This window comes from Streptomyces sp. NPDC101234 (assembly GCF_044767525.1).
Classification (GTDB): Bacteria; Actinomycetota; Actinomycetes; order Streptomycetales; family Streptomycetaceae; genus Streptomyces; species Streptomyces sasae.
In genome coordinates, this window is the sequence record NZ_JBIWOA010000018.1 from 168736 (window position 1) to 225063 (window position 56328).

At 68.6% G+C, this 56328-nt stretch carries 50 protein-coding genes and 2 pseudogenes (1 of these 52 only partly in view); 24 read left to right on the top strand and 28 right to left on the bottom strand.

The window, feature by feature from the left end; all coding sequences use genetic code 11:
• Nucleotides 1-246: 246 nt before the first annotated feature.
• Nucleotides 247-2379, top strand: coding sequence for a SpoIIE family protein phosphatase (locus ACIRR9_RS30640; protein ID WP_403758327.1), 2133 nt, complete (start codon nt 247-249; stop codon nt 2377-2379).
• A 31-nt stretch (nt 2380-2410) separates the two neighbouring features.
• Here the strand turns inward: ACIRR9_RS30640 and ACIRR9_RS30645 are convergent, their stop codons facing one another.
• The 3 genes from ACIRR9_RS30645 to ACIRR9_RS30655 form a co-directional block, all read right to left on the bottom strand.
• Entirely contained in the window at nt 2411-2878 is a 468-nt protein-coding gene (locus tag ACIRR9_RS30645) for a MarR family winged helix-turn-helix transcriptional regulator (protein WP_403758330.1), read from the bottom strand.
• Between the two features lie 219 nt (nt 2879-3097).
• Nucleotides 3098-3493, bottom strand: a complete 396-nt coding sequence (locus ACIRR9_RS30650) for an SsgA family sporulation/cell division regulator (RefSeq protein ID WP_403758333.1) — start codon at nt 3491-3493, stop codon at nt 3098-3100.
• Between the two features lie 91 nt (nt 3494-3584).
• Nucleotides 3585-3968, bottom strand: a complete 384-nt coding sequence (locus tag ACIRR9_RS30655) for a hypothetical protein (RefSeq protein WP_403758336.1) — start codon at nt 3966-3968, stop codon at nt 3585-3587.
• A 257-nt stretch (nt 3969-4225) separates the two neighbouring features.
• Here ACIRR9_RS30655 and ACIRR9_RS30660 point away from each other — a divergent pair, with 257 nt between their 5' ends.
• Nucleotides 4226-5383: an aromatic acid exporter family protein gene (locus ACIRR9_RS30660; protein WP_403758339.1), complete on the top strand. Its 1158-nt coding sequence runs from the start codon at nt 4226-4228 to the stop codon at nt 5381-5383.
• Nucleotides 5380-5508 (top strand): hypothetical protein, encoded by a 129-nt coding sequence (locus ACIRR9_RS30665; RefSeq protein ID WP_403758342.1) that lies wholly within the window; start codon nt 5380-5382, stop codon nt 5506-5508. The genes ACIRR9_RS30660 and ACIRR9_RS30665 overlap by 4 nt, the downstream gene beginning before the upstream one ends.
• Before the next feature lie 152 nt (nt 5509-5660).
• Here the strand turns inward: ACIRR9_RS30665 and ACIRR9_RS30670 are convergent, their stop codons facing one another.
• Together ACIRR9_RS30670 and ACIRR9_RS30675 are read right to left on the bottom strand one after the other, a co-directional pair.
• On the bottom strand, nt 5661-6266 hold the full coding sequence (locus ACIRR9_RS30670; RefSeq protein ID WP_403758345.1) for a BlaI/MecI/CopY family transcriptional regulator: 606 nt from the start codon (nt 6264-6266) through the stop codon (nt 5661-5663).
• Between the two features lie 335 nt (nt 6267-6601).
• Nucleotides 6602-7738, bottom strand: coding sequence for an FAD-dependent oxidoreductase (locus ACIRR9_RS30675; RefSeq protein WP_403758348.1), 1137 nt, complete (start codon nt 7736-7738; stop codon nt 6602-6604).
• Nucleotides 7739-7826: 88 nt separating this feature from the next.
• Here ACIRR9_RS30675 and ACIRR9_RS30680 point away from each other — a divergent pair, with 88 nt between their 5' ends.
• Nucleotides 7827-8585 (top strand): TetR/AcrR family transcriptional regulator, encoded by a 759-nt coding sequence (locus tag ACIRR9_RS30680; protein ID WP_403758351.1) that lies wholly within the window; start codon nt 7827-7829, stop codon nt 8583-8585.
• Between the two features lie 290 nt (nt 8586-8875).
• On the opposite strand, the gene ACIRR9_RS30685 is transcribed toward ACIRR9_RS30680, so the two are convergent.
• The 8 genes from ACIRR9_RS30685 to ACIRR9_RS30720 form a co-directional block, all read right to left on the bottom strand.
• A complete protein-coding gene (locus ACIRR9_RS30685) occupies nt 8876-9526 on the bottom strand; it encodes a ThuA domain-containing protein (RefSeq protein ID WP_403758354.1) in 651 nt (216 codons plus the stop codon).
• Between the two features lie 9 nt (nt 9527-9535).
• Nucleotides 9536-10351, bottom strand: a complete 816-nt coding sequence (locus ACIRR9_RS30690) for an alpha/beta fold hydrolase (protein WP_403758357.1) — start codon at nt 10349-10351, stop codon at nt 9536-9538.
• Nucleotides 10348-11943: a glycoside hydrolase family 43 protein gene (locus tag ACIRR9_RS30695; protein WP_403758489.1), complete on the bottom strand. Its 1596-nt coding sequence runs from the start codon at nt 11941-11943 to the stop codon at nt 10348-10350. The genes ACIRR9_RS30690 and ACIRR9_RS30695 overlap by 4 nt, the downstream gene beginning before the upstream one ends.
• A 20-nt stretch (nt 11944-11963) precedes the next feature.
• Complete coding sequence (locus ACIRR9_RS30700) at nt 11964-13127, bottom strand: alginate lyase family protein (protein ID WP_403758360.1); 1164 nt, start codon at nt 13125-13127, stop codon at nt 11964-11966.
• Between the two features lie 40 nt (nt 13128-13167).
• A complete protein-coding gene (locus ACIRR9_RS30705; protein WP_403758363.1) occupies nt 13168-16119 on the bottom strand; it encodes a Tat pathway signal sequence domain protein in 2952 nt (983 codons plus the stop codon).
• A gap of 10 nt (nt 16120-16129) precedes the next feature.
• Nucleotides 16130-16996, bottom strand: a complete 867-nt coding sequence (locus tag ACIRR9_RS30710; RefSeq protein ID WP_403758366.1) for a carbohydrate ABC transporter permease — start codon at nt 16994-16996, stop codon at nt 16130-16132.
• A complete protein-coding gene (locus ACIRR9_RS30715; protein ID WP_403758368.1) occupies nt 16993-17946 on the bottom strand; it encodes a carbohydrate ABC transporter permease in 954 nt (317 codons plus the stop codon). Before ACIRR9_RS30715 ends, ACIRR9_RS30710 begins: the two co-directional genes overlap by 4 nt.
• Nucleotides 17947-18029: 83 nt before the next feature.
• Nucleotides 18030-19358 (bottom strand): ABC transporter substrate-binding protein, encoded by a 1329-nt coding sequence (locus ACIRR9_RS30720; RefSeq protein ID WP_403758371.1) that lies wholly within the window; start codon nt 19356-19358, stop codon nt 18030-18032.
• Between the two features lie 372 nt (nt 19359-19730).
• Between ACIRR9_RS30720 and ACIRR9_RS30725 the strand changes: the two genes are divergently transcribed.
• Together ACIRR9_RS30725 and ACIRR9_RS30730 are read left to right on the top strand one after the other, a co-directional pair.
• Complete coding sequence (locus tag ACIRR9_RS30725; RefSeq protein WP_403758374.1) at nt 19731-20744, top strand: hydroxyacid dehydrogenase; 1014 nt, start codon at nt 19731-19733, stop codon at nt 20742-20744.
• Between the two features lie 58 nt (nt 20745-20802).
• Nucleotides 20803-22764, top strand: a complete 1962-nt coding sequence (locus ACIRR9_RS30730) for a glycoside hydrolase family 127 protein (RefSeq protein WP_403758492.1) — start codon at nt 20803-20805, stop codon at nt 22762-22764.
• A 125-nt stretch (nt 22765-22889) separates the two neighbouring features.
• Here the strand turns inward: ACIRR9_RS30730 and ACIRR9_RS30735 are convergent, their stop codons facing one another.
• Nucleotides 22890-25058 (bottom strand): alpha-galactosidase, encoded by a 2169-nt coding sequence (locus tag ACIRR9_RS30735; protein ID WP_403758377.1) that lies wholly within the window; start codon nt 25056-25058, stop codon nt 22890-22892.
• Nucleotides 25059-25164: 106 nt separating this feature from the next.
• Here ACIRR9_RS30735 and ACIRR9_RS30740 point away from each other — a divergent pair, with 106 nt between their 5' ends.
• A complete protein-coding gene (locus ACIRR9_RS30740) occupies nt 25165-26280 on the top strand; it encodes a LacI family DNA-binding transcriptional regulator (protein ID WP_403758380.1) in 1116 nt (371 codons plus the stop codon).
• Between the two features lie 55 nt (nt 26281-26335).
• Here ACIRR9_RS30740 and ACIRR9_RS30745 read toward each other — a convergent pair whose 3' ends face one another.
• Complete coding sequence (locus ACIRR9_RS30745; protein WP_403758383.1) at nt 26336-26548, bottom strand: hypothetical protein; 213 nt, start codon at nt 26546-26548, stop codon at nt 26336-26338.
• A gap of 933 nt (nt 26549-27481) precedes the next feature.
• Here ACIRR9_RS30745 and uvrA point away from each other — a divergent pair.
• The 3 genes from uvrA to ACIRR9_RS30760 are packed head-to-tail and all read left to right on the top strand — an operon-like array spanning nt 27482 to nt 31821.
• The gene (gene uvrA, locus ACIRR9_RS30750) at nt 27482-30337 is read left to right on the top strand and encodes an excinuclease ABC subunit UvrA (protein ID WP_403758386.1); all 2856 of its coding nucleotides are present in this window, start codon (nt 27482-27484) and stop codon (nt 30335-30337) included.
• On the top strand, nt 30334-31329 hold the full coding sequence (locus ACIRR9_RS30755; RefSeq protein ID WP_403758389.1) for an RNA polymerase sigma factor: 996 nt from the start codon (nt 30334-30336) through the stop codon (nt 31327-31329). Before uvrA ends, ACIRR9_RS30755 begins: the two co-directional genes overlap by 4 nt.
• A gap of 54 nt (nt 31330-31383) precedes the next feature.
• Nucleotides 31384-31821 carry an ankyrin repeat domain-containing protein gene (locus tag ACIRR9_RS30760; protein ID WP_403758392.1) on the top strand — a complete coding sequence of 146 codons (438 nt, stop codon included), beginning with the start codon at nt 31384-31386 and terminating at the stop codon, nt 31819-31821.
• Between the two features lie 35 nt (nt 31822-31856).
• On the opposite strand, the gene ACIRR9_RS30765 is transcribed toward ACIRR9_RS30760, so the two are convergent.
• From ACIRR9_RS30765 to ACIRR9_RS30780, 4 genes are all read right to left on the bottom strand, one after another.
• Nucleotides 31857-32996, bottom strand: a complete 1140-nt coding sequence (locus tag ACIRR9_RS30765; RefSeq protein ID WP_403758395.1) for an ABC transporter substrate-binding protein — start codon at nt 32994-32996, stop codon at nt 31857-31859.
• Between the two features lie 156 nt (nt 32997-33152).
• A complete protein-coding gene (locus ACIRR9_RS30770) occupies nt 33153-33647 on the bottom strand; it encodes a MarR family winged helix-turn-helix transcriptional regulator (protein ID WP_403758397.1) in 495 nt (164 codons plus the stop codon).
• A 174-nt stretch (nt 33648-33821) separates the two neighbouring features.
• Nucleotides 33822-34484 carry a TetR family transcriptional regulator gene (locus ACIRR9_RS30775; protein WP_403758400.1) on the bottom strand — a complete coding sequence of 221 codons (663 nt, stop codon included), beginning with the start codon at nt 34482-34484 and terminating at the stop codon, nt 33822-33824.
• Between the two features lie 533 nt (nt 34485-35017).
• The gene (locus ACIRR9_RS30780) at nt 35018-35149 is read right to left on the bottom strand and encodes a hypothetical protein (protein ID WP_403758403.1); all 132 of its coding nucleotides are present in this window, start codon (nt 35147-35149) and stop codon (nt 35018-35020) included.
• On the opposite strand from ACIRR9_RS30780, the gene ACIRR9_RS30785 reads away from it, so the two are divergent.
• A complete protein-coding gene (locus tag ACIRR9_RS30785; RefSeq protein ID WP_403758405.1) occupies nt 35136-36677 on the top strand; it encodes an MFS transporter in 1542 nt (513 codons plus the stop codon). The genes ACIRR9_RS30780 and ACIRR9_RS30785 overlap by 14 nt on opposite strands.
• A gap of 136 nt (nt 36678-36813) precedes the next feature.
• On the opposite strand, the gene ACIRR9_RS30790 is transcribed toward ACIRR9_RS30785, so the two are convergent.
• Both ACIRR9_RS30790 and ACIRR9_RS30795 read right to left on the bottom strand, forming a co-directional pair.
• Entirely contained in the window at nt 36814-36945 is a 132-nt protein-coding gene (locus ACIRR9_RS30790) for a hypothetical protein (protein ID WP_403758408.1), read from the bottom strand.
• Between the two features lie 15 nt (nt 36946-36960).
• Complete coding sequence (locus tag ACIRR9_RS30795; RefSeq protein WP_403758411.1) at nt 36961-37500, bottom strand: HEAT repeat domain-containing protein; 540 nt, start codon at nt 37498-37500, stop codon at nt 36961-36963.
• A 153-nt stretch (nt 37501-37653) separates the two neighbouring features.
• On the opposite strand from ACIRR9_RS30795, the pseudogene ACIRR9_RS30800 reads away from it, so the two are divergent.
• Nucleotides 37654-37761 (top strand): annotated as a pseudogene (locus tag ACIRR9_RS30800) (IS5/IS1182 family transposase); the annotation flags it as partial.
• 10 nt (nt 37762-37771) lie between these two features.
• On the opposite strand, the gene ACIRR9_RS30805 reads toward ACIRR9_RS30800, so the two are convergent.
• Nucleotides 37772-38272: a hypothetical protein gene (locus ACIRR9_RS30805; protein WP_403758414.1), complete on the bottom strand. Its 501-nt coding sequence runs from the start codon at nt 38270-38272 to the stop codon at nt 37772-37774.
• A 566-nt stretch (nt 38273-38838) separates the two neighbouring features.
• Entirely contained in the window at nt 38839-40056 is a 1218-nt protein-coding gene (locus ACIRR9_RS30810) for an MFS transporter (RefSeq protein ID WP_403758416.1), read from the bottom strand.
• Nucleotides 40057-40062: 6 nt separating this feature from the next.
• Here ACIRR9_RS30810 and ACIRR9_RS30815 point away from each other — a divergent pair, with 6 nt between their 5' ends.
• Complete coding sequence (locus ACIRR9_RS30815; protein WP_403758419.1) at nt 40063-40854, top strand: AraC family transcriptional regulator; 792 nt, start codon at nt 40063-40065, stop codon at nt 40852-40854.
• 262 nt (nt 40855-41116) lie between these two features.
• On the opposite strand, the gene ACIRR9_RS30820 is transcribed toward ACIRR9_RS30815, so the two are convergent.
• Both ACIRR9_RS30820 and ACIRR9_RS30825 read right to left on the bottom strand, forming a co-directional pair.
• Nucleotides 41117-41875 carry a phosphotransferase enzyme family protein gene (locus tag ACIRR9_RS30820; RefSeq protein ID WP_403758495.1) on the bottom strand — a complete coding sequence of 253 codons (759 nt, stop codon included), beginning with the start codon at nt 41873-41875 and terminating at the stop codon, nt 41117-41119.
• 336 nt (nt 41876-42211) lie between these two features.
• Nucleotides 42212-43249 carry a phosphotransferase gene (locus ACIRR9_RS30825; RefSeq protein WP_403758422.1) on the bottom strand — a complete coding sequence of 346 codons (1038 nt, stop codon included), beginning with the start codon at nt 43247-43249 and terminating at the stop codon, nt 42212-42214.
• A gap of 338 nt (nt 43250-43587) precedes the next feature.
• Between ACIRR9_RS30825 and ACIRR9_RS30830 the strand changes: the two genes are divergently transcribed.
• Nucleotides 43588-44295, top strand: coding sequence for an SMI1/KNR4 family protein (locus ACIRR9_RS30830; protein ID WP_403758425.1), 708 nt, complete (start codon nt 43588-43590; stop codon nt 44293-44295).
• Between the two features lie 692 nt (nt 44296-44987).
• Nucleotides 44988-45488, top strand: a complete 501-nt coding sequence (locus tag ACIRR9_RS30835; protein WP_403758428.1) for a GNAT family N-acetyltransferase — start codon at nt 44988-44990, stop codon at nt 45486-45488.
• Between the two features lie 267 nt (nt 45489-45755).
• On the opposite strand, the gene ACIRR9_RS30840 is transcribed toward ACIRR9_RS30835, so the two are convergent.
• A complete protein-coding gene (locus ACIRR9_RS30840; RefSeq protein WP_403758431.1) occupies nt 45756-46307 on the bottom strand; it encodes a GNAT family N-acetyltransferase in 552 nt (183 codons plus the stop codon).
• Nucleotides 46308-46358: 51 nt separating this feature from the next.
• Between ACIRR9_RS30840 and ACIRR9_RS30845 the strand changes: the two genes are divergently transcribed.
• Complete coding sequence (locus tag ACIRR9_RS30845) at nt 46359-46949, top strand: TetR/AcrR family transcriptional regulator (protein ID WP_403758434.1); 591 nt, start codon at nt 46359-46361, stop codon at nt 46947-46949.
• A 195-nt stretch (nt 46950-47144) separates the two neighbouring features.
• On the top strand, nt 47145-47411 hold the full coding sequence (locus ACIRR9_RS30850; protein ID WP_403758437.1) for a hypothetical protein: 267 nt from the start codon (nt 47145-47147) through the stop codon (nt 47409-47411).
• Between the two features lie 19 nt (nt 47412-47430).
• Here the strand turns inward: ACIRR9_RS30850 and ACIRR9_RS30855 are convergent, their stop codons facing one another.
• Entirely contained in the window at nt 47431-48282 is an 852-nt protein-coding gene (locus ACIRR9_RS30855) for a dienelactone hydrolase family protein (protein ID WP_403758440.1), read from the bottom strand.
• 259 nt (nt 48283-48541) lie between these two features.
• Here ACIRR9_RS30855 and ACIRR9_RS30860 point away from each other — a divergent pair.
• Together ACIRR9_RS30860 and ACIRR9_RS30865 are read left to right on the top strand one after the other, a co-directional pair.
• Nucleotides 48542-48856, top strand: a pseudogene (locus tag ACIRR9_RS30860) (DJ-1/PfpI family protein); the annotation flags it as partial.
• A 322-nt stretch (nt 48857-49178) separates the two neighbouring features.
• Nucleotides 49179-49397, top strand: a complete 219-nt coding sequence (locus tag ACIRR9_RS30865; RefSeq protein WP_403758443.1) for a helix-turn-helix domain-containing protein — start codon at nt 49179-49181, stop codon at nt 49395-49397.
• A 54-nt stretch (nt 49398-49451) separates the two neighbouring features.
• Here ACIRR9_RS30865 and ACIRR9_RS30870 read toward each other — a convergent pair whose 3' ends face one another.
• Entirely contained in the window at nt 49452-50102 is a 651-nt protein-coding gene (locus ACIRR9_RS30870; protein ID WP_403758446.1) for a recombinase family protein, read from the bottom strand.
• A gap of 99 nt (nt 50103-50201) precedes the next feature.
• On the opposite strand from ACIRR9_RS30870, the gene ACIRR9_RS30875 reads away from it, so the two are divergent.
• The 5 genes from ACIRR9_RS30875 to ACIRR9_RS30895 form a co-directional block, all read left to right on the top strand.
• Nucleotides 50202-51056, top strand: a complete 855-nt coding sequence (locus tag ACIRR9_RS30875; protein WP_403758449.1) for a class I SAM-dependent methyltransferase — start codon at nt 50202-50204, stop codon at nt 51054-51056.
• A gap of 644 nt (nt 51057-51700) precedes the next feature.
• On the top strand, nt 51701-52633 hold the full coding sequence (locus ACIRR9_RS30880; RefSeq protein WP_403758452.1) for a transposase: 933 nt from the start codon (nt 51701-51703) through the stop codon (nt 52631-52633).
• Nucleotides 52634-53117: 484 nt separating this feature from the next.
• Nucleotides 53118-53477 carry a hypothetical protein gene (locus ACIRR9_RS30885; RefSeq protein WP_403758455.1) on the top strand — a complete coding sequence of 120 codons (360 nt, stop codon included), beginning with the start codon at nt 53118-53120 and terminating at the stop codon, nt 53475-53477.
• Nucleotides 53478-53970: 493 nt separating this feature from the next.
• A complete protein-coding gene (locus tag ACIRR9_RS30890) occupies nt 53971-54696 on the top strand; it encodes a GNAT family N-acetyltransferase (protein ID WP_403758498.1) in 726 nt (241 codons plus the stop codon).
• 1128 nt (nt 54697-55824) lie between these two features.
• A protein-coding gene (locus ACIRR9_RS30895; RefSeq protein WP_403758458.1) for an ArsR/SmtB family transcription factor crosses the window boundary here: on the top strand, nt 55825-56328 show its 5' portion. 60 nt of this gene lie beyond the right edge of the window; the window shows 504 of its 564 coding nt (coding positions 1-504); the start codon lies at nt 55825-55827; its stop codon lies beyond the right edge, outside the window.

Consider the following 56328-nt stretch of genomic DNA (forward strand, 5'->3'; position numbering starts at 1 on the left):
GTGATCGTCGCGGGACCCGACCGGCACGCGTGCGACGCTCACCGCGCACTGCGGACCGCTTCTGGGCCGACACCGACCGGTCGCACCCGGGCACTCCTCCGCCCCGTCGACCTCCCGGGTGCTCTCTGTACCTATTCATCCGATAAGGCGTACCGTGTGGGCAAATGTGCCCCAGGAGGCGCGACGATCGTGCACGTGCCTCGTCCGGCGGCCGCCAACCGCCACGACACCGGACCGGAGGACGTCATGTCCGTGATCTCTGGGCAACCGGACTGTCAAGGGTCACTCGACGACGCGCTCGATGTGGGGTTGACCGACATCGTTCGCCGCACCGGCGCTTCCACCGGCGCTCTGTATCTGATCGAGGACGAGGAACCGACGATGCGCCTGCTGGCGCTGTGCGGCCTGCCCCTCGAGTTCGCCACCCCATGGCACCGTCTTTCGCTCGCCGTCTCCATGCCACTCACCGACGCGATCCGTGAGGACCGGTTCGTCTGGCTCCGCTGTCAGGACGACCTGGTCCGCCACTACCCGCGCCTGGCCGCGGTGCTGCCCTACCGGATCGCGTTCGCCGCGACTCCGCTGACCGGGGCGCGCCGTTGCTGGGGCGGGATCGTACTGATGTGGCCCGCTGATCTTCCCCGTGAGGTCACGCCCCGGCAACGGTGCCGCATCATCTTCGGCGCCCGCCGACTGGCTCGCCTCCTGGACGACGCGCCGCGCCCGCCGAGCCTGCGCGACCGGCCGCGCTTCATCCCTGTCGACCCCCCGGGCGGATCCGTCCAGCCAGGGCCGGCCGCCGCCGAGTACCTTGAGCGCCTCCCCGAGGGAGCTCTGAACCTCGACCTGGAGGGCCGGATCACCTTCGTCACCACCGCTGCCGCCCGCCTGCTCGGGCGCAGTGCGAACCGGCTGCTGGCGACCCGCCTCTGGCAGGTGCTGCCCTGGCTCGACGACCCCGTGTACGAGGACTGTTACCGTACTGCGGTCGTCAGCCGGGCCCCGTTGTCCTTCACCGCCGTCCGCCCGCCGGATCACCGGCTGAGGTTCGAGCTCTATCCGGACATCAGCGGCATCAGCGTCCGCGTCACCTCCCACCGGGAACCGACCGAGCCCGGCCTGCGGGAATCAACCGTGCCCCGGGCTCCGGTGACGCGGACCGGCCGGCTGTACCAGCTGATCCATCTGTCCGCCGCGCTCACCGAGACAGTGAGCGTGCGCGATCTCGTCGAGCTGATCGCCCGGGAGATCCTGCCCGCCTTCGGCGCCCAGGGGCTGACGCTGTGGGCTGCCGAGGCCGGCCGCCTGAAGGTGAGTGGTCATCACGGCTACCCGGCAGATGTCATCGCACGTGTCGACGGACTGCCCCTGAACACCGATCTCACACCGGCCGGGAAGGTCCTGAGCAGCGGCGTCCCCGAGTTCTTCGCCAGCCCGGCCGAGATGGCCGCGCGCTACCCGCAGGCGCCACAGATCAGCGGCAAACAGGCCTGGGCCGTCCTCCCGCTGCTCATCACGGGGAAGGCGGTGGGCTGCTGCATCCTGTCCTACGACCGGGCCCACAGCTTCACGGCCGATGAACGGGCCGTCCTGACCGCCCTGGCGGGGCTGATCGCCCAGGCACTCGACCGTGCCCGGATGTACGACACCCAGCACCACCTCGCACATGGCCTTCAGAAGGCGCTGCTGCCTCGTGACCTGCCCGTCGTGGCCGGCCTCGACGTGGCCGCCCGCTACCTGCCGGCAAGCCATGGCATCGAGGTCGGCGGCGACTTCTACGATCTGCTGCGGCTGGACGACACCAGCGCCGCCGCGGTGATCGGCGACGTCGAGGGCCACAGCATCGCCGCGGCCGCGCTCATGGGCCAGGTCCGTACCGCCATCCACGCGCACGTGACCGGCGGTGCAGCACCGGACCAGGTCCTGGCCCGTACGAACCGGCTGCTGGCCGATCTGGACTCGGAACTGCTTGTCTCCTGCCTCTACGCCCACCTCGACCTGGCTGCCGGCGAAGTCACCCTCGCCAACGCCGGACACGTTCCCCCGCTGCTGCGCCTCGCCCGCCATCACGCCCGGGTGCTCGACGACATCGAACCCGGGCCGCTGCTGGGCATCGACACCTTCGCCCACTACCCCGTCACCACGGTCCCCCTGCCCGCGGACGCGACCCTGGCTCTGTACACCGACGGTCTCGTGGAGGTCGCGGGTACCGACGCGGCGCAGGTCACCGCCGACCTTGCCGGGCATCTCGCCGGCGCTGACCATGAGGATCTGGAGGGCGTGATCGACAGCCTGGTCCATCACACCTGGCCGACGGGCCGACCCACCGACGACATCGCGGTGCTCCTCCTGCGAGCCTCCTTGGCGCCCGGAAGGTAGCTCGACGAGACGTGTCCGACCGCGTCCGGGGTCAGGACAGGTCCTCGTCCATCTTCCCCACCACACGATCCGAGATCTCTGCCAGTACGCGGAGTTCTGCGGGCGTGACATGGTCGAGGAACAGCTCGCGCACCGCCTCGACATGGTGGGGGGTGGCGGCCTCGATCGCCGCACGTCCCGCCTCCGTGATCACCACGAAGGCGCCGCGGCCGTCCTCGGGGCACTCCTGCCGTGTCACGAAGCCGCGTCTGGCCATCCGGGCGATGTGATGGGACATCCGGCTCTTCTCCCATTCCAACGCATGAGCAAGGTCCAGAGACCTCTGCCGTCCCTCCGGCACATCCGTCAGATGGACCAGCACCGCGAAGTCCGCAGCCGACATGTTCGCCTCACTCTGCAGCAAGCGCGACAGACGTCCTACGAGCTTCTCGTGCAACCGGACAAAGCCGCGCCAGGCGCGCTGCTCCTCCGGCGTCAACCACTGCACCGTCTCGCCCATGAAAGGAAATGGTAAACATAGTTGTTGACAGCTCACCAGCGATGTCAACGTCTGGGCCGACCGGTCGCGTCACCGGTGTCTTGCGCAAGTCCGGGCGGCCCCGGTTGTGGCTGCGCTGTGTTGAACAGCTCCGGATGCTGCCGTTTGAGCTGGGCGTAGGCCCTCAGGCGTGCCATACGCCGACGTTGAAGGATGTTCATGAATGCTTCCCCGGCGGCCTCAGCGGGTGCCGTGCAGCAGCCGCGACAGTTCGGCGTCCACGTCGAAGCTGTGGGTCTCGTGGCCGGCCGGCACCAACCCGTAGGTGCGCTCCAGCCATTGCGCGACTGCGGAGAGCTGCGCAGTGAGCCTTGCGACCCCGGACGGGGAGGACAGGACGAGATTCAGCTCGGCATCTGCCCCGGAGCCCGTCGGCCAGATCCGCACATCTCCCTGCCCGCTCGGACGGGAGAGGCCTTGCGCGATCAGTTCGCGGGCCATGACCCATTGCACCGAGTGGTCGGTGTCGGGATGGAGTACGAAGCGCACGGCGAACGGATCATGCGCTTCGTACACCAGACGGGTCGGCACCACGAATCGCTCGCCGGGCGCGCCCACGAGCCCCGTGTACAGCACCTGATCTGAGTAGCTTGTCATGGCTCACTTTGCTCCTTGAGAGGCTTGGCAGCCGGTTGCACCACTGCATCCCCGGACCTGCCTGGGCGGGTCAGTTGAAGATGCCGCTGTCGAGAACCAGGACGCCGCCGGTCGCGACGTCCCAGGAACCGTGGTCCCACCGGTAGAACAGACGCCCGTCGTAGCGGTACTGCTCGCCGCGGTCGTTGCGGTATCGGTCGACGCCGGTCCGGTGCCAGCTGCGGTGACCGTCCCAGCGGCTTTCCCGGCGGTCGTAGCCGGAATGGCTGCGGATGTCGGCGTTGCCGTTGCCGTACCGGATCGTGCTCCCGGGGTGGGAGGCGACGGCCGCACCGCGGTCAACCGTCGGGCCCGACGCGGCCGAGGCGGTGCCGCCGACTGCCAGGAGGGCGCCCGCCACGGTGGTGAGCATGGCGACCGCGGTGGCGGCGCGCCGTCCGAGGGCATGACTCATGATCATTCTCCTTGGTCTGCTCCGGAGCCGATGGATGGAGGCTCCGGTTTCGAGTCTGCATTCGTTGATGCATCAACTAAATCCCAGGCAACTTCAACTGCATGCGAAGGGTCAAGCGAATGTGGGGGTCCTCACTTCGGTCGATGTGTCAACCATTTCGCGTCGGTGTGAACCAGGTGGAAGTCGACAAGGGGCGGCCTCGGGCTGTGAGGCACGCCATGCCCGCAAAAGGGATAAAGCGTGCCAGCATCGACGTCATGCAAGATTCAACGATCCGGCCGTTGCGCGGTCTGGCGACTGCGGCGGGAGGAGTGGGCGCCCGCCCGGCCGGCCGCGCCGACACCGGGCGGGCGAGCTACGCGGCACACGGCGCGAAGAGTCTGATCGCGGCGCTGCTCGCCTGGGCGGTCGTGGCTCCGTGGTCCCCGGGGGGACGTCCGTATCTGGCGGTGGCCACGGCGCTGATCATGGCCAACGCTCCCACGGTGTACCGCTCCGTGACAAAGGCCGTACAAAACGTGGTCGCCAGGCTGGCGGGGCTGACTCTCGCCCTCGTGACCGCCTGGCTGATGGGATCGACCGCGGGCAGCGTTGCGGCCATTGCCGTGATCGCGGTGGTGGTCGGGCCTCGCCGCGCCGTGGACGACCGCCTTCAGGTCGCCTCGACCGCGGTCATCGCCTTGGCCGCCACGACAGCGGCACCGGTGGGCGGTCTGTTGATTCCTGCGGTCCAGACCCTGACGGGCGCGGTGGTGGGCATCGTCGTGAACGCCCTCGTGCTGCCTCCGCTCTACCTCGACGAATCCGATTCCGCGGTGTACGGCCTCGCCCGTGCGATGGGGACACTGCTGCGCGAGATGGGCAGCGGACTGACCGAGCGCCAGCTGGCGGCCAGGGCGCACACCTGGCTGCACCAGGCACGCGATCTTGAGAAGGACCTGGTGGACGCGGAGGAACAGGTGCGGCAGGCGGACGAGAGCCTGCGTTGGAACCCCCGGTGCACCGCACATGCGCGGCGCAAGGACGGCACCTACGGCGAGGCGTTCAGAACGCTACGAGGAGTGTTTCTCCAGGTACGCGGAATCGCGCGCACGCTGGCCGACAACGCGCACGACGACCACACCGATCACCATCTGGGCCAGCAGTTCCTGGACCAGTACGCCGAAGCCTTGAAGCTGGCGGGAACGGCCGTCGAAGAGTTCGCCGAACCGCGCCCGGTGACCGGTTCATCGGACACGGCCCCCCGGGAGCGACTGCGCGGGGCGATCGACGGCACCCTGACATGGCACGACACCATGACGGACCTCATCGGCCGAGGCACCCTCACCAAGCCGGGCGCGTGGCACATCTACGGCTCCCTGATGACAGACGTGGAGCGACTGCTGCTCGACCTGGACCACGCGAACACACCGTGACGTCCGCCGGCTTCATCACACCCACCGCGTCGCAGCGGCCGGCCGGGCTGCTGCTCAAGTTCTTCAAGCACCACACCGGCGAGACCCCCGGCGACTACCGCTTGCGGGCCTCGGGGCGAGGCTAGGCGCTGAGTCCGAGGGGACCTCGGACACGGCCCACAGTCGGGCCGCGTTGTCCCGGTCCAGCACGTACGACGCGACGCCGACGACGGCCCAGCGCCCGGCGGCACCGACAGCGAACGGCGGAGACGCCTGAAGCCGATGGTGTGCCCTCAGCTCATACGGAGGGTTCCGGCTCGATCTCGTTCTGAGGTGATGCTGTCTCCTCCTGTGCGTCGGTTGCTGTGTAGAGCACCGAGCGGCCCTGCTTGGTCCTGTGGACGCGGCTCTTGGCCACCAGGTTTTCGAGCGTGGTGCGTACGACCTTGGTGTCGATGGCGCGTTCGGTGTACGTCTCCCTGAGTGCCTCGGCGATTTCCGCCGCCGACCGGGGTTCCTTCTGCTCGGTCAAGTGCTGGTGGATGAGGTCGATGAGAGTGGGCTGAGCCGACTTCGCGGAAGTCTCCCTGCCCTGCGGGCCCCGTGTCGCGGCTTTCTTCCTCGTCTGCCGACCTGTGGTGGTCGAGTGCGCCGTCGTCTTTCTGGGGGAGGGGACCGCGGCGCCTTCGGCGACGGCAGGCTCGGAGGGGGAGGCCGGGACGCCGAGTGCCTCTCGGACGCTGACCAGCACCGTGTGGTCCTGCTGCAGAGTGGCCAACTGGCCCTGGAGAACGGCTAGTTCCTCCTTGAGGCGTTCCTGTTCCTTGACATTGCGGTCGAGGTCGCTGGTCACCTGGCTGATGTACTGCGAAGTCAACTCGGTTGGAGCTGTGCTTTCGGGCATCCTGCTCTCCTTGGTCAGTGGCCGGCCTCAAGCCCCCTGTGGACGGTTCCGGCACGCCGGGAAGTTGTCCCGGCGCAGCGATAGTACGGGTGGGACACCCTGATTCCGCTGTGTGTACACGAATGAGCCTCTTCCGACTTGCACCGACAGATGAATGAACAGGCATGCTCGTCTTGCCAGTTGCTAGCGTTCGGCGTCGCCGAATGTCTGCGGATCAGATCGCATGTCAGTGGTTGACTTCGAGGTTCGTCAGAACGAGCAAGACGCGCAGGAGGCGGGTCGCGTGGACGGCTTCGATGCGGTTGGCTTCCTTGCGCCTGGGGCGCCGCACTGACTCAGGCGGGGGTGCCTTCGTCATCCGAGAACAGGCTGATGACCCCGGCGGGGGCGTTGGCGCCGAAGACGAAGTCGATGGTCCGGTGGGCGGCGGCAGCCGCCTTCCGGCTCCGGGGGAACATTCTGCTCTCGTAGTCGGAGAGGGCCTTCTCGATGTCGTCGGGGTGGGCTGCGATCGCCGTACCGAGTTCGGCGCCGTCGAGCATCGCGAGATTGGCTCCGTCTCCTCCGGGGACGGTGGCGTGTGCCGCGTCGCCGAGGAGTGTGACGCCGGGGACCCGGTCCCAGCGGTGGTCGTCCGGCAGCTCGTAGATGCTGCGCAGGACGGGTGCGGACGCGCCGTCGGTGATCAGGGCCAGCAGTTCCGGTGCCCAGCCGTCGAACTCCGCCGCCATCCGTGCCTTCACCGCCGGGGCGTCGGTGAAGTCGATCGCGTCGAACCACTCGGCAGGACGGTGCAGCACTACGTACGTGTGGACGACGTCACCGGCTTCACGGTGGGCGAGGAATCCTTTGCCCGGGACCAGGGCGTACAGGGCGCCGTTGCCGACGAGGCGGGCCACGCGCGGGTGGGCGGTGTCGACGTCGTGAAGGCAGGTGTCGACGTAGCTCATGCCCGAGTACACCGGCCGCTCGTCCGACAGGAGTGCCCGGACCTTGGACCAGACTCCGTCGGCGCCCACGAGGACGTCGGACACGGCCGACGAGCCATCCACGAACGACACCTGGTGTCGTCCGTTTCCGATGGGGGTCGCCGAGACGAGCTTCTTGTCCCAGCGCACCGTGCCGGGCGGCAGTGATTCGAGCAGGATCCGACGGATGTCACCGCGCAGTGTTTCCGGCCGTGCCAGGGAGCCGTCGTCCGGCCGGTCGACGACGATGCGTCCCTGCTCGTCGACGACACGTCGTGCTCCGCCGCCTCGGTGGATGATCGAGCGGTACTCCTCGGTGAGCCCGGCCATTTCCAGGGCGAGCTGGCCGTCTTCTTCGTGGAGGTCGAGCTGTCCTCCCTGGGTGCGGATGCCTGCGGACTTCTCCGCTTCGTAGACGGTGGCGGGGATGTTGTGGAGGTGCAGGATCCGGGCGAGCGTGAGTCCGCCGAGGCCGGCGCCGATGATCGAGACCGAGGTCGTCATGGTGATTCCTTCGCGTCGGTGCGCTTGCCAACTTCGACGAACATTGTTCTATTGACGATCATTGTTCGTCAACGGGTAGAGTGGCGCCATGGCAGGACGACGGGCAGCGCGTGACGCAATCTCCCGGGATCAGTGGGCGGCGCTGATCTCGGCCAAGAACGCCGACTCGGAAACCGGGGCACCCCGGGCCGCCGGCCGGGAGAAGACCCCCATCACGGTGGAGCGCATCATCGACGCCGCCCTCCAGGCCGTCGAGGCGGGCGGCTTCGAGGACCTGACGATGCGCACGGTCGCGACAAGGCTCGGGACCGGCCCCGCGTCGTTGTACGCGCACGTGCGCAACCGGGCGGAGCTCGGTGACCTGCTCATCGGCAGGCTGTGCTCCCAGGTCACCCTCCCCGCACCGGACCCGGCGTGCTGGCGGGACCAGTTCATGGACGTGTGCGCACAGCTGCGCGACCAGTTTCTGCGCTATCCCGGTATCGCGCAGGCCGCTCTCGCCGTGGTGCCCGCCGATCTGGCAACTCTGCGGGTCGGTGAGGGGATGCTCGCGATCCTGCTCGCCAGTGGCACGCCCGCCCGACAGGCGGCCTGGGCCAGCGACGCGGCGTTCCTCTACGTCACCGGCTACTGCCTGGAGGCATCCGCGGCCTGTCGGCAGCGTGAGGACACCGACGGCCGTGTGGTCGACCGCGCCGAAATCGCGGAGCGGCTTCGGATGCTGCCGCCCGACCTGTTCCCTCATACCGTCGCCCATGCGAGGGAGCTCACCTCGGGCACCGGACACGACCGGTTCGACTTCACCCTCACCCTGCTGCTGCAGGGGCTGGTCCCGCCACAGCCGTGAGCCGGTGATCTTGGTCAGCCGGTGGCCGCCGTCGAGGGGCCGACGGCTTCGTCGGAGGGACAGCGTGTGGCTTCTTCGGCGGGCCGGGGCTGTCCGCCCTGCACGGACACTTCGGAGAAGGCCGCGCCTTGAACACCAACTGGCGACGGGGTCCTGCTCCAGCCGCACGCATGCGGTCGTAGCCCTGACGGTTGTGCGGTCGCCCCTCTTCGGAGACCGTCCATGCGTCGGCCGACTCGTGTGGCCTTCTCCGCATCCCCGACCGCTGGACCCCGGGTTGCCGCCGTATGTCAGACGGTCGAACCGGCGGCCCAGTCGATGCCGCCCCGAAGGTGGGTCAGAAAGTCAGGATCGCGGTAGGCCTCGGAGGCGTGGCCGAGAGCGGTGTAGAAGACGCGGCCCTTGCCCTCCTCTCTGCACCAGGCCAGAGGATGGTCGGCGCCCATCCCGCCACCCTCGTACGACGACTCGTCGGCACCGGCAAGGACGCGCACCCGTCCGCGGGGACTGGAGCGGAAGTCGTACCACTCGTCGGTGAAGTCCCAGATGGTCGGCAGGTGCCGGGTGGCGGGGTGGTCGTGGTCCTCGATGACGACCTTGCCGGGCCGGAACGCGGGGTGGCGGTCGAAGCGGGCGCCGAGGAGTTCGCCGTAGTACGGCCAGTCGTACTCGGTGCAGGCCGCTGAGTGCACCCCGACGAAGCCACCGCCCGAGCCCACATAGCCGACGAGGCGTTCGCGTCCGGCGGGGGTCAGGACGTCGCCGCTGGTGGAGAGGAAGACCACGGCCGTGTAGCCGTCCAGCGGAGCCTCCAGGGCCTTCGGATCTTCGCTGTGATCGACCGTGTAGCCGTGCAGGGCCCGTATGGCGGTGACGGCGTCGGGAATGGAGTCGTGGCGGAAGCCGGTGGTGCGGGTGTACACGAGCAGGCGGGCGGTCATGCGTCCTCCTCAGGCGCGGCCGGGCTCGGTCCGTGCTTCGCCCGCAGTCCAGTCCCGGACGAGGCGGACAGTGCGTTCGGGGTGTTCTTCGTGCAGGTAGTGGCCGGTGTCGGGCCAGTGGTCGACGCGGGAGCCGGGCACGTGCAGCGTGTCGCGTTCCCATGCGGCGGGCTCCGCCGAGGACCACACGGTCAGGGCAGGCTGCGTCCGGTCCCGCAGATACGCCTCGCTGTGCGGGCGGATGCCCACCGCGTCGGGGTCGGTGTACATGCCGGCGTAGGCCTGGGCGATGACGTGGTCCGGGGTGCCGAGCATGGTGCGGATGTGCGCGGTACGCAGGCCCATCGGGGCATTCCGTGAGAATGCGCCGGCGACGAGCTCGGCTGCCGCTCGGGCCCCGCGCGCCCGGTACTGCGCCAGCCGCCCCGGGATCTGAGCGACCTCGTCCCCGTGCGCGCCGTGCGCCGGATCGAGGGCGATCACCGAGCGGACCAGCCCCGGGTGCCGTACAGCCAGCAGGTTGACGACCTGTCCGCCCATCGAGTGGCCCACGACCACCGTCGGCCCCATGCCCAGGCGGCCGAGCAGCGCGGCAAGGTCGTCGGCCATCTCCACGGGGGTGTTGCCCTGGCCCGGTACCTCGGAGCGGCCGTGGCCGCGCAGGTCGGGGACGATGACACGGAAGCGGTCGGCGAGGGTCTCGGCGTGCGAGGACCATTCGCGGCCGTCTCCGCCCCAGCCGTGCACCAGGAGAAGGGGGAACCCTGCTTCGGGCCCGAGGACGGTGCAGAAGAGGCGGATACGTCTCAGGTCGAGGATGGTCATGCGGCACTGTCCTGGGTGGTGAGGTAAGTGGCGTACGCGAAGTCTGCGTACACGCCCGCGCCGTCGAGGTCCTGCGCCCACAGCCCCAGCATCGCGCCGGTGAATCCGAGGACCCTCAGCTGGCCGTCGTGGAATTCGTCGGCGTGCTCGTCGGACAGGACGGTGGCGTCGAGCTCGATCGGCAACGTGCGCGTTCCCTGGCCGGTGTCGTAGGAGAAGCGCAGGACGGGAAGGGCGAGTTCGGCGTGCAGGACGACCGCGCGTCCCGGGGCAAGAGGTACGGAGGGCTGGTGTGCGATGAGGCGACCGGCTTCGCAGCTCAGCGTCCGCAGGACCGGAGAACCGTCGTCCTGGGCCGTGACGTGGAGGTAGTGCCAGTTGCGGGTGTTGTAGTAGGCGGTGAGTCCGGCCATGTGGTCGGGGGTGCGGGGTGCGAAGGTCAGGCTGGTCCGGAAGGAGCAGTGGGGGGCGGTCACCCGTCGGGCGAGCAGGCTGGGGGTGCGGCGGCCCACCGGTGACTGGCCGCCGTGGATGCGGAGTCTGCCGGGTGCCGGTTCGATCCAGTCCGGCGTGGCCGGCCGGCGCAGTGTGGACCAGTCGGGGCCGAGAGCGGGTGTGTCGAAGAGGTCCGTCGCGGGTGTCGGCGCGGGCGCGGGTGCCGTTGGGAGGGCGGGGGCCGGGACGGTGACGGCGGGGACGGCCCCGGTGATGCGGGGCCAGCCGTCCTCGGTCCAGGTCACCGGCTGCAGTGCGGTTTCCCGGCCGAGCACGCACCGGCCCCGCTCACTCTGGGGGCGGGCGACGATGTGGGCGGCGTACCACTCACCGGCCGGTGTCTCGACGAGGGAGCAGTGACCGGCCTTCTGCAACTCCAGCGCGGGGTCGTACCGGGAGGTGAGCAGGGGACCGGCCGGGTCGGCCTCGTACGGGCCGAACAGGTCGCGGGAGCGGGCCACCGCCGCGCCGTGTTCGTAGCCGGTGCCGCCCTCGGCGTGCACCAGGTAGTACCAGCCGCTCCGGCGGTAGAGGTGGGGGCCCTCGGCGACCCCGGCGGCGGTGCCCACGGAGATCGTCCGTGGCTCGCCGAGCAGGGTCCGCGTCTTGCGGTCGTACTCCTGGAGTTCGATCCCGGCGAAGGACTCGTGGTCGGGCCGCCAGTCGAAGCGCATGTTCAGCAGCCAGCTGCGCCCGTCGTGGTCATGGAAGAGGGACACGTCGAAGCCGCGGCCGTGCAGCGGCACCGGGTCCGACCACGGGCCCTCGATCGACGGGGCCGTGGTGACGTGGTTCGGGAGGTCCTTCCAACCCTCCGCGTAGGTGTCGACGACGGTGAAGACGAGGTGGAACAGGCCGTCGGCGTAGGACAGTCCGGGCGCCCAGATGCCGCCGGAGTCCGGGACGCCGGTGAGATCGAGCAGGCGGGTGCTGTCCAGAACCCCGCCCAGCGGCCGCCAGTGCACCAGGTCCCGGGAGTGGTGGATCCGGACGCCCGGACACCACTCGAAGGTGGAGGTGGCGATGTAGAAGTCGGCACCGACCCGCAGGATCACCGGGTCGGGTTCGAAGCCGCGCAGGACGGGGTTCGGGATCAACAGGCTCACGGATGCTCCGGTCAGAGAGTGAACAGCAGGGTGCCGAAGCCCACGTGGTCGCACTGGAAGCCGGCGCCCTCCGGCTGGAGTTTCGCGACGGCGGCATAGGTCCAGGGCGCGGGCAGGCTGTGGCGCTTGACGTAGTGGTTGAAGGCCAGCTCGTAGATCGGGCGCCGGTTGCCGCGCTCGACGGTGGAGATGGCGTTGTAGGTGGCCTGGCAGGAGCCCCAGACGGCGTAGGGGACGTCGTTGCCGAGGTTGTACTTCGCCGTGTACTCGTAGCCGGCGAGGAGGCGGTTGGACGAGGCGGAGTAGAGGTCCTGGCCCTGCACCCAGGCGATCTCGCAGGCCTCGGCCATGCTGCCGAGGATGAGCTGGGTGTGGGCCTGGTCGCGACCGCTGTCCACGCACTGGCCGGTGTCGCTGATCACCCGGCTGATCTTGCAGCAGTCGTGCAGGTGGAAGGCGTCGACGGCGGCGTTGTAGACGGAGGTGTCGTTGCAGAACACCCCCATGGCCATCATCGCCTTGACGCAGTTGGTGCCCCAGCCGGCGTCACCGAAGCTGTTGATGAGCGGGATGCAGACGTTCCTGAAGAGGTTCTCGGTCTGGGTGATCTCCGACGCCGACCAGCTTCCGGACGGCGCGGTGTAGCGCATGAGCTCGGCGGCGGCCGCCAGCTTGAAGCCGTAGATGGAGGCCGCGAGCTGGGCGTCCTTGCCGGTGACGGAGGTGAGGATGGACGACCAGGCCTTGATGATCTGCAGGGCCTTGGTGGCGTGGGCGGTGGTGCCGGTCAGGTTCCACATCAGGGCGTTCTGGTAGGCGGCGTTGCAGTCGTTCCAGAACTCCCAGTTGTGCAGTTCGGTCGTGCCCCGGTCGACCGAGGCGAACGGGCCCAGCATGGTGTACGTCGACTGAGAGTACTGGTCGGCCTCGAAGACGTTCCAGCCGCTGAGCCAGGGCTCGGTGCCGGCGGCGATCCGGGTCTTCATCCGCTGGATGTCGGAGAGCTTGTGCAGCACCCCGGGGTGGATGAACGAGGTGAGAGCGTCGGCCTCCGGGGTGAGGACCAGCCCGGTGGCGGCTGCGGCGGTGCCGACGGCCGTGATCTTCAGGAACCGGCGCCGACTTGGGGCAGCGGTCTCTGATGAGGGACGGGTGGGGAGTTGCGGCTCGGTCATGCGGTCTTCCTCGTCTCACTCGCCGTTGAGTGCGCATACGTCAGCCGTCGTGACGGGATCCTCGGTAGAGTACGAGGGTGCTGTGCGGGCCGATCTTCGGGCGCTGGCCAGCCCCGATCGTCCTGCCGGTGGCCAGGTCGCGGGCCGGGCCGAAGTCCGGGCGGGCGGGGAGGGAGAAGGCCCGGTCGGTGCTGGTGTTCATGGCGATGAGGTAGTCGCCGTACTCGCACAGGTAGAACGGCGCGCGGCCCACCAGCATGGTCTCCACGCCCTCGAAGTGGACGCCGAGGGCGGGGTCGGGGACGTCCGCCGGGACGGGCGCCAGGTGGTACACGTCTCCGGCCAGGGCCTGGTGGAGGGTGTCGCCGGGAGGCGGGAAGCCACCCGGCGGGATACCGCCGGCGCCGGGGTCGTTGATGGCGTAGTCCCACAGGATCCAGTCGCGGACGGTGAACGTGTCGTCGGTGGTGCCGGCGGAGCGCTGGCGGATCGTCGCGGAGCGCTGGTCGGTCGGGGTGAGGTGGTGGATACGGGCGTAGTCGTTCACGCCCTGGCGGGCCCGCCAGTAGAGGGAGGCGAAGAGGAGTTCGCGGCCGTTCTTGACGGCGAGGCAGCCGTTGTCCTCGTCGGTGAAGACGAAGTCGGGGCGGTCCCAGTCCGTGGGGATCCGGGCGGGGCGGCTGGGCAGTGCCTGGAAAGCATCCCAGTCCCGGGAGACCAGCCGGAGCGCGGCCAGCCCGACGCGGGTCCAGGTGTGGTTGATGAGCAGGTCCAGCTGCCGGTAGAACTGGCCGTCGTTCATCATCTCCTGGGTCCAGCCGATGATGTCGGGGTCCTTGAAGACGACGGCCGACATGACCGGGTGGGAGTCCCAGACGGTACGGGACGCGTACGCGATCTCGCCGGGGTAGACCTCGTTGCGCCAGCCGATGACGGTCTCGATACGGGCCACCCGGGCGCCGGTCTCGTCGACGTCGATGACCCGGAACCGGCCACGCGCCTTGATGATGTCGACCATCTGCTTGCGCAGTTCGGGCGCGTCCTGGCCCTGGTACCCGCGGGTGACGGACTCGTACATCATGACGAGCCAGTCGATGACCTCGCCGTAGCTGCCCACGTAGCCGAGTTCGCGGGTCAGGCCCGCCTTCGTCACCTGGTAGTAGCCATCGCCTAGCGGCTTGGTCGGGTTGCCGTCCGCGTCCTCCGGGCCGAGGTAGGGGGCCATGCCGAGGGACTGGTACAAGTAGCCGCGGGCCTTGTCCTCGGACAGGGCGAGGTCCGGAGCGAGCAGGCCGAGGCCGCGGTTGGCCTGGTAGATACCGATGGCGCAGATCTGTGTCTGGTTGCTGTAGTGCGGGAAGTGCCGGCGCCAGTAGTCCCGGCTGGACCGGAGCATGTCGGTGTAGGCGGCACGCCGGACCGGCTGCTCTACCGTGGCGGTGCCGGCCGGGGCGGTGACCACCAGGTCGTCGAACCAGGCCGTGCCGGGACCGGAAAGCCGTAGATGGAACTCGACCTGGGTCGCCCCGGCCGGGGTCGCCAGGTCGATCGACACCTGCTCCCAGTCGTGGGTGCCGGTGGTGGCGAACGCGCGGTGGTCGCTGCCGACGAGGTTGCCGCTCGCGTCGAAGAAGAGCGGGTCGATGTGCGCGCCGGTCCCGGTCACGCCGTCGGTCCTGATCCAGGCGCTGTAGGTGTAGGTGCCCGTGCCTATGCGGGTCTTGGGCGAGGAGTAGACGGTGATGAAACCGTTGGACGCCGTCGCCGACACCTTGAGCGAGGCGGATCCGGTGCGGGCGACGGTGGTGTCCCGTGCCCAGTCGGCGTCGGCGGTCCTGCCCCAGCCCGGCACCTCCCAGCCCTCGGGGGTGTCGCCGCCCTCCTCGAAGCCGGGGTTGGCGATCTCGTACGGCGAACCGGTCACCTTCTGGTCCAGACGGTCGCCCAGGTGCTCCCAGAGCAGGGCGAGGACCAGGCCGACCCGGCCGAAGCCCTGCCACTGCTGGTCGGAGCCGGTCAGCACGGTCGCGTCGTTCTTCCAGGCCATGTAGCGGCCGTCGAGCGCCCGCAGGACGCGGTCAAGTGCCACGGGGTTCTGGTACGCGGGGCTGCCGGACCAGAGGTAGCCCTCGGCGAGGGACTGGAAGGCCCAGGCGTCCATGCCGGCCGGGTTGGCGCCGCTGAGGTAGTACTTCTGGTCCTTGTCGACGCGCTTGCGGACGGCCTCCAGGGCCTCGGGGCCCTCGACCTCGCGCACCTTGGGGTCCGGAGCCGGGCCCTGCGCCTCGCCCTTGGGCGGGACGAAGCAGGGCTCGGTGTGCGTGTAGAGGCGGTAGATGCCCCGCGAGGGCGTCGTCATCTTGTAGTAGAGCTGGTCGGCGTTCTGGCCGTAGGACCAGATGCGGCCCATCGACCGGATCTCCAGCGTCACCTTCTTCTTGCCCCGGGTGAGCCGTTCGGGCAGCGGCAGGGTGTGGAAGAAGAAGCGGCCCGGGGTGCGGGGTGCCGTGTCCAGGATGTCGAGGCTGTCGACGGCGCCTTCGTCCTGGTGGCCGACCTGAAGGCCGTCGCAGAACAGCTGCAGCCGCCACATGTTCGTGCCGGACGCCGACTGCTGGGAGGTCGAGTCGTAGTCGTCGCCCCACAGCCGGACGGTGACGTAGGTGGTGTCGGTCGGGCTGACGGCGACGTCGAACTTCAGCGTGCCGCCCCAGTAGGTCGCCGGTTGTGAGGGGTTGAGGACGCGGGCCGGCTGGCCGAGGCCGCCGGTGACGGTGTCGGAGAGGGCGGCGGTGAGGCCGTGCGCGGACTCGGAGGAGGTGCTGCCGAAGACAACGATGTCCAGGGGCGCGCAGACCGCCCTCGCGAGAGCGGGTTCGGCGGCGGCCGCGGCTGTGGCCGGCTGGGTGCTCAGCAGGCCGAGGCCGGCCGCTGCGGCGCCGGTGGTCCCGGCGTACTTGAGGACGTCACGTCTTCTGGGTGCGTTGGGCACAACTGGTCCTTTACTTGAGGCTGCCCATGAGGATTCCGCTGCGCCAGTACTTCTGGAGCGCGAACATGAACACCGCGAGCGGAATGATCGACAGCAGGGATCCGGTGAGGACGAGGGTGTTCATGTCGCGGGCGGTCTGCGCCTGCTGGAGCCATGAGTAGAGGCCCAGGGTGACGGGGAAGGTGCGCTCGCCGTTGAGCATGAACAGGGGGAGGAAGAAGTTGTTCCAGATGTCGATGAAGACGAGCATGAAGATGGTGATGCCGCCGGTCCGCATCAGCCTCAGCGCGACCGACCAGAAGATCCGCAGCTCGGAGGCGCCGTCGATACGGGCCGCCTCCATCAGCTCGGTGGGTACGGAGCTGTCCGCGTAGACCTTGCCGAGGTAGACCCCGAAGGGGTTGATGAAGTACGGGATCAGGATCGACCAGATGGTGTTGGTGAGCCCGATCTTGGCGAAGACGAGGTAGAGCGGGAAGGCCAGCAGGGTGCTGGGCAGCAGGGAGGCGCCGACGATGACCGCGAACAGGGCGCCGCGCCCCGGGAAGTCGAACTTCGACAGTCCGTAGCCGGCGGCGAGCGAGATGAGGGTGGAGCCTGCCGCGCCGAGTGTGGAGTACAGGATCGAGTTGCCGATCCAGCGGGTGAACACACCGTCGTGATAGGTCCAGATCTGCTGGAGGTTGTCGCCGAGGTGGTTGGAGGAGAACCACAGACCGAAGGTCGAGTACAGGTCGGTCTGGTTCTTCGTCGCCGAGACGATCAGGAACCAGGTCGGCGCGAGCGAGTACAGCAGGAAGAGGATCAGGAGGCCGGTGGTGAGGGCCACGGCACGGCGGGTGGGGCGTGCTCCGCCCCCGGTGGCGACGCTGCTCATGACATCTTCCTGTTCGTCACGCGGTGGAACACGAAGGCGAGGATGCCGGTGACGACGGCCAGCACCAACGATTCGGCGGCCGCGTACTGGTAGTTGCCGACCTTGAACGCCTGGTCGAAGATCTCCATCATCGGCGTGAAGTCGGTGTTGATCGACTCCGGTGCGATCTGCCGCAGCATCAGCGGTTCGGTGAACAGCTGGAGCCGGCCGATGAGGGAGAACATGCCGGTCAGGACGAGAATCCCGGTGATGTTCGGGACCTTGATGGACCAGGCGATCCGCCACTCCTTCGCCCCGTCCAGCCGGGCCGCCTCGTACAGTTCGCGCGGCAGCGCCTGGAGGGAGGCGGAGATGAGGATCATGTTGAAGCCGATGCCCTGCCAGGTCAGCAGATTGCCCAGCGAGAGGTACGTGTTGAGGCCGCCGAAGAAGTCGATGTCGGTGCCGGCCCTGTGTGCCATGTCGAGCAGCGGGCTGCCGGTGGGGCTGTAGAGGAACAGCCACATGACGGTCGAGACGACCGCGGGGACGACGTACGGGATCAGCAGCGCCGCCCGGAAGAACCGCACCGCCCGCGCCGCGACCCCGTCGAGCAGCAGCGCCAGGAACAGCGAGATCCCGAGCATCACCGTGATCTGGACCAGGCCGAACAGCAGGGTGCGCAGCATGCTCGCCCAGAAGGCGTCGTTGCCGAACACGGAGGCGAAGTTGTCGAATCCGCTGTAGACGGTGCGCGTCGGCCCGAAGCCGAGTCCGGTGCCCTTCTTCTCGTACAGGCTCTGGCCGAACGCGTAGCCGATCGGCAGCACGTAGGTGACCAGGAATCCCACAAGGAAGGGCAGCGTGAACAGCACTCCCTTGTAGGTCCCCCGTCTCCCGGTCCGGCGGGGGGAGGGCCGCCGGACCGGGGAGTCGGTGGCGACCTTGGGCGGTCGCGTCTGGGTGGACACGGATATCTCCAGGTGGGATGCGCCGACGGGCATGGGCGCCGGGTCGGTTGGCGGTGCGAGGAGGAAGCGGGTTGCCTGGGGGATCAGCTGCCGGCGACGGCCTTGATGCCCTTGCCCTTGAGGTCGTCCAGGGTCCACTGCTGCAGATGCGTGAGCATCGCCTTGACGGTGAGCTGCTTCTTCATGACCTGGCCCCACTGCTTCTGCATCTCGGAGTACATGGCGGCGTAGTCGGGGCCGTACTGCCACTGCTCGCCGACGCGGGACGCGGCGGTGGTGATGACATGCGCGCTGTCGGACTGCCCGTTGAACATCTCGGTGGGGATGATCTTGTCGACGTACGGCGAGACGTCCTTGACGGCCGGGAACAGGCCGGACTTGGAGGCCGGGTCGGTGAGGGTGGTCAATGACTCCTTGCTGCTGGACAGCCAGGCGGCGAACTGCGCGGCGCGGTCGGGGTACTTGCAGCCCTTGAGGACGGCGGTGGTGTCGAAGTTGCTGGACGTCTGCGGCTTCGCGGTGTCGAAGAGCGGGGCGTCCGCGAGCTGCCACTTGCCCTTGGACTTGGGGAAGTTGGTGTCGTAGATCGGCAGCTGCCAGGTGGAGGTGGTCATCGCGATGGTCTTGCCGAGGTCCCAGGTCTTGAAGACGCCAGGGTCGGCGTAGGAGGCGTTGGAGGCAAGGTTGTTGTCGACCAGCTGCTGGACCACGTCGCCGGCCTTGAGGGCGTCGGGGGAGGTGAAGTCGATGACCCAGTGGTCGCCGTCGGCCTTGTACCACTGGGCGCCCGCGGACCAGGACAGGTCGACGAGCGTGCTCGGGTCTTCGCCCGCCATGTTGTAGATCTTGACGTTCCTGTCCCGCTGCTGGACCTTCTTGCCGGCCGTGATCAGGTCGTCCCAGGTCTTCGGTGCCTGGATGCCGTACTTCTGGAAGAGGTCCGCGCGGTAGGCGGTGAAGAGGGGCGAGGAGCCCATGGGGATGCCGAAGGTGGTGCCGCCGGGGCTGACCGCGTTCCACGCCGCCGTCGTGTACGTGTTCCTGTACGGGGCGGCGACCTTGGTGATGTCGGTCAGCAGGCCGTCGGCGGCGAAGCTCGCCAGGTTCATCCCGTCCATCTTGGACAGACACGGTGCCGTGCCCGCGTTCACGGCTGCGCGGAGCTTCTGGTAGACGGTCTCGCCCGCCGCGTTGACGAACTTGATCTGCGTCTCGGGGTGCTCCTTGTTCCACACCTCGGTCTGGGCCTCGATGCCGTCGGTCCAGCTCCAGAACTCCAGAGTGACCTTGCCCTTGGTCTTCGGCGAGGCCTCAGAGCCGCTGTTGTCGGAGCAGGCGGCCAGGAGCAGGGACAGGGACGCGGCGGCGGCCACCGGGGCGAGGGCTCTGCTGCGGATGCGGAACTTGGACATCGGTCCTCCACGAGGGGAACGAGACGGCGCCTGCAACGTGGGGAAGGCGGCGCGGTCGGGCGGCGCAAAGGGGAGTGAAACCGGCACTGCTCATCAGTGGCAGTAATCGTTTGTCGTGGACCGTACGGCCGACATGGCCGGATCCACAAGGGGGAGGGGCCGGATTGTTTCGCCAAACTTTCAAGAACGTTACCTGGGGACTCGCCTGACCTGCATGGTTCGGCAAGCCCGGTGCCGGTCGAGAGGTCCGGTGGCATCGACGACTCCACGGCGAAGCATTGACCGACACCGGGACGGCTTCTAGCGTGGAATACGTTTACTAACCTTGCGGCGTCTCGCTCGCCATCCCTGAGCCCGAGCAGGAGCACCACCATGTCGGCATCCCTGTCGCCTTACGCGCTTTTCGTCATGAACCCCGTCCACCTGCGTGAACTGTTCCCGCCGCGGCTGATGGACCGGCTCCGCCAACTCGTGCGGATCGATCCCGGGCTCGTCGTCCAGGACTTCTCCGATCCGGCGGCAGCGGCAGCCCTGAGCCGGGCCGAGGTACTCATCACGGGCTGGGGTTGTCCCCACATAGGCGCACCGGTCCTGGACGGGGCACCACGGCTGCGGACGGTGCTGCATGCGGCCGGCAGCGTCCGGCACATGGTCGGGGAGCCGTTCTGGGAGCGAGGTATCACTCTGTCCAGCGCGGTGCAGGCCAACGCGCTGCCCGTGGCGGAGTACACGCTCGCCGCGATCCTGCTCTCCGGCAAGGACGCCTTCGGGCTGCGCGAGCGCTTCCGGGCCGAGCAGATGTATCCCGCGCCGACGGAGTACGCGGCGGTGGGCAACGTCGGACGCCGTGTCGGCCTGATCGGCGCCTCCCGAGTGGGGCGCCGGGTCCTTGAGCTGCTACGGCCGTTCGACCTGTCGGTGAGCCTCTACGACCCCTACGTCGACGCGGCGGAGGCGGCACGGCTCGGAGCCGTCCCCCTGCCGCTGGACGAGCTGCTGCGCACCAGCGACATCGTCAGCGTGCACGCGCCGGACATCCCGCAGACGCAGGGAATGCTCAGCCGTGAGCGACTCGCGCTCATCCCCGACGGCGGCGTACTGATCAACACCTCGCGGGGAGCCCTGATCGATCACACCGCGCTCACCGAGGAGCTGGTCAGCAGACGGCTCAGCGCGGTCCTGGATGTCACCGACCCGGAACCGCTGCCCGCCGGCTCCCCGCTCTACAGCCTTCCCAACGTCTTCCTCACCCCGCACATCGCCGGCTCCCTGGGCAACGAACTGGCCCGCCTCGGCGACACCGTCGTACAGGAACTGGAACGCATCACCACCGGCCTGCCCCTCGCGCACCCGGTGCACCGGGCCCAGCTCGCCATCAGCGCCTGACCGCTCGCGTTCCTCCTTCCACCTTCCCCTCCCGATCTCCTTCTCCTCGGAGGCTCCCCTGAACACCGTGCTTTCCGGACCGGTCAGTCCCACCCCCGGTGCCGTGTCCCCGCTGCGTCCCGCCGCCATGGCCCGTGTCGAGGGCGGCTTCTGGGCCGAACGCCGGCGGGTCAACGCCGAGGTGTCCCTCGCGGAGGGCCCGAAGCGGCTGGAGGCGGCCGGGAACCTCGCCAACTTCCGCGCTGCCGCGCTCCTGCGCACCGAGGGCGGACCCGTCCCCGGAGCCGTCCCCACGGGCTTCGCGGGTGACTTCCAGTTCCAGGACTCCGACGTCTACAAGTGGCTGGAGGCCGCCTGCTGGCAGGTGGCCGGCAGCCCCGACGACGAACTCGCCGCCGAGGTCGAGACCGTCGTCGGGCTGATCGCCGCCGCCCAGCGGGAGGACGGCTATCTGCAGACGTACTACCAGCTCGGCGGCGGCGAGCCGTGGACCGAGCTGGGCTGGGGCCACGAGCTCTACTGCGCGGGGCATCTGATGCAGGCCGCCGTCGCCCACCACCGGGCCACCGGCTCCGACCGGCTGCTGGAGGTGGCGCGCCGGCTCGCCGACCACATCCACTCCGTCTTCGGCCCGGGCAAGCAGGTCGACACGGTCTGCGGCCATCCCGAGGTGGAGACCGCGCTCATCGAGCTCTACCGGACCACCTCCGAAAGGCACTTCCTCGATCTCGCCCGCTATTTCATCGACCGCCGCGGCCACGGAAGTCTGTCCTCCGGCGCCGACCGTGGCCACGACCGCGATCCGGGGCCGGAGTTCTGGCAGGACCACACCCCGGTCCGCGAGGCGACCGAGGTCGTCGGTCACGCCGTACGCCAGCTCTACCTGCTGGCCGGGGCCGTTGACTTCGCGGCGGAGACCGGTGACCCCGAACTGCGCGCGGCGGTGGAGCGGCTGTGGCTGGACATGGCGAGCACCAAGACCTACCTCACCGGGGCCGTCGGCTCGCGGCACGACTGGGAGGCCTTCGGCGACGCCCATGAGCTGCCCGCCGACCGCGCCTACGCGGAGACCTGCGCCGCCATCGCCGCGATCCACTTCTCCTGGCGCATGGCCCTGCTCACCGGTGAGGCCCGCTACTCCGACCTGGTCGAACGCACCCTGTTCAACGGCTTCCTCGCCGGAGCCGGCCTGGACGGGAGGACCTGGCTCTACGTCAATCCGCTGCACCACCGAGCCCGTCCCCACGAACGCCCCGGCGACCAGACAGCCCACCGCACGCCGTGGTTCCGCTGCGCCTGCTGCCCGCCCAACGTGATGCGCCTGCTCGCGAGCCTGCCGCACTACATCGCCACGACAGGCGAGGACGGTCTGTACCTCCATCAGTACGCCACCGGCGTCTACGGCGGCGACGGCCTCACCGTGCGGGTGGCGACCGACTACCCGTGGGACGGCACGGTGACGGTGGCCGTCGAGGAAGCCACCACCGGGCCGAAGACCCTCGCGCTCCGCGTGCCGGCGTGGTGCACGCGGTACACGCTCGCTCTGAACGGCGCCGTGCTGGACGGGCAGGCGGAGTCCGGCTGGTTGCGGGTCACCCACGCCTTCGTCCGCGGTGACACCGTCCGGCTCGATCTCGCGATGCCGCCCCGGCTCACCGTCGCGGCCTCGCGTGTCGATGCGGTCCGGGGCTGCGCCGCGATCGAACGGGGGCCGCTGGTGTACTGCCTCGAACAGACCGACCAGACCGGTGGTCTTGACCCCGACGACGTCGTGCTGGATCCGGGGGCGCCGCTGGCGGTGAACCGGCAGACGGGGTTGCTCGGTGGCGTCAGCACGGTGAGCGCGGTGGGGCATCTCCTGGCCGCAGACGAACGCGCGGGCTGGCCGTACCGGCCGCTCGGGGCGGAGGAACCGCGGTCCGGGGAGGACGTCCGGCTGACGGCGGTGCCGTACTACGCGTGGGCCAACCGCGGTGCGGGCGGTATGCGGGTCTGGCTGCCGCTGGCCGGTCGCGGCTAGGCGCTTCGCTGTTGGTGCCGCGGGGGGACGTCGTTCGTCCGCGGCACCGTGGTGGCTGGTCGCGCAGTTCCTCCCCCAGCCTTCGGCTGGGGGTACCCCCAGCGCCCCTGCGGGGCGCGGGTGGGTCAGAAGGCCAGCAGGAGCGCCGAGCGTTCGGCCGGGAGGGTCACCCGCAGGGTGCGTTCCCGGTCGTTCCAGGTGTACGAGGGCTGCGGTCCCGCCGTGAACAGGGCGCGCGGAGAGGTGTGTTCGGCGATCCACGGCAGCGGGACGGTCAGGGTGTCCGCGGCGCCGTCGCGGCGCCACACCGCCAGCAGGGTCGCACCGCCCTCGGTGGTCAGGGCGAGGGCGATCCAGCCGTCGCGCCACCCGGGCAGACCGAGCGGCCAGCGAGGCAGGGCGGTCGGCAGCAGATGGCGGTAGGACTTGTACGTTTCCACCGCCCGATGCACCACGGCCGCCTGCTCGGGCGCCAGCAGGTCGGGGCGTCCGCTGAGGTGGACGCGGCCCAGCAGCGCCGAGACCAGCACCATCCCGAGTTCCGCCGGGCTCTGTTCGGGAAGCGGGTAGGCCCAGATCGCGCCCTGTTCCGGAGGCACGGCAGTAGGTGCGGCTGCGGCGATCGCGGGCAGGAGACGGAAGTCCTGCTGGTCGGTGACGGAGTGGATCGGCAGGCGGGACAGGATCGCGTGGTCGGTGCGGCTGCCGCCGGCCGCGCAGCTCTCCAGGACCAGGCCGGGGTGCCGGTCGAGGACCCCGTCCAGCCAGTCGAGGTAGGCACGGTTGTGGCCGAGCAGGCCGTCGCCCGGGCTGTCGCCGCCGTCCGTACCGGCGCCGATGTCGATGTTGTGGTCCAGCTTCAGATAGCCCACCCCGTAGTCGCCGACCAGCCGGTCCACCACCGCGTCGAGTTGGTCCCGGGCGGCCGGGTGACGCAGGTCGAGCTGGTGGCGCCCCCACTCCACCAGCCGTGTGCCGTCGCGGCGGAAGAACGCCTCGTCGGGCAGCGTGGCCGCGACCGGGCTGCGTACCCCCACCGCCTCCGGCTCCAGCCACAGCCCCGGGACCATCCCGGCCGCGCGGATCCGGTCCATGACCTCGCCCAGCCCGCCGGGGAACCGGGAGGCGGACTCCTCCCACGCCCCGACCGCGTCCCACCAGCCGGGCACGCCCCCGGGGCCGACCGTGCCGGACGGCTCGTCGTCGTACCAGCCGGCGTCGATGCAGAACACCTCGGCGCCGGCCGCCGCGGCCGCGTCGACCAGGGGCAGCAGAGCCTTCGTACTGGGCTCGCCCATCAGGCAGTTCATGAAGTCGTTGAAGACGACCGGCAGGCCCCGGTGGTCGGGATGCGGTCGGCGGGTCCGGCGGCGGTGTCGGGTCAAGGCCGCGAGTGCCGCCTCGAAGCCGCCTTCGGGGATCAGGGCGACCGCGGCCGGCACGGTGCGGAACGACATCCCGGGCGCGAGCCGGCGCCGCCACTGGTGCTCCCGGTCGGTCGGGCCGGACAGCGCGAGGTAGACGTCGTCGAAGCGGTCGCCGAGTTCGGCGTGCCAGGAACCGTTGTGCTCGATCTGCCACATCAGGGCGCGGCCGGTCGAGGGCTCCTCCAGACAGCCCATCGGGAGGTGCTCGGAGGAGGACCAGGAACCGGTGCTGGTCAGGCAGACGCGGTTCTTCGATCCCGTCTGGCCGAAGGCCACCATCCCGACGTCGTACAGGCCGTGCTCCATGAGGGTGGCCCGGGACCAGCGGAACTCCCCGCTCCATGGGTTGGCCGCGGTCCACAGGGCCAGCTTTTCCTCCCAACGGGCGCCCTCGGGAAGGCCACGAGCGAGGTTGGAGAGCACGAAGGACGAGACGTACTCCAGGACCACCACCTGCTCGCCCGTGTTCTCGACGCACGCCTCGGTACGCAGGACGGGGACACCCTCGTGCAAGGAGCAGACGACGGTGACGCGGAGACCGGTCGCGTCGTCGGCCATGCGCACGCTCAGCGTGCGTGTTCCATCGGCGTCGGCCGACTCCTCGTGGCCGGTGTACCGCAGTGCGAGGGAGGCGGCGCCGTCCACGTGGCGCTTGCCCGAGGTGCCGAGCCGCCCGCTGCCGCTCGTGTGGATCTCGACCAGCGGCAGGGCCGCTCGCATGAGACCGCCCGCGCCTGCCGGTTCGTGGGCCGGGTCGGGCAGCGCGGCGGCTTCGCCCACCGCCAGCAGCCGCACCGGTCCTGCCGTGTCGTGGGCGAGGAGCAGGGACAACTCGTCGGTGCCCCAGCGGAGGAAGGTGACGGACACGATGGAGGCCCCCCGGCACACAGATTGGTAAACGATTACTGTCGCCGTCACACTAGTAATCGCCTCGGAGGGGTCGCAAGAGTGCCGGATGCAGTAACGTCGCGGTGTGACGGTGAATGGAAATGACCCCGGCGCGGGTCCCGAGCCCGGAACCGCCCGGCGTCGACGGAAGAGGACCGCAGATGGTGACCGCCCCAGCACCATCCGCGATGTCGCCGATCGGGCCGGTGTCTCGGTAGCAACCGTTTCCAGGACGCTCGCGGGTAACTACCCCGTCTCCAACGCCACCCGGGAACGGGTCATGGCCGCGGTGGACGAGCTCCACTACGTGGTGAACGTCCATGCCAAAGCCCTCTCCGGACAGGTCGCAGGCCCCATCGCCCTGGTCCTGAGGGACATCACCGGGCCATCGCTGGCCCATGTCGCCGCCGGGGTCGAACAAGAGGCAGCCCTACGGGGCCGGCTGAGCCTGGTCTGTGCCACCCACGGGGACCCGGACCGTGAGGACGCCCTGGTCCAGCTGATGCGTGAGCAGCACGCGGCCGCGGTCGTCCTGGTGGGCGGCACGGTGCAGGACGAGGCCTACTTCCAGCGCATGGGTGAGTACGCACGCGCCCTGGACGCCGCCGGATCCCGGTTGGTACTGGTGGGCCGCCCGCCCTTGCCCGGGAACCTGCCCGTGACCGTCGTGGACTACGACAACCGCGGAGGCGCCTTCCAGGCCGCCGACCACGTCTTCGTCCAAGGCCACCGGCGCGCCCTCTTCCTCGGCGCCGACCCCCGGCTGAGCACCGGCATGCAACGCCGGGAAGGCTACCTGCACGCCCTGCGCGCACACGGCCTGCCGTACGCCGAGGAACTCGACATACCCGGTGAGTACACCCGTGTCTCCGGCTACCAGCGCACGCGAGACGCGCTCAAGGCGGGGGTGGACTTCACCGCCGTCATCGCGGGCACCGACATGGTCGCCCTCGGAGTGCTCGCCGCGCTCCGCGACGCGGGGCTGGACGTTCCCGGCGACGTCTCGGTGGTCGGCTTCGACGACGTGCCCTTCGCCGCGGACCTCGTCCCGTCACTCACCTCGATCCGGGTCCCGTACGAGGACCTGGGCCGTACGGCGGTGCGGCTGGCCCTGGAGAACACGGAACGCATCACCGGCGACGACCACGTGGTCCTGAGCACCCAGTTGGTGATCCGTCAGTCGGTGCGCAGGCTGGGCTGACCGGACGCCGGACCGGGGCCGGTGGTGGGCCGCCGACCCGCGCGCCGGCCCCGGATCACCAGGCCGGCACCTGCCCCTCCTCCGTGTCGTCGGAGCGGATGAAGGTGCCTGTCGGCCCGCCGTCGGGGAGGGCGGCCATCCGTACCGGCATGCGGGAGCCCTGCTCAAGGATGAGGATCCTGGTGTCGTCGTTGGCGTCTGTCGGCACCCGGTTCGGTGAGACGGCGTTGACCAGGATGCCCTCGGGGCGCGGCTTCCTCGCGTACATGAGGGTCAGCGAGGTCAGCGACTTTCGAAGTGCTGTAGCCGAGCAGTACGGGGAACCGCCCTGGCGAGAACGCGCCCGTGGGGTCGTGGTCCTCGGCCGATCGCCTGGGGGGCTCGGTCCGCACCGTGTTCCCACCGCACCGACGGCACGGGACTCACCGCGGACGAGGTACCGCCGGAACTGCGCGCGGAACTCGCCCGGGTCGCCGCGGACATCGCCGGCCTCTGCCGGTCGTCCAGACCTGGTCGGAATCGGGGACCAGCCTCGGATGTATGACGCCGGATGACATGTATGGCCCTGGGAAATGGCCGTCACACAATGGCAGTCCGTGATCTCGGGAGCGCTTATGAAAAGCCAGCTTTCCTCCGTTTTCTCGGCGAATGAAGGACCGGCGGGAAAGCCGTCCGGCCGGCCTCTGCGGGCCTGGCTCGGAGTGGTGTCGGCTCAGCACGCGCGGTACGCCGACCGGCTCGGCTGGAGCCAGCCCAACCACGGTGCCCGCCGCGATCTCGCCCGGCTGGGCCGCGGCGACGGGTTCGTCATCTTCTCTCGCCCACCGGGCGCCTGGGGGAGAAGGCGAAACTGCGCGCATTCACTGCGCTGGGAGTCATCGCGGACGAGGAGCCCTACCTCGTCGGCGAGGTCATGAATCTGGATCCCAGGGGCACATTTCGGCCCTGGCGGCGGGTGGTCGGATTCGCGCCGGTGCACGCCGTCGAACTGCGCGCCATCGCCCCGGTGGCACGCTGAGAACGCTGTGCGACGCCACGGAGCAGCGCTGATCGCCCAAGCACTCCGAGCATTCCGGGCAGCGGCCGCGGGCGATTCTTTGCTCACATCACGGGAATGCCTGTCAAGCGCGATGTTCATCACACGGGAAGAGGGCATCCGGGCGGCCTTATCCAGCGGTTTCACGGTGGTAGCCTCGAATGAGTGAGCAATCGACTCGTCGTCAAAGGCGCCCGTCAGCACAATCTCCGTGACGTGTCCGTGGAATTTCCGAGGGACTCGCTCGTCGTCTTTACGGGTGTTTCCGGTTCCGGTAAGTCGAGCCTGGCGTTCGACACCATATTCGCAGAGGGGCAGCGACGCTATGTGGAATCGCTGTCCGCGTACGCGCGGCAATTCCTCGGGCAGTTGGACAAGCCCGATGTCGACGCCGTCGAGGGACTCTCCCCGGCGATCGCCATCGACCAGAAGACGACCGGACACAACCCGCGATCCACGGTCGGCACCCTCACCGAGGTGTACGACCACCTGCGTCTGCTCTACGCCCGGATCGGCCGCCCGCACTGCCCCGAGTGCGGCGAGCCGGTCAGTCGCCAGACCCCGCAGCGCATCGTCGACCAGTTGCTGAGCACCGCGGAGGGCACCCGCTTCCAGTTGCTCGCCCCCGTCGTCCGTGACCGTAAAGGCGAACACGCCGAGATATTCCGGCAGTTGAGCTCGGACGGGTTCAGCCGCGTCCGTGTCGACGGCACCGTGTTCGCGCTCACCACGCCACCCGCCCTGGACCCGCGCAGGCGCCACTCCATCGACGTCGTCGTGGACCGGCTGGCCGTCAGGCCGGGGATACGACAGCGGCTGACCGAGTCGGTCGAGACCGCCCTCGGCCTGGCCGGGGGAGTAGCCCGAGTCGAGTTCATGGACCGTGAACCCGACTGTGCCGGGCGGGAGTTGACGTTCTCGGAGGAAATGGCCTGCCCGCGCTCCCACGACCTCGGCCTGCCGTCGCTCGAACCCCGGCTGTTCTCCTTCAACGCGCCCTGGGGTGCCTGCCCCGACTGCACCGGACTGGGCTCCCGCACCCAGGTCGACCCGTCGCTGGTCGTCCCGGACGACAGCAAGTCCCTGGCCGACGGCGCCATCGCGCCCTGGACGGACACCAGCGGCGCCGACTACTTCACCCGCCTGCTGGAAGCCCTGGCCGCCGAAGCCGGGTTCAGCACTTCCACTCCCTGGCGCGAACTGCCGCCCGAGGCCAGGAAGATGGTTCTGTACGGCACCGAGCGGCGGCTCCAGCTGTCGTACCGCAACCGCTTCGGCCGCGAGCGGTCGCACCTGAGCCGCTTCGAGGGCGTCGTCCCGCACATCGAGCGCCGTCATGCCGAGGCCGTCGCATCCGACACCGCCCGGAGCCGGTTCACCGGATACCTGCGGGAGGTGCCGTGCACGGTCTGCGGGGGCGCCCGGCTGACTCCCGCAGTCCTGGCCGTGACCGTGGGCGGGCGGAGCATCGCCGAGACGGCCGCTCTGCCGCTCGACCGGCTCGCCGCAGCCATGGGCGCGCTGGAACTGACGGAGAGCGAGGGGCGGATCGCGCAGGCCGTGCTCGCCGAGATCGGCGAGCGGCTGCGGTTCCTGCTGCACGTCGGTCTCGACTACCTCTCCCTGGACCGCCCGGCGGCCTCCCTCTCCGGCGGCGAGGCCCAGCGGATCCGGCTGGCCACCCAGATCGGCGCCGGCCTGACCGGAGTGCTGTACGTCCTCGACGAGCCGTCCGTCGGGCTGCACCAGCGCGACAACCAGCGGCTGATCGACACGCTGAAGCGACTGCGCGACCGTGGCAACACCGTGATCGTCGTCGAGTACGACGAGGAGACCCTGCGGGTCGCCGACTGGGTCGTCGACATCGGGCCGGGCGCCGGGACGGAAGGGGGCCGCATCGTGCACTCCGGGACCGTCGCCGAGCTGGCGGCGCATCCCGAGTCCGTCACCGGGGCCTACCTGTCCGGACGGCGTGCCGTCCCCGTGCCCGCCCGGCGCAGGCCCCCGCAGCCGGACCGCCTGCTCACCGTGCACGAAGCCGCCGAGCACAACCTGCGCGGCACGACCGTGTCCTTCCCGCTCGGCCTGTTCACCGCCGTCACCGGCGTCTCCGGCTCCGGCAAGTCCACCCTCGTCAACGACATCCTCCACACCGCCCTGGCCCGCCACCTGCATCGCGCGCACCGGGCCCCCGGCCGTCACCGCGCCCTCACCGGCGTCGAGCACCTCGACAAGGTCGTCCAGGTCGACCAGGCACCCATCGGCCGCAGCCCCCGCTCAAGCCCCGCCACCTACACCGGTGTCTTCGACCACCTGCGCAAGCTGTTCGCGCAGACCCCGGAGGCCAAGGTGCGCGGCTACCAGCCCGGCCGCTTCTCCTTCAACGTCAAAGGCGGCCGCTGCGAGCACTGCCACGGCGACGGCACCATCAAGGTGGAGATGAACTTCCTGCCCGACGTGTACGTGCCGTGCGAGGTCTGTCAGGGCGCCCAGTACAACCGCGAGACACTCGACGTGCGGTACCGGGGCCGGTCCATCGCCGACGTCCTCGCCATGACCGTGGCGGAGGGCCTGGACTTCTTCGAGGGCCACCAGATCATCGACCGTCATCTGCGCACCCTGCATGATGTGGGACTCGGCTATGTGAAGCTCGGCCAGCCGGCCACCACCCTGTCCGGCGGCGAGGCCCAACGGGTCAAGATCGCAGCCGAGTTGCAGCGCCGTACCCGGGGGCGCACCCTCTACGTACTGGACGAACCCACCACCGGTCTGCACACCGCCGACGTGGAGCGGTTGCTGACGGCGTTGCAGCGGCTGGTCGACGGCGGGAACACGGTCGTGGTCATCGAGCACAACCTCGACGTGGTCAAGACGGCCGACTGGCTGATCGACATGGGCCCCGAGGGCGGCCACGGCGGCGGACAGGTGATCGCCGAGGGCACTCCTGAACAGATCGCGGCCCATCCCGAGTCGCACACCGGCAGGTTCCTCGGCCCGTTGCTGAAGGGGGCGGTCGCGTGAGTGCCGTACTGGAGAGCGCGCAGGAACTCGCGCCGTCCGACGAAGAAGCCGACGGCCCCGAGCCGCTGCTGCCGGCGGCTGGCGGCAGCACCGACCCCGTCAAGGACTACCTGCGTCTCATCGCCCGCGTCCGGCTGCTCACCGCCGAACAGGAGGTGGACATCGCCCGGCGCATCGAGGCCGGCCTCTACGCCGAACAGCTGCTGGAGGAGGGAGACCTCCGGTACCGCGAGGAAGAACTGGCGGCCCTCGCCGCGGACGGCCGACGGGCCAAGGAGCACCTGACCGAGGCCAACCTCCGCCTGGTCGTCTCCGTGGCCAAGCGCTTCACCGGTCGCGGCCTGGACCTTCTCGACCTCGTCCAGGAGGGCAATGCCGGACTCATCCGCGCGGTGGAGAAGTTCGACTACGCCAAGGGCTTCAAGTTCTCCACCTACGCGACCTGGTGGATCAAACAGGCGGTCACCCGTGCCCTGGCCGACCAGAGCCGCACCATCCGTATCCCGGTGCACACCGTGGAGGTCATCAACCGGGTGGCCCGCGCCCGCCGGGAGCTGACACGGGAGACAGGTACGGTGCCGACACCGGGGCAACTCGCCGAGCGCGCCGAGATCACGGTGGAACGGCTCCACGAACTGGATGCCTACACCAAGGAACCCGTCTCCCTGCACGCAAGCCTCAGCGAGGACGGAGACGGCGAGTTCGGCGACCTCATCGAGGACACCGACACGCCCGCCCCCTGGGAGGCCGTCACCCACCACCTCCTCCAGGACACCATCCGCGGCCTGCTCACCGGCATGACCGCCCGCGAGGCAGGCATCATCGCCCTGCGCTACGGACTCACGGACGGCCGCCCCCGGACCCTGGAGGAGATCGGACACGTCTACGGCGTCACCCGGGAACGCATCCGCCAGATCGAGGCCAAGACCATGAGCAAGCTCCGCCACCCGTCCCGCTCACAGGTATTGCGGGACTACCTCGACGGCTCCTGAGTCCGCCAGGGCCTGTGGCAAAAGTGGATCTCAAGATCGCTAGCCTCGCCGGCTATGAAGCAGCGTCAGCAGAAGAAGCTCTCCCTCCGTCTCTTCGAGGCAGTCCTGACAGGCGATGCCAGGAGCACCGAAGCCCTGTTGCGCAGTGGAGCAAGTCCAGAGAGGAGGAACAGCGACGGCACCACTCCGCTGTACCTGGCATCGGTGCAGGGCGAGGCAGAGATAGCTCGCGTGCTCATGGAAGCCGGAGCATCCCCCGACAGGGAAAGCAGCGGTCCCGGCTCGGAGGGCACACCTCTGTGCGCGGCCGCGTGCTGGGGACACACCGAAACAGTCCGGCAATTGCTGGCGCACGGCGCCGATCCCGACCTCCGCGAAGACCAGGGCACAGGGCTGTCGCCATTGGACTGGGCGGACAACGGCCCCCACCCCGACACCGCCGAAATCCTTCGGGCAGCAGGCGCGCAACCGACGCTTCACCAGGCTCGGTAGCCGGCGCGACCTGCATACTCACTCTCGCAACAGCCCTAGCCCTGGGTGCCGTTCTGGGAGACCGGGTACAGGCCCAGGACGCCCTTCGGGTCGGAGGGGTTCACGCCCTGGACGTCACCGACGTACAGGTTGATGCGGGCCTTGTAGCGGTCCAGGGCGGTGCGGTCGCTCATGAACGCGCCGAGCCCGAGCGGGTTCATGTTCTTGTAGTCGAAGATGCCCTTGCGGCCGGCCGGCGGGGCGACGTCGGTGCGGCTGCTCCAGGTGCCGATGTCGTTGGTCTGGGCGTCCTTGGAGAGGATCCAGCTGAGATAGAGCTTGGCGGCGGCCTGGTGCGGGGCGTTCTTGAGGATGGCGCCGGTCTGCGGCCAGGCGACCCAGGGGGACTGCTTCGGGAGGGTCACCTGCGACAGGCCGCTCGCGCTGCCGCCGCTGCCGAAGTTGGCGACGTAGTCGCCGGTGCCGACCAGGTCGGAGGAGTCCTGGGTGCCGCGGACGAACTTCGGGTTCTGCGCGAGCAGTTTCTTCAGGTAGCCGAAGCCGTACTTGGCGGTGAGCTGCTTGAAGTAGTAGAGGACCGCGTCGTCGTCGTTCGGGTAGGTGAAGACAAGCTTGTTCTTGAATTCCGGCCTGAGGAAGTCCTTGGCCTCTACCGGGGCCTTGGAACCGAGCTTGGTGGCGGTGACGTCGGCGAAGGCGAAGTAGAACAGGCCGGTGTAGTAGCCGTCCTTGTCCTTGACGCGGCTGTCGACCTTGTTCCAGCCGACCGGCTTGTACCTCTCCAGGACGCCTTCCTTCTTCCAGCGCGGGAAGTCGTCGACAGTCTGGAGGTGGACCACGTCGGCGACGACGTGGTGCTCGTCGATCTGGTTGTCGACGCGGGCGTCGTGGTTCTTGCTGAAGTCGACGACGATGTCGACCTTCATCTTGGGGAACTTCCTGACGAACGCTTCCTTGAGGTAGTCCGCCTGGCCGGGCTTGTCGCCGCCCGCGTACACGACCAGACGGCCTCCTTCGGCGGCGGCCTCTTTGTAGAGCTTCTGGAGCTGGGCTTCCTCGCCAGTGGCTCGGGCCGTGTGTGGGGCGGCCGGGACAGCGACGGCGTAGGTCGCGCCGGTCGCCGCCACCACGCCGAGCGCTATGGCTACGGTCCGAGCCTTGCGGGTGGTCTTCACGGGGGCTCCTTCGAGGTGGGGGAGGAGGGCAGCAGTCGTTGAGACTTCAAGAACCTGTGGGCCAGCTTAGCGATGTATTGCAAATCTGCAAGATCTGTCCGTGAGTGGGCCTCTTCACGCACCGTCCGTCATGGTCGGGTTGAGGCGTCAGGCGGTTCAGCGGCGCCAGGGAAGATCGAGCGGCAGAGCCGGGCGCTCGGGGCCCGTCAGGCCGGACAGGATGATCTCGCAAGCCGCGCCGAAGGTGCGGGCCTGCGCCGGGGTGAGACGGTCGAAGACGGCGGAGCGCACGAGGGTGACGTGACCGGGCGCCGCGCCCTCAAGTGTCGCCATGCCCTCGTCGGTGAGGACCGCCAGCTGGGCGCGCTTGTCCCCGGGACTGTCCTCACGGCGCACCCACCCCGCCTCCTCCATCCGTGCCACGGTGTACGACAGCCGAGTGCGGGCGATCTTGAGGTTCTCGGCGAGATCGGTCATCCGGAGCCGGTGCTCGGGCGCCTCGGAAAGGAACACCAGCACCGAGTAGTGCAGATGACTGAGACCCGAGTCATGGCGGAGCTGCTGGTCGAGGGCGTCCTCCATGACCAGCATGAGGTCGCTGAAGGCGCGCCAGGAACGCAGCTCGTCAGCGGACAGCCAGGGGGTCTCCATGGTCCGGACCCTAACAGCACCCCGATGCCGTTTCGGGCATGTCATGCAGCGTCGACGAACAGGCCGTAGTCCGGGAGGCCGAGGTCGTTGACCGCGAGTGTGCGGCAGCCGAGGAACTTCCCGGCCCGCACATGCGCGGAGGCGAGGGCGATCGCTCCGAACGCGATCGCGAGTTCAGGGACGGAGGTAGGGAAGTCCAGAGGCCACCGCCGCGAGGGTGCGCTTGAGGGACGGAAGCAGGACGGGGCAGTCCGCGGCGAGTTCGGGGGTCTCGGCATAGAGCTGGGTGAGAGTGGGGGGCGGATTGGCCGCGGGGTAGTACGTGCCGGCCAGCATCGGCGCCTGCGCCGCCAGTTCCCGGGCTTCGCCGACGGTCAGGGTCGGCAGCGCGTCGGCGATCGCCTCGGCGAGTTCGCGGTTTATGTCGTTGACCGCTTGCTTGAAGTCGCGAGCGGCCGACACGGAGACATTGTGTTCGAGGGTCGCCCCGAGTTGGCTGAGCAGGTCGCAGAAGAGCGGTCGTGCGGCGAGCGGTTCGGCCAGCGCGTCGATCGGGTTCTCGTCGTCGTGCAGTCGAGCGAGGACGTCCTCTGCCCAGTGGTGCCAGGCGTCCACGGCGAGCACGAGGAAGATCTCCTCGCGGGTGCCGAAGTAGCGCACCACGTTCGATTTGGCCAGGCCGACCGCTGTGGCCACGTTGCCCAGGCTGACGTTGCGCACTCCTGATGCGGTGGCCAGCTCCCGAGCAGCCGTCAGGATCGCCTCGCGGCGCTGTTCCTTGTGTTCCGGCCGTCTGGCCCGTACGAACGTCGGCTCCGGTGGGTCTGGTTCCATCATGCGGCCCATGTTAACGGAACGCCGTCCTCTTGTTAAGTGGACGTCGTGCTGTTAAGTTCCGCCTTAAGGAGCCGCCGTTTCGTTAACTCTGCGTGGCCGCAACGAACGGCCGTGAGCGGAGGGGCGGGTGGCGGATGTGCGACTGTGCGCCGAGGGGTGGGAGGTGGTACTTGCGCGGGCCGCGAGCAGGCGCAGGCGTGGGCATGGTTCTGTCCGGACAAGCCCTCGTCGACCCGGGCGGGGGATGCACCATGCCTACGGGTCTGGATTTCTGCTGTGCTCCCCTCCTTGTGGAGATCCCGCCGGCCGGTGTCGTTCCGGCGCGACGAACCCGACCACTCCATGCTCCTGGGTCTCGTCGGGGTGTGTGCGATATTCCCACGCTCTCGGCTGGCTCATGCAGAGAAAATCCGACTTGCATTTTCCGGAAACTCGTGAGCAATCGATTTCATTTCCCGTGCCCACAAATCAACTCCTCATGTCAAGCGTGACTTTGCCATCTTGATGTGGTCCGAGTCGGGTCTCCGGTGGTGCTAGATTCTCTCCGGCGCAGGCATCTTGGCGCTTTCCTGTGGTGCTGCAAATTCCGCGATGACGCGTTCTTCTCGCAGCATCCATTCCATCAGCAACTCTTTTATGGAGCCATCTTCCATGTCCACCGACATGCCCACGGACAGCGTGGCACCGGCCGATACGCCGGTCGATACGCTGAATACGCCGCCCGGCCAGGGCCGGCATCTCGGACTGGCGCTGTTCGTCATCGCCGCCGCCCAGCTGATGGTCGTCCTCGACGCCACCATCACCAACATCGCACTGCCCGCCATCCAGACCGATCTTGACGTCACTGACGCCAACCTCGCCTGGATCGTCAACTCCTATGCCCTGGCTTTCGGCGGACTGCTGCTGCTCGGCGGGCGAGCCGGTGACCTGTTCGGGCGGCGGCGGATGTTCCAGGCCGGCATCGCGGTCTTCACCCTGGCTTCCCTGCTGGGTGGGTTGTCCCCGGCCGAGGGACTGCTGATCGCCGCCCGGATCCTGCAGGGCGTCGGAGCCGCGCTCGCCGCGCCCAGTGCCCTGGCGCTGATCACCACCACGTTCCCGCAGGGCAAGTCACGCAACACCGCGATGGGCGTATACGCCGCGATGGGCGGCGTCGGCGCCACCGTCGGTCTCCTGCTGGGCGGCACGCTCACCGACCTCCTCGACTGGCGCTGGGTGTTCTTCGTGAACATCCCCATCGGTCTCGCGGTCCTCGCCGGCACCAAGACCCTCGTCGAGGCGGAACGCCACCCCGGCCGTCTCGACGTGCCCGGCGCCATCACCGGCACCGGCGGCCTGATCGCCCTGGTCTACGGCATCACCCGTGGTGGCGAGCACGGCTGGACCGACGCGCTGACCCTGGCGTCCTTCACGGGAGCGGCCGCGCTGCTCGCTGCCTTCCTTGTACTGCAGGCCCGCAGCGCGGACCCGATGATGCCGTTGCGCCTGCTGAAGGACCGCAACCGTTCCGGCAGTTACGCCACGATGCTCTTCATCGGCGCCGGCATGTTCGCCACCTTCTACTTCCTCACGCTGTACATGCAGCTGATCCTCGGCTACAGCCCGGTCAAGACCGGCTTCGCCTACCTGCCCTTCAGTTTCGGCATGGCAGCAGCGGCAGGCATAAGCTCCAAGCTCGTCACCCATGTCGCACCCCGGTTGATCGCCGGTCCGGGGCTGTTGGTGGCAGCCGTCGGCATGTTCTGGTTCGCCACCCTGGAACCCGACTCCTCCTACACCGCGCACCTGATGCCCGCGATGTTCGTGACCTCCCTCGGCCTGGGTGCGAGCTTCGTGCCGATGACACTCGGCGCCGTGAGCGGCGTCGCCCATCAGGACACAGGTATCGCGTCGGCCCTGCTCAACACCGCCCAGCAGATCGGCGGCGCTCTCGGCCTGGCCGTGTTGTCGACGATCGCCACCTCGGCCGCGAACGACAAGGTCTCCGATGCGGCCACCACTCTCTACCGAGGCCTCGCCGCCAGGGACTTCGACCTGGTGGCCCGCGCAGCCGAGGCCCTGACCCACGGCTACACCATGGCCTTCACTGCCGCGGCGGCCATGTTCCTCGCGGGCCTGGTCATCACCGTGCTGGCCATCAACGCCCAGCGTCAGCATGCCGAGGACGGTGCCCCCGCGATCCATATGGGCTGACCCTTCAGACGGCACGCGGTGCGCAACTTGCTCCTCCTTCAGTTCCGCTGGGACTTGGATGCCTGTGCACCGCGTGCTCCTTCCAGAAGCCCACCCGCCCACCCATCGCCAATCGAGACCAGGAAAGCTGTGCACGTCATGGCGGGAAAGCTGCCCGAGCTCCGTGCGTGCGGCCGGGCATCGTCGGTGAGATCCACAGCAGCGGCAGCGGCAGCGGCAGCGGCAGCGGCAGCGGCAGCCCGGCCGGGTCGGTTACCACCTTGGTCAAAGGCTGTCCTGCTCATCAGGTCGTGGGCGGAAGGGTCCGTTCGTAGATGGTTCCGCCGGGCGTGAACCAACCCGCCTTCTTCCGTACCGCGGGGCTCGGGTCGTCGGCGTGGGACGCCTTCAAGGCGGCAAGGGCGCGTGGATCGGAGTGGGCGAACTTGCCGACGAGTTCGGCCGCCATTGCCCGGACGTGCGGGTCGGGATCTGACGCCAGGTGGTGCAGCGAGGGTTCGAGGACCTGGTCCGGGCCCGGTGCGCAGGTGTCGCCCTTGCACCGGTCACAGGCCAGAGCGTGGAATGCGGCGATCCTGACGCGGGCGTCCGGATCGTCGGCCATGGCGACGAGTTCGCCCATTGACTCGGTGTCGACCAGGTGATCGAGAAGGCGGCAGCAGCCCTCACGGACGGCCGGATTCTCGTCACGCAGACCAGCGCGAACGGCGCTCAGTGCGGTCTCTCCGCGCCGCAGCAGTTCGCGGTATGCCGCAACGGTGCGCTGAGGATCTCCCAGGCACGTGACGAGGGCTGTGTTGTCAGTGCTGACGAATCCGAGCATGACCTCAGTCTCAAGGCGCGAGGCGAACCCCGGCAAAGGGATTTCTACGCTCACGAGGCACCAGGCGACTCTTGCCTCCGAAGGGGCCCAGTGTGTGATCTTGCGGTGGAATGACCTCCATGTGGCTGGTGTGGTCACGGCGTTGGGGCTGTCCTGGATAGTTCCTGGATAGTTCCGTTTGCCGGGCTGAGTCCCCGTCGGCTCGGCAAGCCGATCACGGCGTTGCGGCGCGAGGGCGCCGATCCGGTGCGCAAGGGGCGAATCAGGCCGGCTACAGACCTTCTCGCAGCCGTGCCCAGGTATGAGTGTCCAGGCTGTCATGGGGACCAATGCGCGACAGTTCGGCGCCGTCGCGTCCCAGGGCCACGATGACGGGACGGGCTTCGCGACTGGTGTAGGGGGACGTCCAAACAGCGATGAGCTGGCACCGCTCGGAATTCTCGATCCGGCGGGCACCGATGAGAACGTGACCCACGTTCCACCCGAGGCGTACCTTGGCGCAACTGATCCATGGGGCTGCGGTGATGGGGTGTGCAGGGTCAATTCCGCGGGTGAGGCTGAGGACGCCCCCGCCAGTGCGAACGTCGAGCACATCGATGTCGACAGGATCGTCTCCGGGGCCGCTGCCGCCCCCTGCGTACCGCCACCGTTCTTCGTATCGCTCCAGGAGCGCAATGTGTTCACGCGCGCGCGGTGACTTCGGACGCCACACGATCCAGATCGCCCCGACACCGGCGGCGGCGTCGACATCGACCGACATCACGGTCAACACGCGCCGCGGGATCCACCACGGCTGTGCCACAACTCCCGCCAACGCCCGGCCCAGCACGCGCCGCAGAAAAGTCTCCGACCGGGGTCCCGTCCACCCGGCCCTTCCCCATGCCTGCATGCGCCTGCGATACCCGGCGCGCGTGGGCGCCAAGCCCCAAGCCGGTGAGGCGAAGCCGCCTGCCCCTCCGACCCAAAGCTCACCACTGAAACTCAGAGCGGCCGCGTCACAGAAGTTGGGCCAGAACCACCACTCGTGGATAAAGCCAATTGGTGTGTAACCCGGGTTGTGACCAGGTCAGTTACGCGAAAGATCCTCGGCTTTACCGAGCCCGCCAGCCGGAGCGGCGAAGGTATCGCCGAGGTTCGCCATGAGGTGTTGAGCCGGTCCAGGTCGGGAACGATGGGCAGTTCGCCGAGCTCCCAGTGGGCGATCTCGTGCCGTCGGCCGCGGTTCTGGCGGAGTGCATGGTGTGCGGTAGAGGTACTACGGGCGATTTTTGACACTGGGATGATGCTTGTGACGTTCATCCGACGCCCGTTCTGATGACGCCCCGCCGAACGGGCTGGTCATCGGGGGTTGGTAAGAGTGGCACTGAGCCTGGCACTGGTGTCGTCTCTCTTCGCGGGCGCCCCGGCAGATGGTTGCGGCACGCTCGGTTCGGGCAGGGCGCGGAAGATCAGCCAGCTCAGCACGGGCATCAGGACGAGAGGCGCCAGGGCCGTCTGCAGCGAAGTGGCGTCGGCGAGGCTACCGATGGCGGGGCTCGCCAGGCCGCCGATACTGACGGTCAGACCGAGGGTGATTCCGCTGGCGGTGCCGATCCGGGAGGGCAGATAGTCCTGGCCGAGTGTGACCTGCAGGGAGAAGGGCACGTACAGGCCGACCGAGGTCAGCGCCACGAACAGGTAGATCGCCGGGCCCGGCACCCACACCACACCCGCGACGGCCGCGGCCGTGATCAGGTAGGACCAGCGTGCGACCGTTACCCGGTCCCAGCGGGCCGCCAGCGAACCGCCCAGTACCGAGCCCATCGCACCGCCGAGGTACAGCACGGACAGGGCCGCGGTGCCCGCGGCCGTGCTGCCGCCCAGGCGCTGCCGGGCATACAGCGAGATGAAGGTGCTCAGGCCGATGAACGCGATAGAACGGAAGACCACGGCCAGTGACAGCCTCACGAAGGACGCTGTGTCGTCGCTCGCTGCCGGCACGGTCGTACCGGATCCGACGCCGGTCTGCCTCTGCTGCAGGGCGCGCACCACGGGCAGGCAAACTGTGGCACCGGCGAGTGCTGGGAACATCAACAGGGGTGTCCAGCGCAGTCCTCCAGTGGCCACCACCGCGGCGACCATGAGTGGGGCCAGTGCGAAGCCGATGTTGCCGCCCGTGGAGAACCATCCCATGGCCCGGTGACTGCCCTGGCTGGCCATGCGGGCGACGCGGGCCGATTCGGGGTGGTAGGCGGCTACGCCGATTCCCGATACCGCGACGAATACGAGGGTGAGCGTGTAAGAGCCGTTCAGTCCGCTCAGCGCGATGCCGAGGCCACCGAGCAGTGTGCTGACCGGCAGTAGCCAGGGCATGGCCCAGCGGTCGGTCAGCGCGCCGAACACCGGCTGCGCCACCGAGGACAGCAACGAGGCGGCCAGCACGATGCCCGAGGCGACCGCGTAGGTGTAGGCGCGTTCGGTGATGAAGAACGGCACCAGAGCGGCCACGGAACCCTGGTAGATGTCGACACAGGCGTGTCCCACCGACAGCAGAACGATCGAGGTGTTCCTTCGCATCCCGCCATGTTCCGGGCCCTGCATCATGTCGCGCTTCCGATAAACTGCCACATGATGATGGAAATCCGCCACGATCCCGTAGCCCCGACGCGCACCCGGTGGCTGGCGTCCGGCGCTGCGATCGACGCCCACCGGCATGACGACCACCAGATCGTCTACGCAGGCCGCGGGGTGTTGGCCGTCACGACCAGCGAGGGATCCTGGGTCGCCCCTGGTACGCGCGCCATCTGGGTGCCCGCGGGCACCGTGCACGCGCATCGCGCCTACGGCGAACTCGACCTGCACTTGGTGGGGCTCCCCGTCACCGAGAACCCCCTCGGCCTCGATGCGCCGACCGTGCTTGCTGTCGGCCCGCTGCTGCGCGAGCTGATCATTGCTTTCACGCGCGTCGAGGACGACGGCAGTCCCGAACGCGCCCGCCTTCGGGCTGTTCTCCTCGACCAATTGCGAGCGTCCCCCCAGCAGCCGCTGCACCTGCCGACTCCCACCATGCCCCTGCTGCGTGCCCTGTGCGACATCCTGCAAGCCGACCCGGGCGACGGTCGCACGCTCGCCGAGCTTGGCCGCGAGGTCGGGGCGAGCGACCGCACCCTGTCCCGGTTGTTCCGCAGTGACCTTGGCATGACCTTCCCGCAGTGGCGCACACAACTGCGTCTCCACCACGCACTGGTCCTTCTGACCGAGCGAACGCCGGTCACTGCGGTGGCACATCGGTGCGGCTGGTCGTCCACCAGTGCCTTCATCGACGTCTTCCGTCGTACCTTCGGCCACACCCCGGGCTCCCACCCGACTGGCTGAGCCCCTCGAACGAGCCTGCTCCGGTGGTGGTGTGCGTCGGGCCGCTACCTCAATGTCGGCCACACCGTCGAGTTGAGCACCGGAATCACCCATACCGTGAGGCGGCACACTCACCCTCACGGCCATCGTCTTGTTCGGTGCACCTTGGTCGAAGCACATGATCAGTCGAAGGCCGGCCGCCTCAGCGTCCGGTGAACGCCCGAGCGAGCGATCCGGTTCGGGACACCGCGCGACATGGCGGCGAGGAGCGCGCGGAAGTGCCTCAACCGGTGAGCAGGGCGTGCGTCCACTGGTCTTCGCGTTGTTCGATGTATTCGGCGTCGCTTCGCCAGGCGTCGCCGTGGCCCGCGGCCCACAGAGTTGCCCAGGGCTGGACACCCCGGGCGGCCCGGTCGCGCAGGAAGTCGTGCATGGAACGCGTGCGGCGCCCCAGCAGAGGGACCAGCCGGCGGCGTTCGGCCTCATCGAGGCCGTAGGCGTCGGCGAAGATTCGCAGTCGGTCTGCCGCGTCGCGGCGTTGCCAGTCGGGATGCGCGGACAACGGGATGAAACCGTGCATGGCATACGCGACGTCCCACAGGCGGGAACCGGGGCCGGCGGTGTCCCAGTCGATGAAGGCCCACTGGGACTCGTCTGTGACCATGAGGTTCCATGGGGCCAGATCGTGATGGGCGATGATGTCGCTGCCCTCGGCGGGGATCAACACCTGCCAGTGCGCGTCGGGTGGTGGCGTGAAGTCCTGCACCGCATCGTGGAAGTCCCGGATCAGGCGTGCCACGCGAGCCAGTTGCCGAGCGGGGTCCAGCAGAGAGAACCGGTCGGGCCAGACCACATGTCCCGGCACAAAGGTCAGGACCTCGCGCCCCTGGTCGTCGATGCCCAAAGGGCGAGGCGCCGCACGGAATCCCACCTCGTGCAGGTGGGTGAGCAAGGCGTGCACCGCGGGAGTCCAGGGTCCGGCCGGACGGCGGACGGTATCTCCGATTCGAACGACACCGTCGCTGACATTGCGACCGGACAACGGCTGTTCTTCATCATGCTGCACCGAACCAGTGTGTCCGATCAGGCCGCCGTGATCACCCCGTAAAAGGGAAGCACCAGGGAGGCACAGAGGTTGACGAACAAGCGTGGAGCGCAGTCCAGCACAGGGACCGAGGACACGTTCGCCGACGGCGATTCGTCTCGATCGGCCCGCACCTCCGCCAACTGTTCTTCGAGTTCGTCCAGTTCCGCATGGCGCGCGGCGCGCGGTGATCCGTTCCAGGAGTTCGGGATCCACCATGCGTTGGACCGTAGAAGGCTGTCCGACCACCACGGGGAGGAACCAGCGAACCGACTGCGGCCGTTCCCCACGCGCTCACCGCATTGAGCATTCCAATGAGTCCCGGTGATCGGAAACCCACTGATAGGCCGCCTGAACCTGCCGCACCGCCCCCGCGTCACGGAGCCGGGCCATGGCGATGTCACCCGCATCGGCCTGGGCCTCGATGCCCCGCCAGCACCGGTCCTGCCACCACAAGATCGTGGACACGAGACGTTGCCGGTCAGACAACTCGTAGCCGTCGACGATCAGCCTCATGCGCCGGGTTACCTCCGCCACGTCGGTGACCGAAGGGCCCAGATCGAGGTACTGCCAGCAGACATGAGCGATGTCGTGGATCCGCGCGCCCGGCGCAGCAAGATCCCAGTCGATGAACGCCGTCGGTCGAAGCTCGCCGCTGGACAGCTGGTAGACGGTGTTCTTCGGCGACAAGTCGTTGTGACATACGACCTCTTGGTCTCCGGCCAGCCGGGTGCCGGCCGTCAGGTCGTGGAACTCACGCACGAGCCGGGCGACCGTCATCAGACTCTCGTCCGATGACACAGCAGCAGGTTGGCGCGGCTCCCAGGCCACATGGCCTTCCAGGTAGCCAAGGACTTCACGGCCCTCGTCGTCCCTACCGAGATAACGCGGGGCGCCAGTCCAGCCACTGGATTCGAGCATTCTCAGCAGATCACTCACGAACTTCGTGCGAGCCGAGGCCGGACGACGCACCGTGTCCCCGACACGAACAACCGCATTGACGAAACCTCCGGGCAAGGACGACTCAGGCATCCGCCCACCCTCCCTGATCGTCACCTCCACGCCCAATGACTTGTCCGGCATGTGATCCGCACCCGAGGAAACCCCCGCCAGGGATCTACTCCTCAGACTGCCGCACGTGCAGCGCGAGCACGTCACGGACGAGCACGCCAGCCGGACCTGAGAGGTGCTGCCGGACAGGCGGATGTGGATGCGAAGTCGTCGGCCGTGGGAGTGTGCGAGGCGCGAACAGCGCCAGATCACCTCGACGGTGTTCCGGTTCGGGTGCCATGTTGCCCGCGCCCGGACGGCGAGCAGCTGGTCGAGCTGCACGGCGGCCTGCTGCCGCGCTGGCCGCCCGGACAGGCGAGCGTCTCCAAGTCGACGCTGCGCGTGTCGTGGTCGGTGATGCGCGCGGCCAGAGGCAGAGCGACCAACGGCAGCGGGCCCGCCTGCCAGAGGCCTGGTCCAGGACGGCTGCGTCGAGCAGCTGCATCCTCACCGACGTGGACCTGAGGTCGGGACAACACGGCCAGGCTCCGTGAGTCAACTCTTCCAGAGAGCACCACCCAACCCCGGGGCAGTGGAACCAGGCGCCCATCCGACGCGACAGTCGGGCTGGTACTCCAGCCGTAGATCGTGATCTCCGCCGCCGCGCTATCTTGCCGGGCATGCAGGCAGTGGACTGGGACGAGGTGCGGGAGCGGACCATCGCTCTCTACGCACGACGGGGAACGGACCCAAGAGGGCAAAGCGGTCTCCCGCCAGCCTTGAGCGAGGCGCAGGTACGCCAGGTCGAGGAACAGTTCGGCGTGACGTTCCCCGACGACTATCGTCAGTACCTGCTTCGGGTCAGCGCCGGCGGCCGGTTGCGCACGTTGCGGTTCGATGGGTCACGCTGGGACTGGGACGGCGCCCGGCATGCGGACCATGCGAAGCTGCATGCCCCCTTCCCTGATCACGACACGGCTTTCGCGGCGAGTGAGGATCTTTGGGAAAAGGAGCCGAAGCGGGAGGACTATGCCTCGGACGCGGCGTACCAAGCTGATCAGGACGTCTGGCGAGAGGCCGCCGATGCGGCCGAAGATGCTCGGACTTGCGGGGCTGCCTTTCTCTGTGACGACGGTTGTGGCTTCTACACGCTCCTGGTGATGAGCGGGCCCATGCGAGGGACCATGTGGTTCGACGGACGCGCGACCTGCGATCGTCTGAACCCGCTGTTGAACGATGCCCGCCAACCCGCGAGTTTCGCGGAGTGGTACCTCGACTGGCTCGCCCACGAGGAGCCACTGGCGACCCCCGAAGAACGCCGTGTTGCCCACCGGAGCTGGCGGGCGGGGATGGACACGCCCATCTGGTTGCGCTGGTTCGACTCATAAGCCGGAGATTCCAGCCGCGCGGAGGCCGCAGGACACAGCGTGGATCCTGCCTGCTGGGAGGCGGCGTTCGAGGGGCTCTTGGGCCGGATCGCTGGCCGGGGTCGCTCGCGTCGAACCCCGGCGTCACGTTTGCCAGTTGGAGCTTGGACTGTTGTCGGACCTGCCGTGCAAGAACTGCTGGACCATCGCTGATGACGCGGCGTGGTTTGGCCGTGGGAGCTGTCTGGAACGAAGACCGCCGTTCGCAAGAACACCACAGGCGCTGACGGCGACTACCCCAGACACTCGGCTTGTCATGCTGCCATCGCCCATGGCAGGGCGAAGATCTCCCCAGCTGGCAGGAAACCCCAACCGCATCCCCGCCGACAGGTCCGACAGCTCCATGCCCGCGTCGAGCGCGTATCCGCCCTCACTGGACGATTACGTGCGCCGGGCTTCGACCGATAGCGTTCACACCGACTCGAAGGCTGCGCGGGTGGTGGCCGGTCCGGCGTGTGTGGCCGGCGTGGTTTTGAGTCGGGCGACGTATGACGGTGTGATGTGGAAACGCGGGAGGGCGTTTTCCCGGCGGAACGTCGATGGTTTTCAGCAACGCTCGCCGACCCGCCGTCGCTTCAGTTGTCCCTCTGCCTTTCAGTCGGCGTGATCACTCGGTCGCCCACGTGGGTCCTCGTGCGGATAGGCTAGTTTGAGTGATCGAGACCGAACGGCTCTTGCTGCGCCCTCTACGGGTTGAGGATGTCGATGCGTTCGTCGCCCTCCATGAAGACACGCGCGTGAACCGGTTCGTGGGCAGCTACTCACATCAACAGGCCCTGGTTCGACTCAAGTTGATCGAACGTCAGTGGGCCGAGCGGGGCCACGGGCTGTGCGCTGTCGAGTTGAAGTCCAGTGGGGCGTTCATCGGCCGGTGTGGTCTGAATTTCTGGGAAGTCTTCGACGAGGTTGAACTCGGTTGGACGCTGATGGCTGATGCTTGGGGTCACGGGTATGCGACCGAGGCGGCTCATGCCTGCGCAGAATGGGGATTCGCGTCCTTGGACTCGGACTATTTCACAGCCATGATCCGTCCGGGCAACACCGCCTCGGTGCGGGTGGCCGAGAGGCTCGGCTTCACCCCCCTTCGGGATGATGAACTGCTCGGCAACCCTGTCACGGTGTACTCACTGGGCCGCCCTGCAGCCTCGGCGTAAGCAATACGTGACCTGCAGAAGATTCCCTGCGGTAGTGCCGGTCTCGATCCAAGTGGCCACCGTCTGCGGCGAGGTCGGCTCGGCGGCCGTCAACCGGGCTTCCGACAGCGAGGCATACAAGCAGCACCGGAAGCTCGACCACGTCGTCGGTAATGCCGTGCAGCCGCAGGGCGGCACGCACTCGTCGTATTTTCTCGTGCGCAATGACTCCCGATTCGGCGGGGGTGTTGAATCGACGGCGTGCCGGCCGGACGAGACCGTCGCCGGTCACCGGCCCAGGGCTCGCCATTCGGGAGCAAGGATCGCCCAGACCTGCTTGTCGTAGCGCACGCCCTGGTACGGCCATGCCTCGCGGCGCACCCCCTCCAGCGTCATGCCCAGTCGCTTGGCCACCGCTGAGCTGCGGTCGTTGTCGGCCCGGCAGTGCCATTCGGCCCGATGCAGCCCCCGGGACGTGAACGCCCAGTCCAGCAAAGCGCTGCACGCCTGTGTGACCAGTCCGTGGCCCTCGGCGGACGGCTCCAGCCAGCAACCGATCTCACACCAGCCGGCAGCGGCATCGAAACCGGTGAACATCACACCGCCGACCAGTAGGCCGTCTCGCCAGATGCCGTACAGGCGGGCACCGTCGCCCGCCTGGCGTTCGGCGTACCGCTTCAACGTGGCCCGCGCCCCGTCCACGTCGTCGGTGACGAACGCGGGCCCGACCCAGGGACGAATGTGCTCGCGGGCCCGGTCCAGATGGTCGGCGAACTCCTCGGCATGCCAGACCTCCAGCGGACCGAGGCGAACGTCGTCGCGCAGCGACAGCGAGAACATGTGACCCTCCCCATTTACATAACAAGTGTTGTGGCAATGTACCGTGGCAGCATGCCACGCACCAAGGGAGATCACGAGGCCCGTCGACGCGACGTCTCCGCAGCCGTCTGGCAGGTCATGGCCACCCGCGGCTTCGCCGGCCTGACCCTGCGCGCCGTCGCCGCCGAACTCGGCGCGACCACCGGCCTGCTCACGCACTACTTCCCCACCAAGCACGCCCTGGTGGAGTACGCCCTCGACCTGCTCGAACAGCGCACCGTCTCCCGCCCCCGCCGCTACACGGGCGAAGGGATGGCCGCCCTCAGGGACGCCTTGCTGGACATCCTGCCGCTGACCCCCGAGGCCACCGACAGCAACCGCATCTGGGTCTCCTCCTGGGACACCGCACTCTCCGACCCCGCCCTGAGCACCGACTACGCCCGCAAGTACGCGAAAGGCCGGGACCGGCTGACCGAGCGGGTGGCCGCAGCCCAGGAGCTCGGAGAACTACCCCCCGGCAACCCCGCCCAGATCGCGGCCGGGGCTCAGGCCTTCATCCTCGGCCTGGTGGTCCAGGCGCTGTTCGACCCGGAGGTGTTCCCGCCCCGGCGGCAGGTCGAACTCCTGGACGACTACCTGGCCGCCCTGACCGACTCGCACTGATCATCGACGATCACTCGACGCGGCCCAGCGGTCCCCTTTGCGCCCGTACGGATCACCGGCGTCGTCGCCGTGTCCGAGACCGGCGCGACCAACGGCACGAAGACTTGCTGCGACCGCCGGCCGGGACCTCGGTCGTCCGACCTGACCGCGGCCGCTGATCCGGAGCGACACACGCTGCCGGCGACGCTGTGCCACGTGCGGCAGACGGAGATCGCCGACTCGCTGGAGGACCTGTTCATCCAGCTCGTGCAGAAGATCGACACACGGGCGGAGAATAAAGCCGAGGGCGGCCATCAGCAGGCCACCGGCCGGCAGCGGGAGTACCAGCAGGGTGGGGCTTGTCAGGGCGACGGGTACGACGTCACCTACCTCGTGGCCCTGCCGGCGGCCCGGCCCTGGGCGTGGTCGGGTGCTGCGCGAGCTTCGTCGACGGCGTGGAGTCCACCGCGGCGGGTGACGTGAGTCTGTCGAGGCGCTCGCCTCAGTTCGGCCCGTCGGCTTCGGTGTCGGGCGTGGTCGGCCCCAGCCGTTCGGCGAGGAACGCGATGATCTCGTCACGGGCGCGCGTGGTCGGGTGACCCTGCTCGTCGACGAGATGGGCCGTGGTGACGCTGTGGGCGCAGCCGACGACGTCGCGGAAGAAGGGCGGCGGGTTCGTGTTCGCCGCTTCGTCCGCGAGCACACGGCCGTCGAACGCGTCGCCGAGCAGAGTCCGGTAGGCCGCGAACCGTCGGCCGGTGCACCACCTGTCGTTCTCGAAACGGTAGGCCAGCACCTTGAGGCCGTCGCGTCGGATGCGCTCGGCCACGCGGGCGGCGTCATCGGCTGCGATCTCCAGGCCCGCCGGGTCGTCGAGAGGGAGTGAGGGATGGTTGACGACGGGGGCGATGACGGCGGGTTCGAGCGTCATGGTCAGGGCGAAGTTGCCGGTGAAGCACAGCCCGACCGCGCCGACGCCCGGCCCGCCGCACTCCGCGCGCGCCACGCGTGCGAGCCCGCGCAGCCACGCCACGACGGGGCTGGTGCCGCCGCCGGCGAACGCACGGAACTCGGCGCTGACGCAGGCACGCCGGACGACGGCCTGACCCGCGTCGGCGGTCGGGTAGGCGCCGTCGACGCCGAACAGGGAGGGCAGGTACACGCGGAAGCCGGCATCGCGCAGCCAGCGCGCCAGACGTGCGACGTCAGGGCTGATCCCCGGCATCTCCGGCAGCAGGACGACGGCCGGCCCCGACCCGGTGACGTGCACGGTCTTGCCGACCGTGTCGATGTCGATGACGCGGTGCGAGAAGTCGTCCAGGGAGTCGTCGTGTCGCAGGTGCGTGGTTGTCATGCGGGGGAGCGTGGCAGGAGACTGTCTCTCTCGGAAACGGCGGCATCGCCAGATACTGCGGCGAAATCGCCACCCGCTCGTGCCGGGGGGACACGTGAGTTCACTACGACTGGGAGTGCTGGCCTACCCCGGGTGTTTCGGCTCGGAGGTGTTCGGAGTCCCGGACCTGCTGGTGATGGCGCGTCACATCGCCGCGGCGCAGGGGGTGGCACGACCCTCGTGCGAAGTGTCCGTGGTCTCGCCCAGACGGCGGGTGATCATGTCCGGTGGTCTGACGGTCGGTGTCTCGGCCATGCGCCCGTTGGACGTGCTGGTCGTGCCGGGCTTCGAGCTCACGCCCGCGCTCGATCTGGACGCGGCACTGACGGACCTGCGGCCCGAGGTGGCGGCCATTCGCTCGCAGGCGGCCTCCGGAGCCGCCGTCGTGTCGATCTGCGTCGGCGCCTTCCTCGCTGCCGAGGCCGGTCTGCTCGACGGGCGTGAGGCGACGACCGCCTGGTTGTTCGCGGATCGCCTCGCCCGCCGGTACCCCGACGTGAAGGTGTGCCCCGAGCGCCTGGTCGTCACCGACCGCGGGGTGACGACCACGGCCGCCTTCAGTGCCATGTACGACTTCGCACTCCAGCTCATCCGCGAGCAGGACGGCCCCGGCGTCGCCCGGAGCACCGCGCGTGTGGCGCTCGTCGACGACGCCCGTACCACCCAGGCCCCGTACGTCGACCCGGCGCTGCTGCCCGTCGCAGGCCGCGAGTTCTCCCGTGGTGTGAAGCGGTGGCTCGACCGGAATCTGGGGTCCCGCTACGACCTCTCCGCCCTCGCCGCGGCGTTTCACGTGAGCACGCGGACGATGCTCCGTCGCTTCGGTGAGGAGGCGGGCCAGCCCCCCCCTCGCGTACATGCAGTCCGCTCGGGTCCGCCGGGCCCGGTATCTGCTGGAGACGACCGACAGGACGGTCGCACGCATCGCGGCCGACCTCGGGTACACCGACGCGAGCACGTTCAGCGCTGTCTTCGCCCGGCACACGGGCCGACGGCCGCGGGACTATCGCGCCATGTTCCGCCGCTCGCCCGCAGTGCCGGTCGGCGACATCCCGCACGAGCCCGGCACCCGCTGACGACCCCGGCGTCCTGTCTCTGTCCCCAGGCAAAAAGTAACCGGCGGGTTGCTTTCAGGGCTTCGTGACCATGGTCTTCTTGGGCTGGCGGGGCCCGGCATCGGGCTTGCTGAGATGCCCGTACACCGTTGACCGCGGTGCCCCGAACAGATCCGCGATCTGCTGCACCGTCTTCTCCCGAGGGTCGTACAGCTGCTGGGCAAGGGCCGCCTGGTCCTCGGTCAGCTTCGGCCGGCGTCCACCGACCCGGCCGCGGCCGCGGGCGGCGGTCGGCCCGTCCATCGCCCGGTCCTCCACGGCGGCGGTGTCGATTCCCCGCTCGATCACATGCGGAACGATCCCGCGCTCCCGCAGCTCGGCGCCGAGGGTAACCAGGCGGAGGACAGATCGGGACAGCCGGTCGAGCCGGGTGATCTTCAGGGTGTCGCCGGGCCGCAGTAGCTGCAGCACGAGGTCCAGCTTGGGGCGAAACGCCTTCGCGCCGCTCGCGGTGTCGATGTGCATGTTGTTCCGCTCCACCTCGTGCGACAGGAGCGTGTCGATCTGATGAGGTGTCGACAGACGATCGTTTCCCGACACTGCACATCGGCGTGCCGCAAGACCAGGCCAGCCGGACAGGCGGTCAGCAGTTGTTGCAATAAGCAGCGATCTACCAGGCGGAGTGGCGAAAGGTGACGGGACGTCACAGAGGGCTATTTGTCGCATCACGGCAGCTTCGGGAGTACAGGGTAATGACTGGATCGCCGCGCATGAACCTTGCTCCACTCATGAGGCCTCCTGGAATCGATCACCTAGGCTGGCGCGGTGACTGATGAGCAGGAGCGGGTGCGGCCGTCGGGCGTGTGGGCCACGGCGGTGGGGGTGGCCCGGGTGCGGGCGCTGGAGACCGAGCGGGCGAACGCGTTGTTCCGCGACCCACTGGCACAGGCCTTCGCCGCGGCCGGCGGCCTGTGGCCCTCCTCGCCGCCGCTGCCCGATGACGAGGCCGCGCGCCGCCGCCGGCTGGCCGTGGCGTTCTCCATCGTCATCAGGACGAAGTTCCTCGACGACCTGTTGCAGCAGGCCTCCGCGTCCGGGGTCCGGCAGGTCGTGCTGCTCGGTGCCGGCATGGACAGCCGGGCCTTCCGGATGGACTGGCCCGAGGGCACCCGGCTCTTCGAGGTCGACACCGCCGCGCCACTGGACTTCAAGGCTTCGGTGCTGCGCCAGGAGCGGGCCGTCGCACGCTGCGAGCGGATCACCGTCGAGGTGGATCTGCGTGAGGACTGGCCAGGCGCGCTGGCCGCCGCAGGGCACGACCCGGCCGTGCCGACCGCGTGGATCGCCGAAGGACTGCTGATCTATCTGCCCGAGGATGCGGTGGAGCTGCTGCTGGCCCGGATCAGCACGCAGTCGGCGGCAGGCAGTCGGATGGGGCTGACGTTGGGCTCGCGCGGCGTGATCGAACGCTTCAGTGCGGACGCCGTGCCAGGATCAGCGGCGTCCATGTGGGTCTCGGAGATGCCCGACGACCCGGTGGGCTGGCTGGCCGGGCACGGCTGGGAGGCCGACAGTCACACCCTGCGGGAGCGCGCTGCCGCCTACGGCCGCCCGATCATCAGCACCCCGCCGCAGCGCGAGGATCGGCCCGGCGGACTGATCTCGGCGGTCCGCCGGTAGAGCACCTCCCGGTTCCCTGGATGATCGATTCCAAGAGGGGCCAGATGACTGGACCAGGTTCATGCACGGCTGGCCAGCCATGCGCGCACTGACCGCCCACAACCACTGAAGTCCGACCGAAAACCGCCCGGCTGGATGGCGGCGTGGTCGACAGTCCACCGCCGTGAATGAAGTGCTGCCGGAGTTGGACGAGTTGCTGTGCTCCTCCGTTGAGGGCGTGGTGGTGGAGTCCGTCGAGGTGACCGACACGGTCGTACGGGTCGGAGCGCGTACGACCGCAGGGCGGGCGGCCTGCCCGGGGTGTGGTTGCCAGTCAGGGCGAATGCATGGCTCCTGCCTGCGCTTTCCACGTGGTCTGCCGACGGCGGGCAAGGTCGTAGTGGTGTCGTTGTTCTTCGCCGAGCAAGTACCCGGTCTGACCCGCAGGTTCGGGCGACGGAACGAGCGGCTGCGGTCAATGCTGGTGTCGGTCGGTCTTGCGCTCGCGGGCCGGGTCGGCGCCCGGATGACGGACACATCAAGGTCCCGGTCAGCCGGAACACCCTGTTGAGGCTGATCGCCTCGCTTCCGGACCCCGTCACCGCAGTACCCCGCGTGGTCGACGTGGACGAGTACGCCCATTCCAAGGGCTGTGTCTGCGGAACGTGCTCATCGAGGTCGACGTCGAGACACGTCGCCTGGTCGACCTGGTCCCCGATCGGGAGGCGGACACGCGCGCGGCCTGGCTCGCCCAGCCGCCCGGCATCGAGATCGTCTGCCGTGACCGTGCGTCTTTCTTCGCCGAAGGTGCCACCCGCGGCGCCCCGCAGGCCCTCCAGGTCGCCGACCGGTGGCATCTCTGGCACAACCTGGGCGAAGCCGCCGACAAGTGCGTCTACCGGCACCGTGGTTGCTTGCGTCCCACGCCGGCCCACCCTGAGGAACTGCATGACCCTCAACACGATCTTGCGTTGTCCCGTGCCGTCACTACAGAGGAGACGTTCTCCGGGCAGTGGCAAAGCCGCGCCCATGCTCGACGACTACAAGCCCTACCTCGATCAGCGTTGGCAGGGAGGCTGCACCAACGCCTGGAAACTGTGGGAGGAGATCAGGGAACAGGCTACTGTCCCCGCGGCTACGCCGGTGTCCGTGCCTATGTCAGCAGGACGCTTCGCGGCAAATCCCAACCGGTCGGCCCCCGCCCGCCGTCAGCCCGGGCTGCTGCGCGCTGGATCCTCACCCACCCCGATGCCCTGCCGGCAGGCGACCGGCTCCAACTCAAAGCCGTCCTGGCCAATTACGCGGAACTGACGGCACTTGCCGAGCACGTACGCCCCTTCGGGTACATGGTCGCTCACCTCCAGGGCGACCAGTTGCCGACCTGGATCGAAGCGGCTACCTCCGCCACCGAGCTGCCCAGCCTCCGGAGCTTCGCCCAACACGTCGAACGCGACCTCGACGCCGTCACCGCGGGCCTCACACTGCCCTGGAACTCTGGCGTAGTGGAGGGGCATGCCATCCGGATCAAGATGCTCAGGCCCCAGATGTTCGGCCGTGAAGGTTTCGATCTCCTGCGCAAACGACTCCTGTTGGCGTAACCGAGAGCCACGCGACCACATGAAGTGGACCGGAGCCCGAGTCTGGGCAGCGGTTGCCCAATGCCCTGGGACGCACCCGTACTGTGCCACGTTCGATGTTCACGAGAGACGGTTCTGGCACAACTTCAGTGCTGCGGCCTCGGTGTGTAACAGAGCGTGACCTGCGCCTGAAGCTGAGTCTGGTCTCCCAACGTGCATGGGTGTTGGATAGCAAGAGTGGGCGCGCTGTCGACGGGAGAAGTATCGAGGGTGCTGATCGTTTTCAGATGTCGGCGGTGCGATGCTTCCTTGTCGAATCCGCTGGAGCAATGTGAGTGGAAGTCCCTGCCGCCAGCGAGGGGTAGGGAGCACTACACGTATGGCCCGTCGACGGTGCGGGTGGGTTTCTTTTCTGCTGACCCGGATCCATACGGTCCTGCTGGTTCGACAGTTGGAACCCTGCCCGGCCGAACATTTGGCGTTTGAGCATCTTGATCCGGTTGACATGACCTTCGACAGAGCTCGATTTCCAGGGCAGCGTGAGCCCGGCGATGACCGCGGCCCGGTCTCGATCGATGCCGACGGCGAGGGTATGGAGACCGGGCAGGTCGTCCTGGCGGACTGCGTCGAGTCACTCGGGCAGCCGGTGGCCCTGTCGATCGGTGAGGATGTGGGCGAAGGCGCGGACATGTCCGGTGAGGGCTTCCAGTTGGGCACAGTGGGCCAGAACGGCCTTGAGTCGGAGCTGTTCGACCTCGGAGAGGGAGTCGGGGTGGGTGGCGCAGGCTCCAGTCGGCGACGCTGCAGGGTGAGGGCGGGGGAGTGGTGCCCGGATCGACCGAGAGGCGTTTTGGCGCGGAAGTAGGTGCGAACTCACTCGTAGCTGCCTTTGTAGCCGAGTGGCACGATCCCCTCCCATGCCTTCCATGCGTTGGTGCGGCCCTGTTTCCAGCGAGCGTGCAGGTAGGGCTCGTACCAGGGCTTGTCCGGTCGATCTCGCGACGGGATGTGGGGGGGGCTGCTTCGTTATCTGAGGTTATGGGGCGGGGTGATCTGACTGACGCCGAGTGGGAGCGGCCGCGGCCGTACCTGACAGTTGAGCAATGGTTGGTGCGGACCGCTGTCGCGGCTGATCACAGCAGGCCGGCGGGCGGACTGCACACAATTCCAAGCCGTGCTGGACAAGATCCGAGTACCGCGGCCAGTCGGGTGGTCCCGCATCAAGCCGGTCAGCATCGCCGCCGACAAGGCCTACAGCAACGGTCAAATGGCTCCGCACATGATCGGCCAGATGAGTTCAAGCCGGGCCGTCCCGTCGCCGGTCGCCGTCGGTCCTCGCCGGTAGCGTACTGCGGGTGATGGTTGAGGATTGCGAGCGCGTTCAGACCTCCTGGTTCCGGGCGCAGGCAGAGGTGCTCGGCGGCCAATCATGGCAAGACGGCGCGCTGACCTGGACGGACAGTCCCGAGGGCTTGAACCTGATGTTCCCCGGCGAGCTCAACACAACGGTGGTGCGGCGCGGAGTCCAGCAGGCGCTGGATCGCGGACGGTCGTCCGTCGGGGTCTGGCTCAACGCACGCGTCGATGCGTCGGCACTGCGGGAATGCGGCTTCGATCGCGGCTGGACGATTCGGTGGATGACAGCGCCGCTGGCTGCGGTCGCAGCAGACGAAGGTGACCAGGATGGTCGCATCGAGCTCCAGACCGACACCCTTGACTACGACGGCGAATACTCCGAGTACCGCGACCGGCTGAAGTTGGCTCGTGAAGAGCCGCAGGTGGCCTGGTACGCGGCTGCATATACCCAACCCGCGTCGTCCGTCCGATGGTTCGCAGGGCGGGCGTGGTCGTACTACGACGGCGGCCCGCACGGCATTGCCGGGGTGTTCGACATGGAGGTCTGGCCGCGGTTCCGTCGTCGTGGACTGGGAACCGGCCTGCTGCGGACCGTGTGTTCCGCCGCGCGGGAAGCCGGGGCGTCGCAGGTCATGCTGAATGCGACGGACGAGGGCAGCCTGCTCTACCGCACGTGCGGGTTCGCACCAATCGGCGAAGGTATCACCTGGTGGCTCCACCTGCGGTAACTGAACCGACATCGGTCCGGCCGAAGCACTTCCAGAAGCCTGACCTGTTGGGATGGCTCAGGTGCGGTGCCTCGCAGGCACACGAACGTCCGGAGCCCTCACGAAGCGACCGGGCAGGCGAAGTGGCGGACCCGCAGACAGAGCACCACCCGGCGTCCCGCGCTGGGAACATCCGCAGGAAACTGCAGGTGGGAGCTATGAAACCGGATCGACCATTTCCCACCGCCCGAAAACGCCAAACCGGTCGTCGTGCTGCGTGCTCGGGGTCCTAACGTCTCGTTGCTCACGTCCACCGACACCACCGACCCGTCCCCGATCGACGGGAACAGCAACTCCTCCAGCCGGAGGACCACTTCTTCCAGGGTCCCGAACTGTCAGGTACCCGAGGTCACTGCTGATCATTTTCGGGCGACTTTCAGAAGACCAACACCACCACGAACCGTGATTCAGCGTGCGCAGCTCACGGAAATTGAGCCAGATCCCAACCCCGTGAACACGGCCACCCGGTGAGACGCGACTCCGTCTGTTGACCCGTCAACTCGTGGCGATCCGCACCCTGTGCCCTGCGGAGCGGCCCCGGGAGTGCGTGACGTTGACGATCGCCGACACGGCCGTCGTTCCGAAGGGCGCCGCCGCCGCGGCGGCGTGGGTAGCGATGATCCGCAGGGTCGCGCCGCCTTACGAAGGGCCATACCTGCACCGGGACTTCGACCCGGCAACGTGCTGTTCGGCGTGAAGCCGTTAGGGCCGGCGTGTGCCCGGAACACCGGCGTCGTCGACTTGGCCTCCGGGGGCTTTGCGGATCTCGACGTGGCGCGCTGCTCTACCCATCTCGAGCTCCACAAGGAGAGCACCACCGTCGAGCGCCTGATCAACAAGCTCAAGGCCTGGCGAGGACAGTCACCCCATACGACAAGACCCCGAGGGTCACCTCGTCGGTCCCCGCCTGTGCGCCTTGATGATCTGGATGAAGGATCGCGCGAGGCCCGCCCTTTGACCGCAACTCAACAGCGCACTGGCCGGCAAGGGGAGGGGTGACCAGGTCGCGCCCGGTCCGCGCTCAAGAGTTGCAAAGGAGGTTTGCAAATATCCCTTGCAAGTATCCTTTGCAACTCGTAGCCTTCCGGTATGGCCGAACAACCGCCCGCTCAAGAGATCACCGATGTCGAGGCCCTGCGCGCCTTCGCGCACCCGATGCGGCAGAAGATCGAGAGATGCCTCCGCCGGGGACCGGCCAACTCCGCCGCGCTGGCACGCGAGTTGGGCGAGAGCACCGGACTGGTCAGCTACCACCTGCGGCAACTGGCCAAGCACGGCCTCGTCGAGGAGGTCCCGGAGCTGGCGAAGGGGCGGGAGCGGTGGTGGCGGGCGGTGCCGGGGGACCGGCGGTTCCCGCCGTACAGCCGGCAGACGCCGGAGATGCGTGAGGCGCTGACCGAAATGCATCGGCTCAACCTCGCCGAACTGGTCGACTCCGCCCGTCGGTTCGAGGAGGCGCGGGATGCGCTGGGGCCCTGGGCCGACGCGGCGCTCTTCTCCCGCGCCACGCTCCGGGTCGACCCCGCCCAACTCCGCGAGTTCTTCGAGGAGTACATCGCGCTCCTCTACCGGTACTCGGCCCGGGAACCAGGG

What these genes read in the sequence shown, in the direction of transcription:
- ACIRR9_RS30640 (WP_403758327.1), top strand. Translation starts at nt 247, where the DNA reads ATGTCCGTGATCTCTGGGCAACCGGACTGTCAAGGGTCACTCGACGAC.
- ACIRR9_RS30645 (WP_403758330.1), bottom strand. Translation starts at nt 2,878, where the DNA reads ATGGGCGAGACGGTGCAGTGGTTGACGCCGGAGGAGCAGCGCGCCTGG.
- ACIRR9_RS30775 (WP_403758400.1), bottom strand. Translation starts at nt 34,484, where the DNA reads ATGATGGAACCAGACCCACCGGAGCCGACGTTCGTACGGGCCAGACGG.
- ACIRR9_RS30795 (WP_403758411.1), bottom strand. Translation starts at nt 37,500, where the DNA reads ATGCTCGGATTCGTCAGCACTGACAACACAGCCCTCGTCACGTGCCTG.
- ACIRR9_RS30655 (WP_403758336.1), bottom strand. Translation starts at nt 3,968, where the DNA reads ATGAGTCATGCCCTCGGACGGCGCGCCGCCACCGCGGTCGCCATGCTC.
- ACIRR9_RS30785 (WP_403758405.1), top strand. Translation starts at nt 35,136, where the DNA reads ATGTCCACCGACATGCCCACGGACAGCGTGGCACCGGCCGATACGCCG.
- ACIRR9_RS30865 (WP_403758443.1), top strand. Translation starts at nt 49,179, where the DNA reads ATGCAGTCCGCTCGGGTCCGCCGGGCCCGGTATCTGCTGGAGACGACC.
- ACIRR9_RS30680 (WP_403758351.1), top strand. Translation starts at nt 7,827, where the DNA reads ATGGCAGGACGACGGGCAGCGCGTGACGCAATCTCCCGGGATCAGTGG.
- ACIRR9_RS30700 (WP_403758360.1), bottom strand. Translation starts at nt 13,127, where the DNA reads ATGACCGAGCCGCAACTCCCCACCCGTCCCTCATCAGAGACCGCTGCC.
- ACIRR9_RS30670 (WP_403758345.1), bottom strand. Translation starts at nt 6,266, where the DNA reads ATGCCCGAAAGCACAGCTCCAACCGAGTTGACTTCGCAGTACATCAGC.
- ACIRR9_RS30660 (WP_403758339.1), top strand. Translation starts at nt 4,226, where the DNA reads ATGCAAGATTCAACGATCCGGCCGTTGCGCGGTCTGGCGACTGCGGCG.
- ACIRR9_RS30815 (WP_403758419.1), top strand. Translation starts at nt 40,063, where the DNA reads ATGTTCCGGGCCCTGCATCATGTCGCGCTTCCGATAAACTGCCACATG.
- ACIRR9_RS30685 (WP_403758354.1), bottom strand. Translation starts at nt 9,526, where the DNA reads ATGACCGCCCGCCTGCTCGTGTACACCCGCACCACCGGCTTCCGCCAC.
- ACIRR9_RS30690 (WP_403758357.1), bottom strand. Translation starts at nt 10,351, where the DNA reads ATGACCATCCTCGACCTGAGACGTATCCGCCTCTTCTGCACCGTCCTC.
- ACIRR9_RS30780 (WP_403758403.1), bottom strand. Translation starts at nt 35,149, where the DNA reads ATGTCGGTGGACATGGAAGATGGCTCCATAAAAGAGTTGCTGATGGAA.
- ACIRR9_RS30710 (WP_403758366.1), bottom strand. Translation starts at nt 16,996, where the DNA reads ATGAGCAGCGTCGCCACCGGGGGCGGAGCACGCCCCACCCGCCGTGCC.
- ACIRR9_RS30675 (WP_403758348.1), bottom strand. Translation starts at nt 7,738, where the DNA reads ATGACGACCTCGGTCTCGATCATCGGCGCCGGCCTCGGCGGACTCACG.
- ACIRR9_RS30870 (WP_403758446.1), bottom strand. Translation starts at nt 50,102, where the DNA reads ATGCGACAAATAGCCCTCTGTGACGTCCCGTCACCTTTCGCCACTCCG.
- ACIRR9_RS30760 (WP_403758392.1), top strand. Translation starts at nt 31,384, where the DNA reads ATGAAGCAGCGTCAGCAGAAGAAGCTCTCCCTCCGTCTCTTCGAGGCA.
- ACIRR9_RS30830 (WP_403758425.1), top strand. Translation starts at nt 43,588, where the DNA reads ATGCAGGCAGTGGACTGGGACGAGGTGCGGGAGCGGACCATCGCTCTC.
- ACIRR9_RS30810 (WP_403758416.1), bottom strand. Translation starts at nt 40,056, where the DNA reads ATGCGAAGGAACACCTCGATCGTTCTGCTGTCGGTGGGACACGCCTGT.
- ACIRR9_RS30745 (WP_403758383.1), bottom strand. Translation starts at nt 26,548, where the DNA reads ATGTACGCGAGGAAGCCGCGCCCCGAGGGCATCCTGGTCAACGCCGTC.
- ACIRR9_RS30770 (WP_403758397.1), bottom strand. Translation starts at nt 33,647, where the DNA reads ATGGAGACCCCCTGGCTGTCCGCTGACGAGCTGCGTTCCTGGCGCGCC.
- ACIRR9_RS30845 (WP_403758434.1), top strand. Translation starts at nt 46,359, where the DNA reads ATGCCACGCACCAAGGGAGATCACGAGGCCCGTCGACGCGACGTCTCC.
- ACIRR9_RS30855 (WP_403758440.1), bottom strand. Translation starts at nt 48,282, where the DNA reads ATGACAACCACGCACCTGCGACACGACGACTCCCTGGACGACTTCTCG.
- ACIRR9_RS30885 (WP_403758455.1), top strand. Translation starts at nt 53,118, where the DNA reads ATGACCTTCGACAGAGCTCGATTTCCAGGGCAGCGTGAGCCCGGCGAT.
- ACIRR9_RS30890 (WP_403758498.1), top strand. Translation starts at nt 53,971, where the DNA reads ATGGTTGAGGATTGCGAGCGCGTTCAGACCTCCTGGTTCCGGGCGCAG.
- ACIRR9_RS30725 (WP_403758374.1), top strand. Translation starts at nt 19,731, where the DNA reads ATGTCGGCATCCCTGTCGCCTTACGCGCTTTTCGTCATGAACCCCGTC.
- ACIRR9_RS30840 (WP_403758431.1), bottom strand. Translation starts at nt 46,307, where the DNA reads ATGTTCTCGCTGTCGCTGCGCGACGACGTTCGCCTCGGTCCGCTGGAG.
- ACIRR9_RS30720 (WP_403758371.1), bottom strand. Translation starts at nt 19,358, where the DNA reads ATGTCCAAGTTCCGCATCCGCAGCAGAGCCCTCGCCCCGGTGGCCGCC.